Annotated in this window: 58 protein-coding genes and 1 other RNA gene (1 of these 59 running past the window's edge); 15 read left to right on the forward strand and 44 right to left on the reverse strand. The window is 31.0% G+C overall.

Annotated elements, in window-relative coordinates; genetic code table 11:
* Nucleotides 1-309 precede the first annotated feature (309 nt).
* From AC28QF_RS12370 to AC28QF_RS12455, 18 genes are all read right to left on the reverse strand, one after another.
* Entirely contained in the window at nucleotides 310-693 is a 384-nt protein-coding gene (locus AC28QF_RS12370; RefSeq protein WP_488202120.1) for a hypothetical protein, read from the reverse strand.
* A gap of 412 nt (nucleotides 694-1,105) precedes the next feature.
* The gene (locus AC28QF_RS12375) at nucleotides 1,106-1,396 is read right to left on the reverse strand and encodes a hypothetical protein (protein ID WP_488202121.1); all 291 of its coding nucleotides are present in this window, start codon (nucleotides 1,394-1,396) and stop codon (nucleotides 1,106-1,108) included.
* A gap of 150 nt (nucleotides 1,397-1,546) precedes the next feature.
* On the reverse strand, nucleotides 1,547-2,266 hold the full coding sequence (locus AC28QF_RS12380) for a toll/interleukin-1 receptor domain-containing protein (RefSeq protein WP_488202122.1): 720 nt from the start codon (nucleotides 2,264-2,266) through the stop codon (nucleotides 1,547-1,549).
* 748 nt (nucleotides 2,267-3,014) lie between these two features.
* Complete coding sequence (locus tag AC28QF_RS12385) at nucleotides 3,015-3,554, reverse strand: hypothetical protein (protein WP_488202123.1); 540 nt, start codon at nucleotides 3,552-3,554, stop codon at nucleotides 3,015-3,017.
* A gap of 169 nt (nucleotides 3,555-3,723) precedes the next feature.
* Complete coding sequence (locus AC28QF_RS12390; RefSeq protein WP_488202427.1) at nucleotides 3,724-3,981, reverse strand: hypothetical protein; 258 nt, start codon at nucleotides 3,979-3,981, stop codon at nucleotides 3,724-3,726.
* A gap of 229 nt (nucleotides 3,982-4,210) precedes the next feature.
* On the reverse strand, nucleotides 4,211-6,055 hold the full coding sequence (locus AC28QF_RS12395) for a tetratricopeptide repeat protein (RefSeq protein ID WP_488202125.1): 1,845 nt from the start codon (nucleotides 6,053-6,055) through the stop codon (nucleotides 4,211-4,213).
* A 625-nt stretch (nucleotides 6,056-6,680) separates the two neighbouring features.
* Nucleotides 6,681-7,544 carry a toxin-antitoxin system YwqK family antitoxin gene (locus AC28QF_RS12400; RefSeq protein WP_488202126.1) on the reverse strand — a complete coding sequence of 288 codons (864 nt, stop codon included), beginning with the start codon at nucleotides 7,542-7,544 and terminating at the stop codon, nucleotides 6,681-6,683.
* Between the two features lie 601 nt (nucleotides 7,545-8,145).
* Nucleotides 8,146-8,865 (reverse strand): hypothetical protein, encoded by a 720-nt coding sequence (locus tag AC28QF_RS12405; protein ID WP_488202127.1) that lies wholly within the window; start codon nucleotides 8,863-8,865, stop codon nucleotides 8,146-8,148.
* A gap of 588 nt (nucleotides 8,866-9,453) precedes the next feature.
* Nucleotides 9,454-9,960 carry a hypothetical protein gene (locus AC28QF_RS12410; protein ID WP_488202128.1) on the reverse strand — a complete coding sequence of 169 codons (507 nt, stop codon included), beginning with the start codon at nucleotides 9,958-9,960 and terminating at the stop codon, nucleotides 9,454-9,456.
* A gap of 593 nt (nucleotides 9,961-10,553) precedes the next feature.
* On the reverse strand, nucleotides 10,554-11,105 hold the full coding sequence (locus AC28QF_RS12415; RefSeq protein ID WP_488202129.1) for a GRAM domain-containing protein: 552 nt from the start codon (nucleotides 11,103-11,105) through the stop codon (nucleotides 10,554-10,556).
* 602 nt (nucleotides 11,106-11,707) lie between these two features.
* A complete protein-coding gene (locus tag AC28QF_RS12420; protein ID WP_488202130.1) occupies nucleotides 11,708-12,049 on the reverse strand; it encodes a hypothetical protein in 342 nt (113 codons plus the stop codon).
* Nucleotides 12,046-12,390, reverse strand: coding sequence for a hypothetical protein (locus AC28QF_RS12425; protein ID WP_488202131.1), 345 nt, complete (start codon nucleotides 12,388-12,390; stop codon nucleotides 12,046-12,048). Before AC28QF_RS12425 ends, AC28QF_RS12420 begins: the two co-directional genes overlap by 4 nt.
* A 164-nt stretch (nucleotides 12,391-12,554) precedes the next feature.
* Nucleotides 12,555-12,923 (reverse strand): hypothetical protein, encoded by a 369-nt coding sequence (locus tag AC28QF_RS12430; protein WP_488202132.1) that lies wholly within the window; start codon nucleotides 12,921-12,923, stop codon nucleotides 12,555-12,557.
* Complete coding sequence (locus AC28QF_RS12435; RefSeq protein WP_488202133.1) at nucleotides 12,923-13,534, reverse strand: HD domain-containing protein; 612 nt, start codon at nucleotides 13,532-13,534, stop codon at nucleotides 12,923-12,925. The genes AC28QF_RS12430 and AC28QF_RS12435 overlap by 1 nt, the downstream gene beginning before the upstream one ends.
* Before the next feature lie 162 nt (nucleotides 13,535-13,696).
* Entirely contained in the window at nucleotides 13,697-14,119 is a 423-nt protein-coding gene (locus tag AC28QF_RS12440; RefSeq protein WP_488202134.1) for a hypothetical protein, read from the reverse strand.
* A 310-nt stretch (nucleotides 14,120-14,429) separates the two neighbouring features.
* Nucleotides 14,430-15,617, reverse strand: a complete 1,188-nt coding sequence (locus tag AC28QF_RS12445; RefSeq protein WP_488202135.1) for a tyrosine-type recombinase/integrase — start codon at nucleotides 15,615-15,617, stop codon at nucleotides 14,430-14,432.
* Between the two features lie 101 nt (nucleotides 15,618-15,718).
* Nucleotides 15,719-18,163 carry a TonB-dependent receptor gene (locus AC28QF_RS12450; protein ID WP_488202136.1) on the reverse strand — a complete coding sequence of 815 codons (2,445 nt, stop codon included), beginning with the start codon at nucleotides 18,161-18,163 and terminating at the stop codon, nucleotides 15,719-15,721.
* Nucleotides 18,164-18,175: 12 nt separating this feature from the next.
* Nucleotides 18,176-19,867, reverse strand: a complete 1,692-nt coding sequence (locus tag AC28QF_RS12455) for a M23 family metallopeptidase (RefSeq protein ID WP_488202137.1) — start codon at nucleotides 19,865-19,867, stop codon at nucleotides 18,176-18,178.
* 151 nt (nucleotides 19,868-20,018) lie between these two features.
* Between AC28QF_RS12455 and AC28QF_RS12460 the strand changes: the two genes are divergently transcribed.
* The 4 genes from AC28QF_RS12460 to rny all read left to right on the forward strand — a co-directional run bounded on the left by AC28QF_RS12460 (nucleotide 20,019) and on the right by rny (nucleotide 22,388).
* Entirely contained in the window at nucleotides 20,019-20,309 is a 291-nt protein-coding gene (locus AC28QF_RS12460; RefSeq protein ID WP_488202138.1) for a hypothetical protein, read from the forward strand.
* A gap of 12 nt (nucleotides 20,310-20,321) precedes the next feature.
* Nucleotides 20,322-20,609 (forward strand): cell division protein ZapA, encoded by a 288-nt coding sequence (locus AC28QF_RS12465; RefSeq protein ID WP_218773341.1) that lies wholly within the window; start codon nucleotides 20,322-20,324, stop codon nucleotides 20,607-20,609.
* A gap of 55 nt (nucleotides 20,610-20,664) precedes the next feature.
* Nucleotides 20,665-20,773, forward strand: a non-coding RNA gene (gene ssrS, locus AC28QF_RS12470) — 6S RNA.
* A gap of 49 nt (nucleotides 20,774-20,822) precedes the next feature.
* Complete coding sequence (gene rny / locus AC28QF_RS12475; protein ID WP_488202139.1) at nucleotides 20,823-22,388, forward strand: ribonuclease Y; 1,566 nt, start codon at nucleotides 20,823-20,825, stop codon at nucleotides 22,386-22,388.
* A gap of 181 nt (nucleotides 22,389-22,569) precedes the next feature.
* Here rny and AC28QF_RS12480 read toward each other — a convergent pair whose 3' ends face one another.
* On the reverse strand, nucleotides 22,570-23,301 hold the full coding sequence (locus AC28QF_RS12480; RefSeq protein ID WP_488202140.1) for a hypothetical protein: 732 nt from the start codon (nucleotides 23,299-23,301) through the stop codon (nucleotides 22,570-22,572).
* Nucleotides 23,302-23,539: 238 nt separating this feature from the next.
* On the opposite strand from AC28QF_RS12480, the gene AC28QF_RS12485 reads away from it, so the two are divergent.
* Entirely contained in the window at nucleotides 23,540-24,034 is a 495-nt protein-coding gene (locus AC28QF_RS12485) for a DinB family protein (RefSeq protein ID WP_488202141.1), read from the forward strand.
* A 5-nt stretch (nucleotides 24,035-24,039) separates the two neighbouring features.
* On the opposite strand, the gene AC28QF_RS12490 is transcribed toward AC28QF_RS12485, so the two are convergent.
* The 19 genes from AC28QF_RS12490 to AC28QF_RS12580 form a co-directional block, all read right to left on the reverse strand.
* Nucleotides 24,040-25,191 (reverse strand): T9SS type B sorting domain-containing protein, encoded by a 1,152-nt coding sequence (locus AC28QF_RS12490; RefSeq protein ID WP_488202142.1) that lies wholly within the window; start codon nucleotides 25,189-25,191, stop codon nucleotides 24,040-24,042.
* Between the two features lie 138 nt (nucleotides 25,192-25,329).
* Nucleotides 25,330-25,926 carry a hypothetical protein gene (locus AC28QF_RS12495; RefSeq protein WP_488202143.1) on the reverse strand — a complete coding sequence of 199 codons (597 nt, stop codon included), beginning with the start codon at nucleotides 25,924-25,926 and terminating at the stop codon, nucleotides 25,330-25,332.
* Nucleotides 25,927-25,941: 15 nt separating this feature from the next.
* Nucleotides 25,942-26,859 carry a hypothetical protein gene (locus tag AC28QF_RS12500; protein ID WP_488202144.1) on the reverse strand — a complete coding sequence of 306 codons (918 nt, stop codon included), beginning with the start codon at nucleotides 26,857-26,859 and terminating at the stop codon, nucleotides 25,942-25,944.
* 3 nt (nucleotides 26,860-26,862) lie between these two features.
* Complete coding sequence (locus AC28QF_RS12505) at nucleotides 26,863-27,858, reverse strand: hypothetical protein (protein WP_488202145.1); 996 nt, start codon at nucleotides 27,856-27,858, stop codon at nucleotides 26,863-26,865.
* Nucleotides 27,859-27,864: 6 nt separating this feature from the next.
* Complete coding sequence (locus AC28QF_RS12510; protein ID WP_488202146.1) at nucleotides 27,865-28,584, reverse strand: hypothetical protein; 720 nt, start codon at nucleotides 28,582-28,584, stop codon at nucleotides 27,865-27,867.
* Nucleotides 28,585-28,619: 35 nt separating this feature from the next.
* Complete coding sequence (locus AC28QF_RS12515) at nucleotides 28,620-29,558, reverse strand: hypothetical protein (RefSeq protein ID WP_488202147.1); 939 nt, start codon at nucleotides 29,556-29,558, stop codon at nucleotides 28,620-28,622.
* Between the two features lie 119 nt (nucleotides 29,559-29,677).
* Nucleotides 29,678-30,727, reverse strand: a complete 1,050-nt coding sequence (locus AC28QF_RS12520) for a D-alanine--D-alanine ligase (protein ID WP_488202148.1) — start codon at nucleotides 30,725-30,727, stop codon at nucleotides 29,678-29,680.
* A gap of 1 nt (nucleotide 30,728) precedes the next feature.
* Nucleotides 30,729-30,968: a DUF6095 family protein gene (locus AC28QF_RS12525; protein WP_488202149.1), complete on the reverse strand. Its 240-nt coding sequence runs from the start codon at nucleotides 30,966-30,968 to the stop codon at nucleotides 30,729-30,731.
* Complete coding sequence (gene murQ, locus AC28QF_RS12530) at nucleotides 30,961-31,776, reverse strand: N-acetylmuramic acid 6-phosphate etherase (RefSeq protein ID WP_488202150.1); 816 nt, start codon at nucleotides 31,774-31,776, stop codon at nucleotides 30,961-30,963. The genes AC28QF_RS12525 and murQ overlap by 8 nt, the downstream gene beginning before the upstream one ends.
* 86 nt (nucleotides 31,777-31,862) lie before the next feature.
* Nucleotides 31,863-34,088 carry an NADP-dependent isocitrate dehydrogenase gene (locus AC28QF_RS12535; RefSeq protein ID WP_488202151.1) on the reverse strand — a complete coding sequence of 742 codons (2,226 nt, stop codon included), beginning with the start codon at nucleotides 34,086-34,088 and terminating at the stop codon, nucleotides 31,863-31,865.
* Between the two features lie 704 nt (nucleotides 34,089-34,792).
* Nucleotides 34,793-35,140, reverse strand: coding sequence for a 50S ribosomal protein L19 (rplS, locus tag AC28QF_RS12540; RefSeq protein WP_488202152.1), 348 nt, complete (start codon nucleotides 35,138-35,140; stop codon nucleotides 34,793-34,795).
* A 146-nt stretch (nucleotides 35,141-35,286) separates the two neighbouring features.
* On the reverse strand, nucleotides 35,287-36,696 hold the full coding sequence (locus AC28QF_RS12545; protein ID WP_488202153.1) for an ArnT family glycosyltransferase: 1,410 nt from the start codon (nucleotides 36,694-36,696) through the stop codon (nucleotides 35,287-35,289).
* A 6-nt stretch (nucleotides 36,697-36,702) separates the two neighbouring features.
* A complete protein-coding gene (locus AC28QF_RS12550; RefSeq protein WP_488202154.1) occupies nucleotides 36,703-37,452 on the reverse strand; it encodes a glycosyltransferase in 750 nt (249 codons plus the stop codon).
* Nucleotides 37,445-38,122, reverse strand: a complete 678-nt coding sequence (gene trmD, locus AC28QF_RS12555; RefSeq protein WP_218773326.1) for a tRNA (guanosine(37)-N1)-methyltransferase TrmD — start codon at nucleotides 38,120-38,122, stop codon at nucleotides 37,445-37,447. The genes AC28QF_RS12550 and trmD overlap by 8 nt, the downstream gene beginning before the upstream one ends.
* A 30-nt stretch (nucleotides 38,123-38,152) precedes the next feature.
* Nucleotides 38,153-39,013 (reverse strand): RluA family pseudouridine synthase, encoded by an 861-nt coding sequence (locus AC28QF_RS12560; RefSeq protein WP_488202155.1) that lies wholly within the window; start codon nucleotides 39,011-39,013, stop codon nucleotides 38,153-38,155.
* Complete coding sequence (locus tag AC28QF_RS12565) at nucleotides 39,014-39,436, reverse strand: VOC family protein (RefSeq protein WP_488202156.1); 423 nt, start codon at nucleotides 39,434-39,436, stop codon at nucleotides 39,014-39,016.
* A gap of 43 nt (nucleotides 39,437-39,479) precedes the next feature.
* Entirely contained in the window at nucleotides 39,480-41,171 is a 1,692-nt protein-coding gene (gene ggt / locus AC28QF_RS12570; RefSeq protein WP_488202157.1) for a gamma-glutamyltransferase, read from the reverse strand.
* A gap of 4 nt (nucleotides 41,172-41,175) precedes the next feature.
* A complete protein-coding gene (locus AC28QF_RS12575) occupies nucleotides 41,176-41,763 on the reverse strand; it encodes an acyl carrier protein phosphodiesterase (RefSeq protein WP_488202158.1) in 588 nt (195 codons plus the stop codon).
* A 66-nt stretch (nucleotides 41,764-41,829) separates the two neighbouring features.
* Complete coding sequence (locus tag AC28QF_RS12580; protein WP_488202159.1) at nucleotides 41,830-43,293, reverse strand: aminoacyl-histidine dipeptidase; 1,464 nt, start codon at nucleotides 43,291-43,293, stop codon at nucleotides 41,830-41,832.
* Nucleotides 43,294-43,386: 93 nt separating this feature from the next.
* Here AC28QF_RS12580 and recR point away from each other — a divergent pair, with 93 nt between their 5' ends.
* Entirely contained in the window at nucleotides 43,387-44,004 is a 618-nt protein-coding gene (gene recR, locus AC28QF_RS12585; RefSeq protein WP_488202160.1) for a recombination mediator RecR, read from the forward strand.
* A 50-nt stretch (nucleotides 44,005-44,054) separates the two neighbouring features.
* Here recR and AC28QF_RS12590 read toward each other — a convergent pair whose 3' ends face one another.
* From AC28QF_RS12590 to AC28QF_RS12610, 5 genes are all read right to left on the reverse strand, one after another.
* Complete coding sequence (locus AC28QF_RS12590; protein WP_488202161.1) at nucleotides 44,055-44,438, reverse strand: hypothetical protein; 384 nt, start codon at nucleotides 44,436-44,438, stop codon at nucleotides 44,055-44,057.
* Between the two features lie 59 nt (nucleotides 44,439-44,497).
* Nucleotides 44,498-45,088, reverse strand: coding sequence for a CopD family protein (locus tag AC28QF_RS12595; RefSeq protein ID WP_488202162.1), 591 nt, complete (start codon nucleotides 45,086-45,088; stop codon nucleotides 44,498-44,500).
* 226 nt (nucleotides 45,089-45,314) lie between these two features.
* Complete coding sequence (gene hemH / locus AC28QF_RS12600; RefSeq protein ID WP_488202163.1) at nucleotides 45,315-46,325, reverse strand: ferrochelatase; 1,011 nt, start codon at nucleotides 46,323-46,325, stop codon at nucleotides 45,315-45,317.
* 1 nt (nucleotide 46,326) lies between these two features.
* Nucleotides 46,327-46,848 carry a TrmH family RNA methyltransferase gene (locus tag AC28QF_RS12605; RefSeq protein ID WP_488202164.1) on the reverse strand — a complete coding sequence of 174 codons (522 nt, stop codon included), beginning with the start codon at nucleotides 46,846-46,848 and terminating at the stop codon, nucleotides 46,327-46,329.
* Entirely contained in the window at nucleotides 46,849-47,736 is an 888-nt protein-coding gene (locus tag AC28QF_RS12610; protein WP_488202165.1) for a helix-turn-helix domain-containing protein, read from the reverse strand. It abuts the gene before it with no gap.
* A gap of 209 nt (nucleotides 47,737-47,945) precedes the next feature.
* On the opposite strand from AC28QF_RS12610, the gene hemA reads away from it, so the two are divergent.
* The 9 genes from hemA to hemF all read left to right on the forward strand — a co-directional run bounded on the left by hemA (nucleotide 47,946) and on the right by hemF (nucleotide 57,172).
* Entirely contained in the window at nucleotides 47,946-49,214 is a 1,269-nt protein-coding gene (hemA, locus tag AC28QF_RS12615; protein ID WP_488202166.1) for a glutamyl-tRNA reductase, read from the forward strand.
* On the forward strand, nucleotides 49,198-50,784 hold the full coding sequence (hemC, locus tag AC28QF_RS12620; RefSeq protein WP_488202167.1) for a hydroxymethylbilane synthase: 1,587 nt from the start codon (nucleotides 49,198-49,200) through the stop codon (nucleotides 50,782-50,784). The genes hemA and hemC overlap by 17 nt, the downstream gene beginning before the upstream one ends.
* Before the next feature lie 122 nt (nucleotides 50,785-50,906).
* Nucleotides 50,907-51,875, forward strand: coding sequence for a porphobilinogen synthase (gene hemB, locus AC28QF_RS12625; RefSeq protein WP_488202168.1), 969 nt, complete (start codon nucleotides 50,907-50,909; stop codon nucleotides 51,873-51,875).
* A 138-nt stretch (nucleotides 51,876-52,013) separates the two neighbouring features.
* On the forward strand, nucleotides 52,014-53,303 hold the full coding sequence (gene hemL, locus AC28QF_RS12630; RefSeq protein WP_488202169.1) for a glutamate-1-semialdehyde 2,1-aminomutase: 1,290 nt from the start codon (nucleotides 52,014-52,016) through the stop codon (nucleotides 53,301-53,303).
* An 11-nt stretch (nucleotides 53,304-53,314) separates the two neighbouring features.
* Nucleotides 53,315-53,752, forward strand: a complete 438-nt coding sequence (locus AC28QF_RS12635; protein WP_488202170.1) for a protease complex subunit PrcB family protein — start codon at nucleotides 53,315-53,317, stop codon at nucleotides 53,750-53,752.
* Between the two features lies 1 nt (nucleotide 53,753).
* Nucleotides 53,754-54,779: a uroporphyrinogen decarboxylase gene (gene hemE / locus AC28QF_RS12640; protein ID WP_488202171.1), complete on the forward strand. Its 1,026-nt coding sequence runs from the start codon at nucleotides 53,754-53,756 to the stop codon at nucleotides 54,777-54,779.
* A gap of 26 nt (nucleotides 54,780-54,805) precedes the next feature.
* Entirely contained in the window at nucleotides 54,806-55,423 is a 618-nt protein-coding gene (locus tag AC28QF_RS12645) for a TlpA family protein disulfide reductase (protein WP_488202172.1), read from the forward strand.
* 71 nt (nucleotides 55,424-55,494) lie between these two features.
* A complete protein-coding gene (locus AC28QF_RS12650) occupies nucleotides 55,495-56,241 on the forward strand; it encodes an EI24 domain-containing protein (protein WP_488202173.1) in 747 nt (248 codons plus the stop codon).
* Nucleotides 56,242-56,269: 28 nt separating this feature from the next.
* Complete coding sequence (gene hemF / locus AC28QF_RS12655) at nucleotides 56,270-57,172, forward strand: oxygen-dependent coproporphyrinogen oxidase (protein ID WP_488202174.1); 903 nt, start codon at nucleotides 56,270-56,272, stop codon at nucleotides 57,170-57,172.
* A gap of 19 nt (nucleotides 57,173-57,191) precedes the next feature.
* Here the strand turns inward: hemF and AC28QF_RS12660 are convergent, their stop codons facing one another.
* Nucleotides 57,192-57,671 carry the 3' portion of a DEAD/DEAH box helicase family protein gene (locus AC28QF_RS12660; RefSeq protein ID WP_488202175.1) on the reverse strand. 2,157 nt of this gene lie beyond the right edge of the window, so only the last 480 of its 2,637 coding nucleotides appear in the window; its start codon lies off the right edge, out of view; its stop codon occupies nucleotides 57,192-57,194.

A 57,671-nucleotide genomic window follows, 5' to 3' on the forward strand; every position in this document is an offset into this window, starting at 1 on the left:
ACGTTTAAAATTCCGTTTGAGTAAGAATTCCGTAAAGTTGCTCTAAACTTAGCATTGTTATTTTTCCAGTGTTGACAAAAAAACGTAATTGTAAACTGCAATTATTCCACAATAAATTTCATATTTTTAATTCAGAATTGTTTCCGTCTGAGTAATTTCCGCTATTATTTGCAACGTGTTTTTATATGGTTTGTTGCGTGTTTTAAGCACCTAATTTAGTAAATAATTATCGACCAAGAAAGTCCGCGAGGACTTTCGTAAGTAGGCGAGAACAAGCAATAAATTATATACGGTGTTGGCAAATCGTTTTTATTCCGCAATTAATGTCAAACTCAATTTTCCATATTGTTCAAGAGAATCATTTGCATTAATTTCATAAGTATAATTTCCATTTTCAAGTGGTGTTTCTCCTGTGTAATCTATTGGTTGTAGTGTGTAGGTTTCTCCATCAATTTCTAATTCCACAAAAGCATATCTATAAGCAGTCTCAAATGTCTTATAACTTGTCATTTCTTGAGAGCTAATATTCTCGAAATCAGCATTGCCAGTCGTAGTGTTTACAATAATATTTTGGAAGTTATATTCACTAACATTTGATAATCGAATATTCAATTCAGACTTGCTATTGTCGTCGTCATTTGAGCAACTTGTTATTGATGCAATTGTCATAATCAAGATGAGTATTTTTTTCATAATTTTTCTTTTAAATTTAATCGTTTTTTTATATTTATAAAGTTGCTCATAAATGTTTGCCAACGTTTTTGTATATGGTTTGTTGCGTGTTTCAAGCAACTAATTTAGTAAATAATTACTGACCAAGAAAGTCCGCGAGGACTTTCGTAAGTAGGTGAGAAGCCTGCAATAAATTATATACGGTGTTGGCATTTCGTTGTTTTTTATTCCGACTTAATTAACTTTTTGTTTTCCTGCGTTTGAGTGAGTTCTTTCATTATTTTATTCCGCAAACTTTTTCAATTCCGATTGAGTGAGGAATTCCGCAACTTGCTTAATTCCGCATTCAATATAGGTTCTACTTTTCTATTCAGTTTCCTATTCAGCAAACGAGCAATAACTCATTTTTTTTTAATTCCTTTTTTATAAAAAATTAGATTATTGATTTATTTTTAAGTTCTAAATATTTTTTGTCAATTCTTTTAAAAGAGAAAAGAGCTGTCAAAATTCCTAATACGGAAGATATTGAATAAAGTATAATAAAATCTTTCAGAATTTTTATTGAAAAAATAAATCGATTATCGCTTAATTCGAATAGAATCATAATTATCGAAAATGGAAGTGCCCAATAAATCATTCCTTCTTTTAGTAAATATCTCAATTTATTTTTTCTTTTACTTTTCCATTTTTTGTAATAATTTATTTGTTTTTTGTTTAATTCCATTTTTTAAGATTTCTGCTCAATGAATGCCAACGTGTTTGTGTATGATTTCGTTGCGTGTTTCAGCAACTAAATTAGCAAATACAAACCGAATAGAAAATCCGCGAGGATTTTCGTAAGTAGGCTAGTACTAGCAATGAATTATACACGTTGTTAGCTGTAGTTATTTTCATTCACAGTAATTAATTCAGCCAATTTCTTTGCAACATTTTCCATTGTATCCTCTTGTGTATCTAATCCATTTCTTGACCCTAACAATGGACTTACATCTCTCAATTCATCATAAGTTGTATTGTGGACAATAGGTACAAGCTGATCTGTAGCAAGTAAAGCAGATAATTCTTTTTCTGCAACACCTTCGTTCTGTACTCTTTTCAAGAAGCTAGGTGTTACTAAAACAATTCCAATTTTAGATTTTGCTAAACCTTTATCGATTTCCCGAAGAAATGAAGTTCCTAATGGTATATCTTTTTCACTGAACCATACATTTACACCATTTGATTCTAGCAAGTTGTATAATTCTAACGCAGATTCTTTTCTGTCATCCCAAGCGTGGCAAAGAAAAATATCTCTAATATCAGGTTTTTCAGCTCTTTTTTCAACGACTTTTCTAACAGGTGTAAGTGTATTTATCTCTGCTGAAGTATAATAAATAGTAGAGCCAGAATTTGACCAAGAAGCTTTTCGAGTTCGACCTTTTGAACTATTATAATTTCCAGATGAAGACGTTCTTCTGCTCGAAGTATAAGAGTTTTCATAGGATGGATATGAATATCTAGAACTATATCCACCATATCTATTTCTACACGCTGGACAATTAGCTGCACCACCTGCTGTTCTATGTCCTCTTGAAGGTGCTGTACATCTTGCCATATTTTTATATTATTATTTTAGGTTGACTATATTAATAATTTACTTACATCTTTAGTTACGGAAAACCGTATTTGATATATTCGGACGTTTTCTCAAATTACAGCTAACGGCTTTGTGCATGATTTCGTTAAGGAAAAGAGCGCAGCAATTTTCCGAATTTGAACGAAAGATAATAAAAGTGCGAGGAAATTCCGCAAGGAAATTCCACCTTAATGAATTATGCACCTTGTTGGGTTTTCGTTTTATGGTTTTTCCGTTGTATTTTAATTTTCAGTTATTATTTCCGCAAAGATTCTAATTCCGCAATTATGATTTCCACGTTTTGGTATTCAATTCAGTTTTCAAAACTTCTCAAAACTCTCAAAGTTTGTAATTTTATTTCAAACCTCTCCAGTTTTAGATTTTTATTTAACGAAACAACTCTAAACTTGAATTTCTCTGATTTATAAAAATTGACTTAAAAAACTAAATTGTTCAAGCTACTTTTTTTGAGTTCTAATTAAATTCCAATATAGCTTTTCTGTGAATTTTTCCGTCTTTGCAAAAAATCACTTTAAAAACTGAAAAACTTGAATTTTTAACGATTTTCGCTAATGAAACCCAACGTGATTGTGTATGATTAGTTGCGTTGATTTAGCAGTAAAGTTAGTAAATAATTACTGAATAGAAAGTACGTGAGTACTATCGTAAATTGGCTAAAAGCAAGCAATTAAGTATACACCGTGTTGTAGCACGTTTTTGTTCAATTCTATTCAGTCTGCTCATTAATTTTCACTTCATTTACCCATTCCTTTCTTTCATCGTTTGAAATATTTAATTCATTTGCTTTTTTTCCAAAACTGGTTAAACGATAAAATTTTCCTCCATCAACTTTATTAATGGAAATTGTATCTAGTGCAAAAGTAATTCCTGTCATATCTACAATTTTGTGATGGTATAAAGAATCCGAATTATCCGAAAATTCGCTAATAAGAGAAGACAACTCAATTACACCTTTCTTATATGAGAATTTCCCAATATCATAATATCCGCTTCCAGCACATAAAAACTCAAATTTATAGTGCATTTTGTTATTAATTTCAATATTAGAGTAGCAAGCTCCATGTATATTGTTTTGATACCTTCCTCTGATAAATATAACTTCACTTTCAGTTTCTCTTAAAGAATTACCTGCTAGATATTTTTGTACTAACTTTTGCTTTAATTGAGACGGTACGGTCATATTTTTTTGTCCTTTACAATTTAGAATGCTCATCAACAGTAAAATGGCAAATATTTTTAAATTCATTATTAGTACTGGTTTTTAATGTGCTACAACGTGATTGTGTAAGATTAGTTGCGTGTTTTAAGCAACTAATTTACTAGATTAATTACGAACGACGAAATTCCGAAGGAATTTCCCAAGTGAGCCAAAACTAGCAATTAATTTTACACGGTGTTGTAAATAGTGCTTTTGTTCAATTCAGTTCAAGTATTGGTTTGTCAATTCCTCTGCTATAATAAACATATCTGTTAATATTTAAATCACTAAATATTCCGTTTTTATAAATTTCATTTAGTAATTCAATTCCGATATTATCCAATTTTTCGGTATGTTCTCGTTTAGATTCAAGTTCTTTTAAACTCATTCCAGTATAAGGATAATATTCTTCATACCATTTTTTTAGTCGGTTAAGAAAATCAGATGGGATTTTTGATTGGTCAACATTTATCATATAATCTCCATTTTTAAGAATCAATATTCCGTAACATTTTGAGAAATCCTCCGTAGCTAAAGTCAGTTTAATTTCGTTTTTCATTTTAATCAGCAGAGTTTGTCCGCATTATTTACAACGGTTATGTATAAAATTACGTTGCGTGTTTTAAGCACTAAAGTTAGTAAATAAATAACAAATTTAAAGTCAGCGAGAACTTTCGTAAATAAGCTAAAATTAGCAATTAATTTTATACGGTGTTATGTGCTTTTATTCTTTTTTGTTCATATTGCTTTTTAAAGTACTTTAACATTTCTTCAGCTGAATTCACAGCCCAAATAGCTAAACTAGGTGTCAGTACTCTCATAGGCCATGAATGAGATATTTCTCTAGTTTCAACTTCTTTTGGTAATTTTTTTAGTATTGGATGAGTTGTTTTTGGTGAAGGAATAATTTGTTCATAATCTGATAACTTAAAATGAATAAATTCGTTTCTGATTGCAATTAAAGATTTGAAATCGTTCCAGATTTTTTGATTTGGAGTCCACATTTCTTCACAAATACATTCACCTAAAATTGTCCATTTAAGTGTTAACTCTGTATTTCTCTGAAAATGAAGTGCTCCATTGTTAAATTCATTTGGTATTTTATGAAGGCTTGATTCTGGATAATTTTTTATATCATCTAAAAAATAAGCGACTTGATTTATGTATGCTTCTAAAGCAGAAACAGAAAGGATTAGGCACGAAAGTGGAGCGTGAATGGCATTATCATTCTTATTTATTTCTTCCAAGATATTCTTTGCAGATAGTAAGTACATATTTGCCATATCAGGCAATTCATACAACTTATACCATCCATTTTTAATTTCTATCCTTTGCCAAGATAGACGACCTTTTGATAAATCACTATCTCTAAAAATAAAATCTAACCTTGAAGTTTGTTTGTTCTTGTTTTCTTTTAACTCCTCTGATATTCCAGCAAAACGAAAGGGAAAGTCAATAGGTTCATGGTCAGCTTCTCCACAACAATCAGTATATTTTTTTCCGCTTTCGCATATACATAAAGCTTTACTTTCAAAAGGCTCTTTGGCAATTCCTGATTGCTTTGCATACTCAGTAGCTTGTTCTTTTTGAAATTCTGCTTTTTGTAGAATTACAGTATCTTTAATTTTATTGCCAATTTCAATCGATTCTGTAGCTAAAATTTTTGCTTTTTTAAACTGTTTTAAAACTAAGTATAAAGAAGTTAGATTCCTTAAACTAATTGCAATACCATGTAAATCCCCTATTTTTCTTGTTATCCATAAATCTTTTCGGAGATATGCGATTGCTCCTTTGAAATCTTCCTTTCTCCAATAGTGTAAACCAAGATTACAATAATTAGTGCCTAAACCTTCTAAATCTCCTATTTGATTCTTTGAATGTATGTTTTCCTTAAGTAATTCGACACCTTTATCAACAATCGTATCATTCGGGCTGTGTAACATTAAAATAGCTTTGTTAGCTTTAGCTCGTTCAAAATGCTCTATCTCTTCTTCATTATCTTTTAAAAGTGAAATTGATTTGTCTAAACATTTGTGTGCTGATTGAATTTGTCCTCCGTTTATATATATTTTACTAGCTTCTACTAAAAATAGTCCAGCTCCTTCTTTATTATCAATAGCAGAAAGTAGGTAGTTAATTATTTTATCTAATTCTTTAGTTGCTAATTCAAATTTCTCAATTGCAGTTAGTGATTTAGCCTTTAGTTGAATAAGATAAATATATATATGAGAATCGGAATTTATTTTTTCTTTTTCAAGTTCTTTAATTAACTCTAATGCTTTATTGTGAAACCCTCTTCGTTGATAAGCTCCAGTTAAATTCAAATTTAGTTGTCTCTTAAGTTCATTTGATAAACCAGAATAAATTAATAAGTTTTCTAATTCATTTATAGACTCTATTAGCAGAGATTCATCATGTGATAAAGATTTTTCAGAAATAGCACGTAGCTTATCATAAACCTTTTCATCCTCTATATTCTTTAAGTTACAGCATTTTTTGTTTTTCTTTTTACTACCACAAAAACAAACTTCATTTCTTTCTATTTTCATATATCAATTTCACTTACCGATTTTTTTAATTGCACATAACGGTTTTTTGTATAGAAAGTTGCTTTGTAAGTGCGCGGCGAATTTTCCGCAGGAAAATTGGACTTAGTAAAAAAGCACAGACTATTTAGTTTAGCTAAAATAAAGCAATTTTTCTATACAAGTTGTTGGCAAATGCGTTTTTTTCGATAGATAATTCCATTTTTTGCTTTTCTAATATTTTCAAAATTCAATATTTGAGTAAACAATTCCGCAAAGGTTTTCAACTCCGCAAAGGTTCTAAATTCCGTAAGAGTGATTTTCTAAATTGATTTCTAATTTTTCAACGTTTAAAAATTCCGTTTGAGTAAGAATTCCGTAAAGTTGCTCTAAACTTAGGATTGTTATTTTTCCAGTGTTGACAGAAAAATGTAATTTAAATTTATGCCACAATAAACTTCTTGTTTTTAACTCAGAATTATTTCCGTGTGAGTGATTTTCAAAGTTTTTGCCAACGTGCTTGTGTATGATTTCGTTGCTTAGTTTAGCAACTAATTTAGTAAATACAAACCAAATAGAAAATCAGAGAGGATTTTCGTAAGTAAGCTTGCACTAGCAATGAATTATACACGTTGTTGGCAATAGTATTTTATTCAACGAGATTTCCATTTTCATCCCATTGTTTATATTCTTTGGTGTCAAAATTTTTAACTGATTGGATATTTCCGTTTGAATAATATCTTTTATGTATTCCAATTTCAGTTCCATTAAGGAACTCTAATTCATATTCTACATTTTTATTTCCAAATCTGCTTATGCACTTTCCATTCGGTAATCCGTCAATAAAATTTTGTTCAAATACTATTCCTCCATCAATGAATTTTGATATAATAGTTCCAGTAAATAATGAGTCGTTTTTATATAGAATAAAATCAGAATCCGAATTGCCTTTGAATGATACTTTTCCGTTTTCGTTATAATATTTAACTGTTGCTGAACCATCAGATTTTCCAATGATACTGCTCTTTACATGCCCATTTAAATAGTAGTCTGTATATAATTTGTCAGACCTTTTTAATCGAGGCTTATCATTTTCGTAAAATTCCGTAAAACTACCATCGGTAAAATCATCTATTTTGGTTCTATTTCCATTTTCATTGTAGTTCGTACTTTGCTTAATAGAATTCCCAGCATCATAAAAACGTTTCCATTTAATTTGTCCATTTTCATACCAATCAATGCATTCTCCGTGAACTTGTGAATTTTTTACAGGAATAAGAGATTTCTTTTTTCCACTTTTATAGAAAGAAAGTCGAATATCTTCTTTATCGGACTTAATGAACTTCAATTTTTCAATTGATTTGTCTTCGTAAAAACTTGTATCAATTTTCATAAAATCATTATGATTAATATCTAATTTTTCTAATTCATTTTCAAGAATTGACTTTTCTTGACAAGCGTTTAGAAAGAGTAAAGAGATTAAAATTAGTAATATTTCGTAGGTTTTGGTCATATTATTGCCAACGGTTTTTTGTATAGAAAGTTGCTTTGTAAATGCGCGGCGAATTTTCCGCAGGAAAATTGGACTTGGTAAAAAAGCACAGACTATTTAGTTTAGCAAAAATAAAGCAATTTTTCTATACAAGTTGTTAGTAAATGCGTTTTTTCGACAAGTAATTCTGTTTTATGATTTCTGATATTTTCAAAATTCAACGTTTGAGTAAATAATTCCGCAAAGATTTTAATTCCGCAAAATTGCTAAATTCCGCAAGAGTGATTTTTTGGGTTCAGTTCTGTTTTTGTCAATTTTTTAAAACTCCGTTTGAGTAAGAATTCCGAAAAGTTGCTCTAAACTTGTGTTTTTTATTTTTCCAGTGTTGACAAAAAAAGGTAATTTAAATTCGAGTTATTCCACAATATATTACAATACTTTAACTCAGAATTGTTTCCGTCTGAGTGATTTCTAAAGTTTTTACTAACGTTTTTGTATATGGTTTGTTGCGTGTTTCAAGCAACTAATTTAGTAAATAATTACTGACCAAGAAAGTCCGCGAGGACTTTCGCAAGTAGGCAAGAAGCCAGCAATAAATTATATACGGTGTTGTGTACAGTATTTATTTTAGTTCTTTCAATTTTTTGATTAACAAGTCAATTTGTTTTGAATCCATTCTTTTAACCATTCTTAAAGCAACTCCATTTATTCTATTTTCGTCATAATGATATAAATGTGAAAATATTTTCTCTTTTAGGTCAAAAATAAAATTGTACCTCAAGTCTTTTATTCTTTGATGAAATTTTTTAAGGTCAATAAAGTTCAATTTATCCGCTTTCCTAAATTCAATAATTTGTTTTAGAGTGTCTGGTATTTCCTCGTTGTTAGAATGTTTGATATAATTATTTACTTTCCTTAAATCGTTTATATCATTATAGTTTTTCAGGTCACTAAAAATAATTCCTTTGCTTTTAAAAATAGGTTTCAAATTTTCAAATGAGCGAAAGTCTTTTTCGTCAAAATCTAAAGATGCTTTTAAAAGTCTTTTTAGGATTAGCTCAAATTCTTTATAATCATTTATTATTATCATTTCATAAATTGACAATAACCTGTTTTCAATTGAAAATATTTCATCTAAAATATAAGGTGTTTCGTAATATTCTCCTCCAGCTTCTTTTTTGTATGCTTTTTTAAATTCCTTTTCCGCTTTTCCAGCTTCAATATATAGATTTTCGATTGCTGATTGAAGAAGTATCTCAAGGTCAGGAAATTCATATTCTTCCAAATATGTTTCCAGCCCTATTTTATTCATTTCTCTTATGTCGTGAGGATTTTCCATCATATTGTACACAACGGCTTTGTGCTTATAGTTTGTTGCGTAAATTTAGCGAAAAAATAATAAATAAAACACAGACTTTTACGCTTGCGAGGTTTTTCCGCAGGAAAAACTGTTTAGCAATAAATTATGCACATTGTTGCAAATTGTAGTTTTTTCATTTCTACTTTTCTAATATTTTCAAAATTCAGCGTTTGAGTAAACAATTCCGCAAAGATTTTAAACTCCGCAAAGTTGCTAAATTCCGCAAGAGTGATTTTTTGCGTTCAGTTCTGTTGTTGTCAACGTTTAAAATTCCGTTTGAGTAAGAATTCCGTAAAGTTGCTCTAAACTTAGCATTGTTATTTTTCCAGTGTTGACAGAAAAACGTAATTTAAATTAGAATTATTCACAATAAATTTGATGATTTTTAATTCAGAATTGTTTCCGTCTGAGTGATTTTCCGCCATTACTTGCAACGTTGTTGTATATGATTTGTTGCGTGTTTTAAGCAACTAATTTAGTAAATAATTATCGACCAAGAAAGTTCGCGAGGACTTTCGTATATAGGCGAGAAGCAAGCAATAAATTATATACGGTGTTGTAAAACGTTTTTTATTCGGGCGGTTTTACCATTTCCCAAGTCGGATAAATCACAGAATCATTTATTTTCATTAGTTCTTTTTCGCATATTAATTTTCCAATAAATTTGAACAAATTTAAGTCCGTTTTATTCCATTCAATTTTAAAGTCCACCAAAGAATCAAGAACTTTTCCGTTTTCCTTAATAATTAATGCTGTCATTCCAGTTGTTGGATTGATTTCTTTTTCTATTCTGTTTTTAGGATTAATTTTATAAATTAATTCAGATAATTTCTTTGATTCAGTTTCATTTAACTTTCCTTTATAATTCCCAAATTCATTACGAATTTTTCCGTCAACAAACAATGTGCCTTTTTTAATTATTATGTTATAATAAACATCCGAATTACAATTCAAGTTTCTGAAAAAAGTTTTATAATGAAGTACATCTGAAATTCCTATTTCGTATGGTTTTTCAGGTTTTTCACAACTCACCACAATAATCAATATAATAAATATCAGTAATATTAGATTTCTCATTTTTTGTCAAATGTTTTACAACGGTTTTTTGTATAGAAAGTTGCTTTGTAAGTGCCCGGCGAATTTTCCGCAGGAAAATTGGACTTAGTAAAAAAGCACAGACTATTTAGTTTAGCTAAAATAAAGCAATTTTTATATACAAGTTGTTGTAAATTGTGGTTTTTTCGATTTATAATTCTGTTTTAAGCTTTTCTATATTTTCAAAATTCAGCGTTTGAGTAAACAATTCCGCAAAGTTGCTAAATTCCGCAAGAGTGATTTTTTGCGTTCAGTTCTGTTGTTGTCAACGTTTAAAATTCCGTTTGAGTAAGAATCCCGTAAAGTTGCTCTAAACTTGGGATTGTTATTTTTCCAGTGTTGGCAGAAAAACGTAATTTAAATTAGATTTATTCCACAATAAATTTCTTGCTTTTTAACTCAGAATTGTATCCGTCTGAGTGATTTTCCGCCATTATTTACAACGTCTCGGCTATGAGTAGTTGCGTTGGTTTACGATTAAATTTACAAGTACACACCAATCTGAAAATCCGTGAGGATTTTCAGAAGTAGGCGAGAACAAGCAATTACTTATAGCCATTGTTGTACTGCGTTTTTTATTTTATTCGTTCATTTATTTTTTCGAACCACAAATCTCTTTCACTAACGACAAAATCGAAATCTTTTCCATTGTTGGTTATTATTCTGATTCCGTTGTCAATTAGTTTTGCGGTTTTCCTTTTTAGAATTTCTTTTATTGTTGAATATTCAATATCAGTTTGTCCCTTTTGAACATTTATTTTGTGCGATTTAAAAATCAATTTTTTATTTGTCAAGAAAATTTTTCCGCCAACTCCTTCAATTCCACGGAATAAGTTTGCAGGACCTTCAATTTCGATTTCTTCATTTAATTCAAGTTCAGGTTTTATTTTTGTTCCCATTTTTTTAGAAAACTTTCCAGCAAGTTTTTCATTAATATAAGGAAATCCAATTCCGAAAAAAATCCCAAAGAAAACACCTTGAAAAATAAGACTATTGATTGAGTAAAGTTTTTCGTCAGAGAAATAGTCAAATGTCCAAAGTAAAAAAGTGTAAAAAATTCCTGTTCCGATTGCAAATATAATTCGGTACTTCCAGCTCATTTTTATCATTTTATTTCCTATTTCCATAATGTTTGGTTTAAATGCAGTACAACGGCTTTGTGCTTATAGTTTGTTGCGTAAATTTAGCGAAAAAAATAATAAATAAAGCACAGACTTTTACGCTTGCGAGGTTTTTCCGCAGGAAAAACTGTAACCGCAATAAATTATGCACATTGTTGCAAGTTGTGGTTTTTCGGTTAATAATTCCGTTTATGTTTTTTCCAATATTTTCAAAATTCAACGTTAGAGTAAATAATTCCGCAAAGATTTTAATTCCGCAAGAGTGATTTTTTTGGTTCAGTTCTGTTTTTGTCAATTTTTTAAAACTCCGTTTGAGTATGAATTCCGTAAAGTTGCTCTAAACTTGGGATTGTTATTTTTCCAGCGTTGACAAAAAAAGGTAATTTAAACTCGAGTTATTCCACAATAAATTTCTTGCTTTTTAACTCAGAATTGTTTCTGTCTGAGTGATTTTCCGCCATTACTTGCAACGTGTTTGTGTATGATTTCGTTGCGTGTTTTAGCACTAAAGTTAGCAAATAAATCACAGATAGAAAGTCCGCGAGGACTTTCGTAAGTAAGCTATAACTAGCAATGAATTATACACGGTGTTGTAAATAGTACTTTTTTCAATTCAGTTCAAATATTGGTTTGTCAATTCCTCTGCTGTAATAAATATATTTGTCAATATTCAAATCGCTAAATATTCTGTTTTCATAAATTTCATTTAGTAATTCAATTCCGATTTTATCCAATTTTTCGGTATGTTCCTTTTTAGACTCAAGTTCTTTTAAACTCATTCCAATATATGGATAATACTCTTCGTACCATTTTTTCAGTCGAGAGAGAAAGTCAGTTGGAATTTTTGATTGGTCAATTTCAATCATATAATCTCCGTTTTCCAGAATTAAAATTCCAAAACATTTTGCAAATGGTTCTGCCGCTAAAGTCAATTTGATTTCTTCTTTCATTTTGCAGCCATTAATTTTCCATATATTTTTTTTCGTTCGGATTCAGTTTTTGTATTGTCGAATAAGTTAAATGTTCCAAACCAATACAGTCTTTCATTCATTGTCATTCCACCAATTCCATCAATTGCAGAGTTTTTAAGTTCAATCCACATTCCATAAACTTTATCAAAGTCCTTTTGATTTTTAATCCAAGTGTTTCCAAGAAAACGTTCGATATTTTCCCCTAATTCAATCGCATTTCTTTCGTCAGTTTTCCAGCTTTCTAAATTATCAGCTAATTTTTGAATGGAATCTTCTTTTGAAATTTTTCGAATGTTATTTGCTAACTCGTCTAAATTCATTTTCTGCGGTCAGTTTGGGTATTATTTACAACGGTTTTGTGTATGATTAGTGGCGTGTTTAAGCACCTAATTTAGCAAATAAAAACCGAATAGAAAATCCGCGAGGATTTTCGTAAGTAGGCGAGAACTAGCCATTAATTATACACGTTGTTGTAAGCAGTACTTTATTTCTGCCATAGTTCAAATGTTTCATTATCAGCACAACTCGCTGATTTTATCACGTTCTCAAAATTAAATCCATCATATTTGGAAACTATGTCGTAAACTTTATTCCAGCCATCTGAACCTTGCGGAATAGAACAGCCTTTTCCATTTCCCATTAAAATTAACCAAACATCTGGCAGAAATGGTCCTTCGTCAGTATTTATTAATTTTATTTCTTCAATTTCATTCCAGTCGATTTGTTCGGTTTTCCTTTTTGGATGAGTAACTTTTACATAAACGTCCGTGATTTCTGTCTCATAATAATCTTCAGGTTGTTTTTTGTTTGTATTCTCATTTTTTGAGCCAAATATTTTATTCCAAAATCCCATTAACTTAATTGTTTTAATTCAAGTTTTAAATTCTCTTTTGCTTGGTTTTCGTACAATTGCTTTAAACAATCAGTTTTATATATAAAATCCAATTCCAATATGTTTTTCAGTACTTTTTTTCTTCCTTTTCGGTACATAAAGTCTGGATAAATTTGATATTCTTTTCTTATGCTCTCACAATATTTTTTATATTCTTGAGGATTTTTTCCTAAAACTGAAAGGTCTAAATCCAAAAGTATGTTTGTGTCATAGTCATTCGAATTTTTATGCTCTTTTGTAGCCTCAATTTGTGACATACATTCATTTAATTTGTCAAATGAAGTTTTAGAAATTCTATTTGCAAATGTTAAAGCACTTTGATGTTCGTTATTACTTTTTGTGGGTTTGTAAATTATGTCGTGATAATAAATGGCAAACAATAAACAGTCTAAATCTTTTACTTCTGATTGAATTTTGTTTAATTCCGAAAGCATATTTTCTAAATGCTCAAGATTATGATAATGACGTGATTTTGATGAATAATTGCTCTCAATTTCGTTCCAACATTCCAGATTATAATCTTCGTTCTCCGAATATTTTCTAATCAAATTCAGAAATTTTTCTTTTATCATCTCGGTTTTTTTGGGTATTGCTTACAACGTGTTCGTGTTATGGCTAGTTACGTTGGCTAGCTTAAAGATACTAAACTATCACGAACCAGAGGAAAATCCGAAGGATTTTCCGAGTACACACAGAACAAGTAATTAGTTATACACGTTGTTGTACACCGTTTTTTATTCGCAATCATTAAACACATTCCATTCCAATGTAATGATTTTTGATTTCGCATCAAATGAAAAATCGATAATAGTTTTGTCAGTTTTCACACATTTTAAAATCAGATAATCTGTTTGTAATTCATTCAAGAACCAAAATCCGTAAATTTCAGCCCAATGAGCATCTGGAATACATTCTTTTTTTTCTTTTCGAGTTAACTTATTAAACTCATCAATCGATATATGCTTAAATTCAGGCATTGTCATTTGTCCTAAATTTAATTTTTTGTTGTCGTTGAGTGGTACATTTTTAATATGAACTATTAATCCGTTAGTATTCTCAAAATATAAATCAGATAAGTTTTTTCCGATTGGTATTTCCAGTTCAAATTCGCCATTTACATCAGAGCGTTCGTATTCACTACCTAATTTTGTATTCAATTCAAATGAAACTTTTATAAGTGGAATTTCAGAATATCTTTCGTCATATTGTTTGATAAATTGACCACAAACTTGTCCGTATCCGATATTAAAATTGGATAAAATCAGAAGTAAAAATGGTATGACAAATGTTTTTTTCAAATGGTGTACAACTCGTTATATAGAGAAATAACTTCCTTTTTTTTGTTAAATTATTCCCGATAAAAGGAACTTTGGTTCTTGTTTATCAGCTCTTAAAAAACGCATTTCATAGCAATAAAATGTTTTTTTAAGAGCTACTAATATATAAAAATAATTGACATTATTTTTCTTAAACCTTTCTAGAGTTTAAAAACTGATCTGATTCTGAAGTGTTTTTTTGTAAGCTCAATAATATGGTGTCTAGCGGACTTTTTATTTCTAATAAATCCTTTTTAGCTACGTGTGTATATATCATCGTTGTTTCTGGCTTTGCATGACCTAATAATTCCTGAATATGGCGTAAACCAATACCGTTTTCTAATAAATGTGTAGCATAGCTGTGTCTTAATGTATGCGGAGTAACATGTTTTTTTATGTTGGCAAGTCGGGTAGAGGTGTGCAAGAATTTACGAATGCTACTTTCAGAATATTTTGATCCGGTTGGGCTTTCAACAAAAAAACGTTTCGGCACATAAGTGCTAATATAGTTTTGTAATAAAGGTAAAAAACTGTCTGCTAAAATTACATACCGGTCTTTTCTTCCTTTTCCGTTTTGTACAAATAATTGTCTTCTAGCAACATCAATATGTCTTAACTCGAGTTTGGTTAATTCTCCAATACGTAATCCGGCAGAATATAACATTGCTAAAATAGCGCGGTGTTTTAAGTTTTTGGTAACTTGTAATAAAGTTACAACTTCTTGTTGCGATAAAACAGCAGGTAGTCTTCTAGAAATTTTAGGCCTTTCTAAAGTAAGTGATTCAATATTACATGTAGGATAGTAAACAACAAATAATTTTAAAGCACTTATAAATTGTCGTTGCGAGCTTATACTGTAGTTTCTAGCAATAAAAACAGCTTCAATAAATAACTCAACATTTTTATTGGTGAGTGACTCGATAGGTGCAGGCTGACTAAAATCAATAAAATCAGCAATAAAAGTAAAATACGTAAGCACCGTGCTTTCACTGTAACGTTTACCTCGCAAATACTTTACATAATTCCGAATAATTTCTTTGTTCTCATTCGTAAGTTTACGTTCTGTTTTTACACCTCTGTGATATAATTTTTTAATTACCGATTCATCAATGTTAAAATCAGCAGTAGCAGTTAATAGTTGTTGTATGTCAGAAAGTATTTTATCAGTAAAAGGGCTAACCCATCCTTTTAAAGTTTTACTCCAAGTAAATTTTTTTAAACTCCTAATATGGTTAATTATAGCATTATCATATTTAAAAGTAAGTAATAAAACTACTTTTTTTCTATGCAATGTTTTTTTTACAGAAATTACTTTTTTTTGTGCTGATTCAGTTTTCATATATTACCAAATATACAAAATCATTGATAATATTTGTGTTTAATTCTTGTTAAGTTGTTTTAAGTCAGTTGTTTAATTTATTTGTCGGTATTTTGGTGAAATTAAAACTGCATTCCTATTTTTAAGTTTAAAACTCTGCCTGTCATGTAATTCGGAATTCCGTATTGTTGTTTGCTATAGGCATCACGAACCCAAGTATTGGTTATCGAATTTCTGATGTCAAATAAATTAAAAAGTTCTAAACCAGCTGTTAGTTCTTTAAAATTACGCAAAAAAACAGTTGATCTTTTTTTGTTGGCATCTGTAAACACATAGGATATTCCTACATCGGCTCGTTTGTAATCATTTAATCTATTTTGATATTGATATACATCTGAATAAGCAGGAGCGCCACCCGGAAGTCCCGTGTTATAAACAATATTTAAATAGGCTTTTAAATCAGGTATATTAGGAACATAGTCCTGAAATAAAACACCGAATTTTAAGCGCTGATCAGTTGGTCTTGCAATATATCCTTGATTGTTGATGTTTTCTTCCGTTTTTAAATACCCAAAACTCACCCAACTATCATTACCAGGCACAAATTCTCCGTTTAACCGAATATCTAATCCGTAGGCATAAGCATCAGTTACATTATCTGCTCTATAACGAATACGAACATTGTCTACCGAATACGAATTTACATTAGATAAATCTTTATAATACAACTCGGTTGTTAGTTTAAAAGGGCGTTGCCACATGGTAAAACTGTACTCATTACCTGCAACTAAATGAATTGATTTTTGGGCTTTTACCTTCGGATTAATACTACCGTCATAACCTCTTAATTCTTTATAAAACGGAGGCTGAGAATACCAACCACCAGAGATTCTAAACAACATATCTTTATCCCAATCTGGTTTGATAGCAAATTGCGCCCTAGGGCTAAATATAATTTGATTTTCCGCGCTTTCATTAGCTGTTTTTACACTCCAGTTATGAGCGCGTACACCAAAATTCATCCATATTTGATGATTTTTCCAATTACTTTTTCTGCTGAATTGTAAAAACCCCGAAACACGATTAATATCTACATTATTATCAGCTCTAACAGTATTAAATGGTTCAATGGGTCCTGTAAAAGGTTCGTAGGGTTGATTGTTGCCTGTAATGTTTGGCGGACGTACGGTGAAACCTAAAGAATCTATCACTTCCCATTCGCGTATGCGGTCTTTTATATTTTCTGTTTGATATTTTACGCCTGCTTTCCATTCATTTTTGCCATCTTTTAAAGTTGCTTTTAGTTGAATGTTACTTATTAAGGCATCTAAATCGTTACGTGCATGGTTAATTTGCGATCCGATTCCTTGTGAGAAAGCGACTTCCCCAAAATTTTCAGAACCAATATTACTATCCACTTCTCCTAAATTATAAGAAGCGGCAATATCAAAATACTCTTCTTCTTGAGTGTTGAAAGAAGAAATGGTTCCTGTAACTTTTAAATTATCATTTACTTGATAATCGGTAGAAAAAGCACCAAAAAGTGTTTTAAATTGGTCTTTTTCTTGCCCTTGATAAAAAACAATAAGTTCTAACGGATTTACCAACGTACCAAAACGTGTTTTTCTTGTTAATGGTTCGTAATTATAATTGTTTAGAGAGAAATTACTTAAAAAATTGAAAGTAACTTTATCGGTTGCTTTGTAGGTTAAAAAAGATTGTAGGTCGGTAAAAGTTGGTTTAAAATTTACATCTACCTGCTTACTGTTTACAAATAAACTGTTATCGCGGTAACGAACACCAACAATGGCACTTAACTTATTATTTAAAAAAGAGTCTTCTATGGTAAAACTTCCGCCTAATAAACTAACATCTAGTTGCGCACCAAATTCAGTTGGTTTACGATACGTGATGTCTAAAACAGAAGATAGCTTGTCGCCGTATTTGGCTTGAAATCCGCCTGCGGAAAAATTAATATTTTGTACCATTTGCGGATTGATAAAACTTAATCCTTCTTGCTGGCCAGAGCGTATTAAAAACGGACGATATACTTCTATACCGTTTACATATACTAAGTTTTCATCAAAATTACCACCACGAACATTATACTGTGTGCTTAATTCGTTGTTATTACTAACGCCAGGCAGCGTCATTAAAATATTTTCTACACCTGCGTTGGCGCCTAATATTTTCTGAACTTTTTTTGTGTCTATTTTTGTAATTCCTTGCGCTTCTTTTCTTAGATTTTTAATACTAACTTCTTCTAATTGTTCTGTTTTAAAAGTAAGAGAAGGAGAGAAGTTAAAGATTTTTTTACCTCTAGAAGTAAATTTTTTTGTAACCGTTTTATAGGAAACATGACTAAAGGTAACAGTAACTGTTTTACGCATCGGAATGGTAAAGTTATAGTCTCCGCTGGCATTGGTTGTGGTTCCTTCAGATAGGTATGTAATTGCTACACCTTCTATAGGAGTGTTAAATTTGTTGGTTATTATACCTTTTATAATTGCTGTTTTTTGAGCAGAAATTAATGAAGGGAAGAGCAGTAAAAAAAGTAGTTTTTTCAAGGGTTTTATAGTTTATTTTTTAAAGAATGTAGCGGTAACAGTCTTAATGTTTCCAACATTGTCCGAAACTACAAGTTTAAAGAGATGTTTGCTACCAACCAACTTTTTATCGGTAAAATCGTAGGTGAGAATTCCTTTTTTATGGTTGTATTCCATTAATACCCAGCTTCCATCTATGGTTGCGCGGTAATTTTTTATGCCAGATTCGTTGTCTTTAATTTTTACTTTTAAGGTTTTATTTTTTGATATCCACTGTTTATCATTAAAATTATACAACTTAATAGTAGGTGTATTGGTATCGTAAAGTAGCGTATAATCCCCTAAAATTTTTGAGGTAGTATATATTTTGTTAATATTTTTTCTTGTTGAAACATACCTAGGGTATTTAGCGTTGGTAATATTGGCAATATATACTTGTTGCTTTTGCTTTTCATTTAAAAAAGAGGTGTCAAAAGTTAAGGTATATCTTTTATCTATTGGTTTAGTTTTATTATGAATTTTAGCAATACCATCCTTAAAAGAAAAATCGATAAAACAATCTTCGTAAAAAGTATTTTTAGGAAAAGCAACCGTTACATTGTTAAGCGTAAATTTTTGAAAATTTTTAGCAACAATTTTATAATTTGTAGTGTCTTTTTGTTGATATACTAAATTACTTTCTACTCCTCTTACAGGTATTTTAACAGAAGCGGTATTGTTTTTAAAATCTTTAGCAATGATTTCAACATTATAGCTTGCGTTTTTTTCAACAAGTATTTTACCATTATTTATTAAGTCTTCATATAAACTTAACTTGTTGGCACTTACTTTATGTGTTTTTTGCACTTTACTTTTATAGGTTTTGTAGTGTTTATAATCAATTAATAAATTGATGTATTTACTTTCAGAAAAAGAAAAAGTTTCAACATCGTGGTAATAAACTCTGCTACCATTTACTTTCATTTCTAAACTGTAAATTCCGTTTTTGTTTAAAGCACCGTTTAGTCTATCAAAAACACTAATTCCGAAACCTATAATTCCGCTAGCAGTAATACTTTCACTGATAAAATTATTTTCACTGATTTTTTTAAATGATAAAACCGATTTTAAATTAGAATTATTAACTCTTGATTGTTCATTTAAAGGATATGCCATTATTTTCTTAATACTAGGCGATGTATCATCAGCTACAGCTATTCCGAAATGTAAAGGGTTTATAATTCGTTCTGTTTTAGTATCTCTAATTTCGTAATGCAAATGTGGGCCGCCAGAGCCACCAGTGTCACCACTATAACCAATAATTTGACCTTTGCTAACAGGAAATTGTTCTTCTTTCGGAAATATATTTCCTGTTTGATAACTCTTTTTCTTGTACTGAATCCCTTTAACGTATTTCTGAATAGCGGGCTTAAAGTTTTTTAAGTGCGCGTATACCGTTGTATATCCGTTAGGATGTTTAAGGTATATTGCTTTACCAAAACCATATTGCGATACTTTTATGCGAGAAACATATCCGCTAGCAGCAGCGTAAATGGGCAAACCTTCTTTGCCTTGAGTTTTAATATCAATACCCGAATGAAAATGGTTACTTCTTAATTCACCAAAAGTACCTGATAAAATAATCGGTATTTTTAAAGGAGAAGCAAAGTAGTCTTTAGGGTATTGCTTTTGTGCATTAGCAGTATAAAAGAGCAATAAAAAAATAATGGAAAAATAAAATTTCAAGATATAGCGGTTTTAAAACAAAAATACTAAAAATAAGCTGAAACACTTAGATGTCTTATAATCAGTAGTGTTGTTAAAAAAACAATAAAATAGTTGTTATTTAAGTTCTATATTGATAACTTTGTAAGTATAGTTTTATTCTCACAAATAAATGAGTAACCCTTTAGAAGCAATTCATTTACTGGAAGATAAGTTAAGAAACCTACTTTCGAGGTATGAATTTTTAAAAGAAGAAAACCAAGTATTGCTTCAAAATAACGCAGAGTTACAAATTTTATTACAAGAAAAACAGCAAGAATTAAATAAAGAGCAAGAAGAATATAAATTGCTAAAAATTGCTAAAACTATAGAAGGCAGTAACAAAAATACAAGAGAAACAAAACTCAAAATAAATACATTAGTTCGGGAGATTGATAAATGCATTACTCTTTTGAATTCATAAAAAGTTCTTTACATGGCAAAAATTAAAGTTAATGTAGTAATTGCAGGAAGAACGTACCCGTTGAGTGTAGAAAACACAGATGAAGAACAAGGGATGCGCAGTGCGGCAAAAAACATTAACGATTTAATTGCTAAGTTTGAACAAAGTTATGCAGTATCAGATAAACAAGATGTATTGGCAATGTGCGCATTGCAATTTGCATCTAAATCAGAAATAGTATCTTTAACCAATACTAAAGAAAATACTGAAGTAATAAATAAAATAAATGATTTGGCTAACTTGTTAGATAAACATTTGTAACGTTCTTTAAAATACATTATTAATATACTGCCTACATTAGTACATTGTTTGTTAAACTCAACACTATTTATTTAGAAAGGATGAGTCTTGGTTCGTAAAGCAAGCCGATTTTAGATCGGATCCTTGATAAGCCAGTTAGTCCTAAACCTGTTTTTTCGGAGTTTATAAAACCCATATTAATGTAGGCTTTTTTTATACAATCAAATTAAAATTATGGATGGAATATTATTTCCTGTATTAGCAGGAATTATAGGTATAGCAATAGGTTTTATAATCGCTAAAATATTAGAAAAATCGGCTGCTAATAAATTAATACTAGAAACAAAAAAGCAAGCAAGAAATATTGTAAAAGAGGCTAAAATAGAAGCTGATGCAATAAAGAAAGATAAAATATTACAAGCCAAAGAAAAGTTTATCGAACTAAAATCTGAGCATGAAAAGGTAATTTTTTCGAGAGAAAAAAAGATGTCTGATGTTGAAAAGAGAGTAAGAGATAAAGAGAGTCAGGTATCATCTGAACTAGATAAGAATAAAAAATTAAACAAGTCTGTAGAGAAGAAAGAAGCAGATTTTGATTATAAATTAGATTTTTTAGATAAAAAAGAATCTGATTTAGAAAAACAGCACAAACGTCAGGTAGATATGTTAGAGCAAATTTCTGGCCTATCAGCAGAAGATGCAAAAACAGAGTTGGTTTCGTCTTTAAAAGATGAAGCAAAGGCAGATGCAATGTCGTTTGTACAAAATGCTATTGAAGAAGCTAAAATGACAGCACAACAAGATGCTCGTAAAATTGTATTAAATACGATACAAAGAGTAGGAGTAGAGCAAGCTGTTGAAAACTGTGTATCTGTTTTTAACTTAGAGTCAGACGATGTTAAAGGTCGGATTATTGGTCGTGAAGGTCGTAATATTCGTGCTTTAGAAGCTGCTACCGGAGTAGAAATTATAGTAGATGACACACCTGAAGCAATTATTTTATCTTGTTTTGATCCTGTTCGTAGAGAAATTGCTCGTTTATCAATGCATAAATTAGTGACAGACGGAAGAATTCACCCAGCAAGAATTGAAGAAGTTGTTAAGAAAACAGAAAAACAAATTAGTCAAGAAATTATTGAAGTTGGTAAACGTACTGTTATCGATTTAGGAATTCATGGTTTACATCCTGAATTGATTAAAATCGTTGGACGTATGAAATACCGTTCTTCTTATGGTCAGAATTTATTACAACACTCGCGTGAAGTTGCTAATCTTTGTGGTATTATGGCATCAGAAATGGGCTTAAATGCTAAAGCAGCTAAACGTGCTGGTTTATTACATGATATTGGTAAAGTGCCAGAAACAGAAAGTGAATTACCGCATGCTTTATTAGGAATGCAATGGGCAGAGAAATTTGGTGAAAAGCCAGATGTTTGTAATGCCATTGGAGCTCACCACGACGAAATAGAAATGAAGAGTTTATTATCTCCTATCGTTCAGGTTTGTGATGCTATTTCAGGAGCAAGACCAGGTGCGCGTCGTCAGGTATTAGATTCTTATATACAGCGTTTAAAAGATTTAGAAGATATCGCTTTCGGATTTAGTGGTGTGCAAAAAGCATATGCTATTCAGGCAGGTCGTGAATTAAGAGTAATGGTAGAAAGTGCTAAGGTAAATGATACTAAAGCAGCAGAATTATCATTTAATATTTCGCAAAAAATACAGAATGATATGACGTATCCAGGGCAAGTGAAAGTTACTGTGATTCGTGAAACAAGAGCTGTTAATGTTGCTAAATAATAGCAATTAATTATATTAAAAAATCCTCATCGTAATTGATGAGGATTTTTTTTACAAAAAACTACCTAAATAATTAAAGCTTTACATGAATCGAAATTCATTTTAGGTTCTTATGATAGTCTATGACCAATCTTATGTAATTCTGAATCAAGTTCAGATTAACGGCTTCAATACTTTTTTGTTATCTATTTCTTTTAGATTTTCCTTTTTGCTCAGGAGTTGTTCTTTTTTTATGATATTTTTTTGAGTAGTTTTTATTTTTACGTCTTTTTAAAAGCTTACCTCTTTTTCCTGTTTTTGCATTAGGAACGGCTCTGTAATAAAAAAACTTTTCATCTTCTCTATACTTTCTGTAATTCTTTCTAAAGTCTCTTTTGTAAAAATACGCATCGTTATAATTAAATATACTACCAATGTTAATATCAATATCTATACCTCCGTTGTTGTAATATACATCATCATTATAATGATCATTATATCTTACGTTTCCATAAAAACGAGGATTATTCCAACGATCATACCTAATATTTAAATTTCCTACTTTTGATAATTTTCCATAGCTATAATCAATATAAATACTACCAATTCTTGTTACATTACCTCTACGATCATAATTAATAAAAGTGTTACCAATACGCCTTACTTTTCCTCTACGATCTCGCTCTATACGAACACCGCTACTTGTTTTAGCGCGCCTACCATTATAATCGACATATCTTGTGTTTTTATAATGTGTATTAAAATCAAAATCACCGTTTAAAAATACGTGAAATTGCACATCTCTTTCAATAAAGGTAACAGCATCGTTATAACGATTTGTAACCCCAACTTTATTTGTTGACTTATTTATGTTTTCAGCATTAACTGTTGCTAATGACATAATTGCTAATAATAAAAGTATCCCTTTTTTCATAATTGATAAATTTAGGGTTTCGCTTACTCTATTTGCTTTTCGGCTTCCGCATTTGATTGATAATTTTCAAAGAACGTGCCAAAAATAAATTAAGTTATCTATGTTTACAAGATAAACGATATTGTTTTTATATGTATGGTGTTGTTTTTAAGGCGCTTACCTATGTGTTGTCAAATACTTTATTTTAGTCATAAAAAAGGCTATATTTATACGCCTTACTCTTAAAACCCGGATAAAAATGATTGATGCTATTGATAAAAACTTGCAAAGAGGAATAAAATTATTAAATGCTATTTCTGATGAGCAATACAGTAACAAATCAATAGCTCCTTACTATTCGAGTATAGGTGCGAATATGCGTCATGTTTTAGATGTTTTTGTGTGTCTTTTTAATGGATTAGAAAATAATGTTGTTGATTTTTCAGATAGAGAAAGAAATCAATTAGCAGAAGAACAAACGAAATTCGGAATTGAATATTTTAATGATGTTATTACGCAATTACATTCCCTAAAAATTACAGATTATGATATTATTGTAGCTGTTACTGATGATTTAGGAACAGGTAAAATTACGGCAAATTATACTTTAGCAAGTGCATTAATACAAGCACATACACACGCAATACATCATTTTGCTAGTATAGGTTTTATAATAAATCAGTTAGAAATAGAGTTACCTGATGCCGATTTTGGATACAACCCAACAACACCAAAAAAGGTATGTATAGAATAATAGCCTTATCTATGAATATACACCCAACCTTTTTGAGTTTTAGACAAACTAAAGTTACCAAATTTTAATAAATAAAAATAAGTACCAACAGGTAATTTACTACTAGTATTTATAGTTGCCCTACCAATTGATGTACCAGTCCAATCATTTTTATAATTTGTAGCTTTATAAACAAGGTTTCCCCAACGATTAAAAACTTCAAGATAGCTTTCATTATATTGCTCTAAACCATCAAATATTAGTGTCTCATTTTTTGTGTCTCCATTAGGTGTGATTATAATATTTACGTCAGTTAAGTTACCATCAGCAACACCAGACCCTATTGTTATTATTTCATAATCATCAGGTATAAATGTATTTGATGTTACTAATCCCTGAGTTAGATCTCCTATCACATTTGTATTTCCGAGATCAATCCATTTATTTACAGTTTTACTCCAGCCAACTACACGTAATTCATTAATGTTATTTGTTATATTATTAATATCACTTAAGTTATCCCAAGTTAAAGTAACAGTAGTTTCTATTGTTCCGTTAAGATCCCAAAATTCGTTTTCATTTATATTTTCAATAAATACTTGTTTTTGGTCTGTTAAAAAAGATTCACCAAATGTACTAGGTGTATTAGGGTCTTCATAAAAATAAGCGCCTTTAAACGTGGTGCTTTCTGATTGAGAAGGAATTCTCATAGGTCTTAATCGGTTGTCATCGCCTACAGGGAAAGTAAATTCGTTTAAACCGACAACGGAAGTATATCCGTCAACAAATCGATTATCATCTTCACCAGCATAAAAATTATGATTTATATAATCTAAAGAAACACCTGTGTTGTTTTTATCTGTTACTATTTTGCCGTTTATAAAACTAAATTCATTCGTTACTCCTAAAGAAATTTGTAGTTCTAAATCGTTATTAGCATCTACTTCAATATCAGAAAATATAGGTCTATTATTTCCTGAAACAATTCGCGTTACATCATTACTGTAAAAGCCAGCAAGCCCCTCATTGTTGTTAAAAACACCATTGTTTATTAAGTTGGTATGAAAACCAACTCGAGCACCAGTATGCATCTGTAAGTTTCCTGTATTTTGAAATGCAGTTTGTGAATTAATTGTAAATGGTAAAATAAATACCATTAATAATGTATGAAACTTCATAAAATTCCCGTATTTTATAATATTTATTTTTGTTTTGTTGTAGATTGTAATTTATCTTACAATATTCACTATTATTAAGCTTAATAAATATTTTTAAATATTGTATTAAACTACTTTAATTGGAGCTAAATTTTAATGTTATTTATAAGCAGTGTATAAAACAACTAGGTTCTCATTTACAGCGTTAACTGTGCGAGTAACATTAATTGTAAAGCCATTAACATTAAAAGAAGTTAGAGAAGCTGTTATTTTTCCCAAACTATCTCCATTCTGATTTCCATATCGTATACCAATACAATTAATATTTGATGAGTAACGAGAGATGTCGTTAATAGAGTTTCCACTACCTCCAACAAAAATCACTTCTTGTGTAATTGATGCAGGTGTGATTAATGTAGCTTCATTAAATCTAGCAAAACCATTCATAGAACCATATGAGTTGTTTATGCCTGAATTATTATTACCAACTTGATTATCATTATCGATAGATAAAGTTTCGATATTAGCATGTGCTACAAATGTTATCTGAGAAGGTTCAAAAGGTAAACCTACAATTGTTTTATTTCCTGAAGCATCAATAATAAATGAACCCGTATGAACAACGGGGCCAGTGTAAATATTTTGTATCGTACCTTTATTATCTATAACTCTAATCTCTTGAGCAGATAATGAACATGAAAAGGATAGATATAAAAGGGTGATTATTAATTTTAGGTTATTATATGCTAGTTTCAATATGAATATAGTTTTTTAAACACCCCAAAAAGTTATTGAGTTTAGCTCAATGTCTTGTACTTGGACTGTATTAATATTTGTATTATACATAATTAGTTCGTTAAAACTAGTAGTTGCATGGTTTGCAGGTTGATTTCCTGTAGCCCATCCAATCGCAAAATCTTCTGTTAATGTACATCTACCTGTTGTGTGTGTGCCGTTAAACCTTTGTATAGCTCCCGATCTAGCTATTACATTTGTGCTTGTTTTTATGAATGTATATATTTCCCAAACATTAAAGTTAGCGCTGTTATTAAAATTACGTGGATTGTTACAACAAACACCTGGGTCGAAATATAAATTTTGATTACTCCAGTTTATGTGAGTAGACCACCTATTGCTATTAACCAAAACACCAAACGTATGTTGTGCTTTAGTGGTTGCTCTCATTACACCAATAACAGTACCTTCATTACCATTATTTGTAAGGTTTTGTATCCCGTTAGGGGTATCAATTGTTAAGTGGTCATTAATACCATCTCCTTGAAAATAAGGTGTATTTGGGTCTGGATAAAAACGAGGCTGACTTATGGTTAGTGTTTGTTCTGCATTTCTACCTAAGCCACTTTGATCATACCAAGTACGTACAAATACATCACTAGTGCCTCTCCATGTATTTATTGCTTCAATATCTACAATATCATTATCTCCCCAGCCAAAATCTTCTTCTTCTTGTACTACTACACCTAATAAAATTACTGTTTTTCTTAACCTAACTATCGGTCCGTTATAATCACTTTCAAGAACACGCATAGAAAAAGCAAAGCTTATATTATCTAATTTGTCATCAAGTATATGATGAGGTTTCATTTTAGGAAACTGATTATAATTAGCTATTTGAGCATAGCTAGATAGTGTGAATATTATAAGTATATTTAGAATATATTTATTCATAAATTATCTTTTTAAATCACCAGTTAAATGAAATATATTTGTAGCTGTTGAAATTAACCCTGCGCCAGCACTTATACCAGCAGTTTTAAATCGTGATAACCTGTTTAAGATTGTAGCACCACCAATTATGGTTACTTGCCCAAGACCTGTTTGGTAAACACTAATATTATAGCCAATAGGAAAACCGTTAGGAACAGTAAGTGTAACATTCGTAGCGCTATTAAATGTAAAAACTTTACCGTTATCGATAAGTTCTAGCGTGTAATTAGCTGTTTTATTTATTACAGTAACTAAGTTAGGATCTACCCAGTTTGTACCTGTTATTGTTGATGAAAGAAACTGCCCATTGGTACCAGAATCTCCGCTACTGTCATTATAAGTACCTGTTACGCTTATGTCTTCATTAATGCTAATATCTTGATTCGCATCTATAGTTAATGCATTAATTCCGTTTGTTGAAAAACCTAATTCATTATCAGCATCACTGTACATACCTGTATCTGAATCATTGAAAAATCGATAAGAAGGAAGTCCTAGTGTACCGTTTGCATTATTTAACCCCGATGTTCTTATAGTACCATTTACATTTAATTTATTTGTGCCCGCAAGTGTATTTCCTATATATAACCTTTTTGTTAAATTGTTCCAGAAAAGTTGATCGTTATCTTCTGTAGGAGTACCGTCGGTATTTGCAAAAAAAATAGAACCAGTAGTACCAACATGTGGAGCATTGTCGTTTACAATTTTCCAATTATTTGTGTTTTTATCCCATATTTTTACAATATTAGGCGTCGTAGTAGTATCAAACCAAATATCATTTTCTAAAGTAATAATAGTAGGGTTGTTAGGATTCGTTGCCGATGTAAATACTCTATTATTATTTACTGTTTCAATAGTACCTTTGTTATCTATAACACGAATTTCCTGTGCATTTATTCTATTAGAAAACAGAGCCAATGCACAAGAAATTAATATTATATGTACTATTTTTTGATACATTAATGATTATTTAATCCAATGTATTTCGAAAATATCTCCATTATAAATTTCCCAATCATTAGGAGCTACAGTTTGTGGTTGAACAGTAACAACACCGGCACCTAATATGTAATCAGTTCCAGCTCTTAATTTAGCACCATTTCTATATACTGAAACTTTAAATAAAGATGTCGTTGCAACTATATCTGTAACAGTAATATCTAAGTTAGCAGTTGAATCAGCAGCTGCAGTTTCTTCTACTTTAACTCCTTGAACTTGCAATAAATCAGAAGCTCTAATTTTTTGAGTTTTACCTGAAACTTCATCTCTTACTAGTACAGTAAAACCTGTTGTTGTTCCATTGGCATGATCTGTTTCATTTAATTCTGCATCTGTATTGGTAGATGCTGTAGAAATATCAGTAACCAATTCTAATCCATCTAAAGCGAATGCGTTTCCATTAGCATCAATATAGGTATCTTCTACTAAAGCACCACCTAGTTGCCATGTTGTTGTTGTTCTGTTATTTGCAGCAGTAGATGTAATAGTTGTTATTCCATTATTTGCTTGTAAGTATTTGATAGTTCCTTTATTATCTATTAGTCTAATAGATTCACCTGCAGCATTTGCTTGCGTAGTATTAGCTGTTCCATCATCTGCAGGTAATGTTTGCGCACTAGTAGTACCAAGGGCTAACATACCAACAGCAAGTGCTGCTATTTTAAATTTGCTTGTAATTGTTTTCATAAATTGTTATTTTAATGTTTGTAATAGGGGTTTTATTAATAAAATTGTACTATTCTTATTTGATCGCCTGAATAGCATATTGCCTCAGGTTCTATTTGTAAGCTTGTATTATCTATGATTGTAAAATCTATACGAACACCATTTCTGTAAACGTTTATTTTATCAGTAGATCTTAATACCAGTCCGTTAAAAATTAACTGTCCGTCGGTAGCTATTAATTGTGTTACTTCTTCTCTAATAAGATTTGTGGTTGTTACTTTTTTTAATTGACCAGTAACTCTATCTATAGTTACAATGTCATCTAACGTAACATCTCCATCTTCTAAACCAGTAATTGCTAATGTATTTATTGCTGTTGTTTCTATTATTGTAGGCTTAATTAACAAGCCGCCTAGTTGAACAGTATTGCCTGTATCAATCAAAAGACCATTGTTAGCTACTGGGGTTGCATTTGAACTAATCCAAATAGTACCATCATAGGCGTAAATGAAACCAGAAGAACTATCAACATAAACATCACCCGAAGTAGGGTTTGGAGCAGTTGTTGTATTAGGCGGACCATTACCTCTTCTTGGGTTGTTGTCTATAGAGATCCAAGAAGATCCGTTCCAAATACTTGTGGTGTTATTTAAAGCATCGTTAATCCAAAAATCTCCTAAATTATTATCTGTAGGTGCTGTTGCAGCGGTTGTTACATTAATGTTATTGCCCGTATTACATAAATTAATCCAAACTGTACCGTCATATAAAAACACACAGTTTTGATCAGTGTTAAAAACTAACCCACCGCGTAATGGTTGAATAGCATTCATTTGTACTTCCGTCATTCGGCTTATTACTAAGGCTTTATCTGTGCTTTCTAATTCAAGAATTGAATTCACATTAATAATAGAAGGGTTGTTTCCAATTTTAACTTGCGCTGAAATTGAAATATTTATAAGTAAAAGAAGTAGTAATGAGTATTTTATCTTCATACTTAGTGTTGATTTTATAATACAATTATATTGTTTTTTTTTGTTCTATTAAAATTTTATTCAAAGAAATTAACTGTTAAATAAGACACTAATTCTTTACAAAGGTCACATTTTTTTAATTAAGAGAACTTTTTTATACCTGAAATGTATTTTTTTAATTCTAAAATTTCAAAAGTAAAAATTTTTGGACTCTTATAGGGTGTGTTAAACTGTTTATTATTTATAACGGCTATTTCATAAATACTTTTCCAATGATTTCTAATACATTTAAGTGCTTTAAAATAGGTGTAATTTTCAGCATCGTAAATGTGTGTAGGTTCTGCTAGTATTCCATTTATTTCAATAATTTTGAAATCACTACCATTTTCTAAAGCTGAAAAAGAATTGTACTTCAAATCTACTCTACCATAATACCAACCTGGAATCAGTACACTTAGTTTGTCGAAAGTTTTTGTTAAACTTTCATTAATTAAGTGATTTCCGTTTAAAAACTGCGTTCCTTTAGAATGGTTACCTATAGCTGTTAGTTTTATAAGTTCTTTTTCTTTTGGAATTTTAGTTAATTTTTTCTGATGAATTTCGCTGAATAATTCTATATATAACTTAGCTCTATCATCATTTAAAATGAGCTCTTCTAATGATGATTTTCCATCGCCTGTAACCGTTAAAAAACGCTTTAAGGTTAAAGAAGTGATATGGCCTTTGTTGTTTTGCGGATTACGGTGATAAAAAACACCACACTCATTTTCAAAATCAAGAAATTCTTGAATAATAATATTGATTTTATACTTGTCTAAGTATTCTTTTAAATCAGCTTCAGAATATATTTTCTTTACTAATAAACCTCTAAAACCAATGTCTGGTTTAGCTATTAAAGGGAATTGAATTTGTTGTTCTTTTATTTTAATTATAACAGTATTAAATTCACTATAAGGTTTTACTAATATCGATTTAGGTCTGTACTTTTCAGGAATCAACATGGTAGTTTCGTACTTGCTTTCGGTACCATTTCCTGAGCTTTTTATGGCCGGGTTTACAGCGCTAAAAAAGGCAAGGTGTTTGGCTTTAAAAGCTAAATAAAAAGCATATGGTAAATTAGGAACATAAAACATAGCTGTTGGCCAGTGCTCCCATTTTGTAAGTTTTTGTATAGTAGAATTTTTTCTCAAGTTATTTTTGAAATAAATAGTCTAAAAACCCCTTTATTGTTTTAAATCCGAAGTAAACCGTAAATAAAATTAAAAAAGTACCTAAAGTTAATAATACATAAGCAATATAAGTTTCAGGTACTTCGGTGTAAATTCTAAAAGCTTTAAAACCGAAACTTAATACAATAGGAGACAGTATTAATAGGCCTAAAAGAAAAACAAATTTCCTTACAACAGTATCAAATGTTTTTGTCTTATTCATTCGGATAGTTTTTAATTACAGTACGTACGTTTCCGTATTTTTTTAATAGCTTACTAGCTGTTTCTTGGCTGATATTTAATTCGGATACTAACATTTTTTCTCCTCTATCTACCAATTTTTTGTTAGATAACTGCATGTCAACCATTTTATTACCTTTTACTTTGCCTAGTTGAATCATAGTAGCGGTAGATAACATGTTTAATACTAGTTTTTGAGCAGTACCAGCTTTCATACGTGAGCTTCCAGTTACAAATTCAGGACCAACAACAACTTCTATCGGAAATTGTGCTGTTAAAGATAACGGACTACCTTCGTTACAAGTAATACATCCTGTAATAATGTTGTTTTTATTACATTCTTCTAAAGCGGCAATTACATACGGAGTAGTACCTGAGGCTGCAATACCAATAACAATATCTTTATTTGATATACTATGTTCTTGTAAATCTACCCAACCTTGGTTTGTTGAGTCTTCTGCATTTTCTACGGCTTTTCTTATGGCAATATCTCCACCAGCAATAAGTCCGATAACCAATTCATGAGGAACTCCAAAAGTAGGAGGGCACTCACTAGCATCTAAAACTCCTAAACGACCACTTGTACCAGCGCCGATATAAAATAACCTGCCACCTTCTTTTAATTTGATAACAATTTGTTTTGTTAATTCTTCTATTTGGGGCAATGCCTTTTCAACAGCTAAAGGAACTGCTTTGTCCTCTGTATTTATGTTTGATAATAATTCAGAAACACTCATTTTTTCTAAATGATTGTATTTCGAAGATTGTTCTGTAGTTTTAGTAAAGCTCATAAATCAAATTTAATGAATTTTATATTTTGTTTTACAAAAAAAGCAGGTGATTTATCACCTGCTTTTATAATATATAATTTAAAGAATTAAATACTTTGTAAAATAGTATTTAAAGTAGCACTCGGTTTCATAATTGCATCAGCTAAATTATCTGTTGGTTCATAATAACCACCAATTAAAGCTTCTTTTCCTTGTACAGAATTTAATTCAGAAACAATAGTTGTTTCGCTTGTTGCCATTTTATCTGCAATAGGAGTAAACTGTGCTTTTAAATCAGCATCTTTAGTTTGCGAAGCTAACGCCTCTGCCCAATACATTGCTAAATAAAAATGAGAACCTCTATTGTCTAACTCACCAGTTCTTCTAGAAGGACCTTTTTTGTTGTCTAATAACTTATCAGTAGCATCATCTAAAGTTTCAGCTAATACTTTTGCTTTACTATTACTATTCGTTTCACCTAAATGCTCTAAAGAAACAGCTAAAGCTAAAAATTCACCTAAAGAATCCCAACGTAAATGGTTTTCGTTAACTAATTGCTCAACGTGTTTTGGAGCAGAACCTCCAGCACCAGTTTCAAATAAGCCACCACCATTCATTAAAGGAACGATTGATAACATTTTTGCTGAAGTACCTAATTCTAAAATAGGAAATAAATCAGTTAAATAATCACGCAACACATTTCCGGTTACAGAAATGGTTTCTTCACCTTGTTTAACTCTTTCTAATGTGAAAGTAGTTGCTTCACGAATAGACATCACAAAAATATCTAAACCGTTAGTGTCGTGATCTGCTAAGTATTTTTCTACTTTTTTAATGATTTCAGCATCGTGAGCTCTGTTTTCGTCTAACCAAAAAACAGCAGGTGCTTTAGCAGCTCTAGCTCTAGTAACAGCTAATTTAACCCAGTCTTGAATTGGTGCATCTTTTGTTTGACACATTCTCCAGATATCACCTTGTTCCACTTCGTGAGAAATTAAGGTTGTTCCGTTTGCGTCAATTACATCTACTGTTCCGTTTGATGCAATTTCGAAAGTTTTATCATGTGATCCGTATTCTTCAGCTTTTTGAGCCATTAAACCTACATTAGGTACTGTTCCCATAGTGGTAGGATCGAAAGCACCATTTTCTTTACAGAAATCTATGGTAGCTTGGTATAATGAAGCGTAAGAACTATCAGGAATTACTGCTTTTGTATCTTGTTGTTTTCCTGCTTTATTCCACATTTGTCCCGAAGTACGAATCATTGCTGGCATAGACGCATCAATAATTACATCAGAAGGTACGTGTAAGTTGGTAATTCCTTTATCAGAATTTACCATGGCAACATCAGGATTGTTTGCGTAGATAGTCTCAATATCTGCTAAGATAGCTGCTTTTTTATCTGCAGATAACTCTTCTAGGTTACTTAGTAAGTTTCCGAATCCGTTATTTACATCAACTCCAATTTCTTCGAAAGTAGCGTTGTGTTTAGCGAATAAATCTTTAAAGAAAACACGAACTGCATGACCGAAAATGATAGGGTCAGAAACCTTCATCATTGTTGCTTTCATATGTAATGAAAATAACAATCCTTTTTCTTTCGTATCTGCAATCTGCTCAGCTAAAAAGGCTAATAAAGCTTTTTTATTCATTACAGATCCGTCTATAACTTCACCATCTAATAAAGAAACTTTTTCTTTTAAAGTATTTTTTGTTCCGTTAGCATCAGTATGTACAATTTTTACATCTGTAGTATTGGTTATGGTAACTGATTTTTCGGTATGTGCAAAATCTCCACTAGTCATTGTTGAAACATGTGTTTCTGAACTAGAGCTCCAAGCTCCCATTGAATGTGGATTCTTTTTTGCGTAATTTTTTACTGCCTTTGGTGCTCTACGGTCAGAATTACCTTCACGTAATACAGGGTTTACCGCTGAACCTTTAATTTTATTATAACGTGCTAAAATTGATTTTTCTTCATCAGAATTAGCTTCTTCAGGAAAATCTGGTAAGGCATATCCTAAAGTTTGTAATTCTTTTATAGCAGCTTTTAATTGAGGTACAGAGGCAGAAATATTAGGTAATTTAATAATATTAGCTTCTGGTTTCTTAGCTAAGTCTCCTAAAAAAGTTAAAGCATCTTCTACTTGTTGCTCTTTCGTAAGGAAATCAGAGAAGTTAGCAAGAATACGTCCTGCAAGAGAAATATCTTTTGTTTCTATTTCTATGTTAGATGATTTTGTAAAAGCCTTTACAATAGGTAAAAAAGAACGTGTAGCTAATGCTGGAGCTTCATCCGTTTTAGTGTACATGATTTTAGCAGTCTTGCTCATATATTAGTTGTTTTAAGGTGGTATTATTTAAAATACACACAGTAATCATTAATTTTATTTTTGAAGTATTGCAAATTTAAGAATTACTGATGAGTTTTTAGATGCTAAAACGTTATTAATTAAGGTGTTTTATTGTGAATTTGATAAATAAAAGAAGGCTTGGAAGCTTGTTTTTATTAAAGGTAAAAGCCATATTAAACAATTTCTTGTAATAATATGGCTTTTTTTAAAATAGTAATCGTATTGATATGTAATACTGTGCTTATCAAATAGAACAATGTTCTATGCTTCTCTTTATGAAAAGACTACTTTCCTATTTTAAACTGAAACAGATCTTTAAAGATATGTTTCATTGTTTTTAAACCTTTTTTTGTTATCAATAATATCTAATAAACCATTGTAAATAATAAAACAACTTGTATTATATTTAAATTAGATAAGCGAATTAAAAATGTTTAAAAGCAATATATAAAAAGAACATTTCTTTTAATGAGTTTATAGTAATGCTACTTATTAGAGTATGAGCTAATAATAAGGTTTTAATATAAACTCTGAAGTAAATATAAACAGTTGTATCTTGTTTTAATAATATTTAACTATTTATATATTAACACGTTACGAACTATAGTTATTAACAATTGTGAATAAAAAAAGCATTGTGAAAATCACAACGCTTTTTTATAAGTCGAATTAAGAAGTAAATCTTAACCTCTTCTTTCTTTAATTCTAGCTTTCTTACCAGTAAGACCTCTAAAGTAAAAGATACGTGCTCTACGTACAATACCTTTTTTGTTTACTTCAATTTTCTGAATAGCAGGTAAGTTTACAGGGAAGATACGTTCAACTCCTACAGTACCAGACATTTTTCTGATTGTAAAAGTTTCAGAAGCACCAACACCTCTTTTTTGTATAACAACTCCTCTAAAGAACTGTGTACGTACTTTTTCACCTTCTCTAATTTCATAAAACACTGTAATTGTGTCTCCTGCAGAGAATTGTGGTAATTCGTTTCTTGTTACAAATTCGTCTTGAACAAACTTTACTAAATCCATTGTAATGATATTTATATGATTTTATAAAACAACATTCACGATATTTTCGTCAGAGGTTAATTTATGGCTGCAAAATTAATCAAAATATTATAAAATACGAACTTTTGATTTAAAATATTTATTCCTTTATAGAACGGCTTTTACAATTAATTGTTTTTTGGGCTAAAAAAATAGATGTTTTTCTTTTTATTATTAGCTATTAAATTGTAGTTAAGGTTACGATCTATATTTTCTTTTTTAGAATTCTTTTTTGATATTATTAAATAAAACGAATTTTTACTTTCTAAAATACTATCAAGTTCTTCTGATTTTATAGATTTCACTTTTCCCTTAGAATAAAATTGGCTAGAGTAACTTTTTGTTTTGTGATGATAAATCGGAATATCTTTTTTGCAAGAATCCTGAATGAAATATTTATCAGAATTTGCATATGTTTCCATATTGTTATTTACCAAACCAAAACCATAAACCAAAATAGTGGTAATTGGTACGATTAAACTAATGGTTATGATTGTCGTTTTTTGTTTGATATCTTTCCAAAAATGAACAGCCAAAAGAGCAATCGGAATTAATACAGGTAATATATATGGGTGAATTAAACTTTTAGAAACGGTAAAGAACAATGGTGTCCATATTAACCAAGCACTTAAAAATAATATCCATTTGTTAGAAAAGAACTCTGTGCGGTTTTTCCATAGTTTGCCTATAATAACTTGAATCCAAGGTAAGGCAAATAGTAAGAGGAAAATCCAAATCATTCCTAAAGGTTGTTGTTTCGGAAACCCGTATTTATCACCAGACCAACTACTGTCAAAAAAACGACTAAAGTGCTCACCAACGATAAAATAATCGATAAAGCCTGGCGTTTTTTGTTCCGCTAAATAATACCAAGGAATTGCAACTAATACCATTATTAGTATTCCTAAGAAATAAGGAAATGTTTTAAATACCTTTTTAAATGATTTTGAAATTAGCGTCCACATAAAAATAGGAGGCAAGGTTAAAATAAAAATAATAGGTCCTTTTGCCAATAGTCCCAATCCAAAACCAACAAAAATTAAATATTTCCAAATAGGTTTTTCAGGATGATGCATGGCTTCCCAGAAAGAAAGCATTACTAAGGCTACACTAAATGCTAAAGAAGTATCAGTAGAAACTACGCCCGCGTGAATTAAAAATTCAGGAATAGTAAGTGCTATAAATCCCGGTAAAAAAAACGAAAGATTTTCTCTTTTGGCATATTTACCAATCAAGAATATCATTAAAATACTTAATAATAAGTATGGTAATCTTGCGGTAAACTCAGTAACTCCGAAAACATCAAAACTTAAAGCAGATAGCCAAGTAGAAAGTGGTGGTTTTGCCCAAAACGGAACTCCATAATCTATTTGTGGTGTTATATAGTCGTTTGTTTCTGCCATTATTCTGGCAATCTCTGCATAACGAGCTTCTGTTTTGTCCATTAAAGGAACTACAGCGTTTAAAAAACCTCTCCATAGTATTAAGAGAAGAACAGCAACGGCGAAAAAGTTTTTCTTATTGATTAGGTTACGCATTTGTATTTAAGATTTGTATCGTTTTTTTATTGAAAGTAAATCAAACCAAAGTTTAAAGAAATAGGTCATTTTTACACGACTATCGTCAGCATCAATCCAAGATTTTAAAGGGATTTCTCGAGCGATATTTTTCATGTTTTCTTTTTCGAAAATGAAAATTAAACGGTGAAAAATTTCTACATCAAACAGCCATTTTGAAATAAAATCTTCTTTAAAAACTTTTGAAGCGATTTCTTTATTGAAAATTTTACATCCGCATTGCGTATCATAAACCTTTAAATCTAATTGTTTGGATATTAAAGTGGCAATAAATCTACCGATAAAAAAACGATGTTGTTTACGCTGAATATCAGTATCTATTTTTGCAATTCTAGATCCGAAAGCAAATTGAACTGTTGTGTTTATTTCTTTACTTATACTATGGCATTCCTCTAAGGTGGTTGCTAAATCAGCATCTAAATAAGCAATTTTTAAGAAGGAATTATTTGCTTCACAAAAATTAAAACCAGCTTTAACAGCTCCTGCTTTTCCTGCGTTTTTATCTAAAGAAAGTAGTTTTATATTTTTAGGATAAATAGTTGCTAATTGTTCTATAACAGTATCCGTTTTATCTGAAGAACCATCGTTTACAAAAAATAAAAGCACATCAGAAGTTGTATCTAAAAACTGTTTAAACTGATTTATAGGTAATCGGTTTTCTTCATTATAACAAGGAATAACAATAATTAAATCGTGATGTGGTTTTTGATTAGTCATCTAATAAATCGGGTCTTATATTCTTAGTATGTTGGTATGCTTTTTCATTTCTCCATTCATCAATTTTCGGGAAATTTCCCGACAATAATACTTCAGGAACTTTCATTCCGTCATATTCTGCAGGTCTTGTATAAACTGGTGGTGATAATAAATCGTCTTGAAAAGAATCTGTTAAAGCAGATTGTTCATCACCTAAAACACCTGGAATTAAACGAACAACAGCATCACATAAAATAGCAGCTGCCAATTCGCCACCTGTTAAAACATAATCGCCAATAGAAATTTCTTTGGTAATAAATCGATCTCTAACACGCTGATCGACTCCTTTATAATGGCCTGTTAAAATAATAATATTTTCTTTTAACGAAAGTGTGTTTGCGATAGATTGATTTAATGTTTTAGCATCAGGCGTCATATAAATAATTTCATCATACGTTCTTTCTGATTGTAATTTAGAAATACAATTATCAATCGGTTCGATCATTAAAACCATACCAGCTCCACCACCAAATTGGGTATCGTCTAGTTTTTTGTAAGAACCGATTCCGTAATCACGTAAATTGTGAAAATGAATTTCAGCTAAACCTTTATCAATGGCGCGTTTCATCATAGAATGTTCAAACGGGCTTTTTAGTAAATCTGGTGCTAGGGTAATAATATCTATTCGCATAATGGCAAAGATATATTTTTTAAAGGATACTTATGATGGAAATATTTTTTTGAATTTCTTCGGAAGCTCTTTTGTTATGTTAATTGCTTTTTTCGTAAACGGATGTTCAAATTTTAAAGTAGATGCGTGTAAATACAGTCCTTTTCCGTTTAAAACTAATCCGTCTATAAAATGTTCTTTGTCACCTAATATCGGATTTTTAATAGCTAATAAATGTTTTCTTAATTGATGTTTTCTTCCTGTTTTTGGTGTTAATTCAACTAAGTTTAAAATATTAAAACGTTCAGAAATAACAGTTTTTAAAACTCGATATGAAGTAAATGCATTTTTTGTGTCAACCGGGAAATTAATCTCTCCTTTTTCGTCCATTTTGCCAATGTTTATGGCATGATATGTTTTTTGAATTCCCTTATTTTCAAATAATTGATTCAAAGCAATAATACTCGAGCTTGTTTTTCCGATTAATAACAGTCCGCTTGTCGGGTAATCTAATCGATGTACAGGTCTTGGTCGTACAGCATCAAAAAGGGTGCTTTTTGTTATGTTTTGCAGCAAAGCATTATCTATCGTTGCAAATGAGTTTCCGCTAACTAAAATACCCGAAGGTTTATAAATTACGGCTAAATAATCATCTTCAAAAAGAATATCTAAGTTAAACTCAAATTGTTTAAATGTAGTGTCGTTTCCTTTTTTATATAATTCGATAAGTTCATTACCATTTATAAATAGGGCAGTAGTGGCAATTTTACCATCTACTAAAATCAATTCTTTTTTAAGTGCTTTTTTTAAACCAGATTTAGTCGGAATCGTTTTAAAAACACCAACTCCGTATTCTTGTAATCGAATCGGTTTTTCTAACGTAGGAACCTTATGTGTTTCTGATACGGTCATTTATTTAGCAAACAATTGCGAAATGTCTTTAAAAGCTTTAAATTCTAAAGCATTATTTTCTGGATCGTTAAAAAACATCGTTGCTTGCTCGCCAACCAAACCTTGAAAGCGAATAGTAGGAGCTATAATAAATGTAGTGTTATTCGTTTTTAATCTTTCAGAAAGTGCTACCCAATCATTCCATTTTAAAACAATTCCAAAATGCGGAACAGGAACATCGTGTCCGTCAACAGGATTTGTAATTGAATTTGTTGGTTGATAACCTTCCTTTTGATGGATAACTAATTGATGTCCGAAGAAATTAAAATCTACCCAATAATCCGAACTTCTACCTTCTTCGCATTGTAAAATGTCTCTATAAAAAGTTCTACTTTTTTCTAAGTTTTGAACAGGAATTGCTAGATGAAATGGTTGTAAACTCATGTTATAAATATTATTTTAAAAGAATGTTTTTAATTAAAAGCTATTAAAATCCATCTGCTTTATCATCACCTCTAGGATCGGCTCCACCTTCTAATTTTCCATCAGGTAACACTAAAATACCGGCTACTTTACCAATAACAGGGCTGTCTTTTTCATTTAAAAGATATCCTAATTTTTGTAAATCTTGTTTAACAGTGGTATCAAATTTATTAGGTTCCATCATAATAACATCTGGCAACCATTGATGATGAAATCGAGGTTGATTAACGGCTTCTTGCATACCCATTTTAAATTCGTGTGCATTTAAAATAGTTTGTAATACAGAAGTTATAATTGTAGATCCGCCAGGCGTACCAACAACCATCCATAGTTTTCCGTTTTTTTCAACAATAGTAGGCGTCATTGAACTTAACATACGTTTTTCAGGAGCAATTTCATTTGCTTTTGCACCAATTAATCCAAACATATTTGGCTCACCGGGCTTGCTGCTAAAATCGTCCATTTCATTGTTTAAAAAGAAACCTAAATCTGAGCAATATAGTTTAGAGCCATAAGCGCCATTAATTGTAGTTGTCACGGAAACTGCATTTCCGAATTTATCAACAATAGAATAATGCGTTGTTTCGTCGCTTTCAATCATTTCAACGTTACCATGAGAAACATCTTCGGATAAAGTTGCTTTATCAAAAGAAAAATCCCTCATTCGGTATTTGGTATATCTTTTACTGATTAAAGTGTCTAGTAAAATATTTACAAAATCAGGATCTCCTAAAAAGAAACTTCTATCCGCATAAGCACGTCTTTCTGCTTCTGTAACAACCTGAATCGTTTTTGTGGTGTTATGTCCAAATTTATCTAACTCATAAGGTTCAATCGCATTCATTATTTGCGCTAAACAAACGCCGCCACTTGATGGTGGCGACATAGAAATTACGCGCAAGTCATCATATTTAAAGGTAACTGGAGTTCGCCATTTAGCTTCATACTTAGCTAGATCTTCCTCAGTCATAATTCCGCCATTAGCTTGCATAAATTTCACTAAATGCTTTGCTGTTTCACCTTTGTAAAACTCATCCCTACCGTTTTCTAAGATACGTTGTAAAGTTGCTGCTAGCGCAGGATATTTAATAGTGTCGTTCTTTTTCCAATGTTTATTAAAAAGAATCGTGTCTTTATTTGCTTTTAAAAATGATGGTTGGTGTTTTTTTATGCGATTTTCTTGTTTTTGAGTAACAATAACGCCTTTTTTAGCCAAAGCAATAACCGGAGTTAAAATATCAGCAATAGGTAAAGTTCCAAATTTTTTATGAGTAGCGAAAACTCCGGCAACTGTTCCAGGAATTCCAACAGCCATCGCGCCAAGTGTGCTTTTGTTTTTAACAACATTACCAAGACTGTCTAAAAACATGTTTTTAGCGGCCGCGAGTGGTGCTTTTTCACGATAATCTAATGCGCCAATTTCTCCTGTGTTTTTACGATATACCATAAATCCGCCACCGCCAATATTACCAGCATACGGATATGCTACTGCTAAAGCTAATTCTGTAGCTGCCATTGCATCGAAAGCATTTCCACCTTTTTTTAGAATGTCAACTCCGATTTTAGAAGCTTCTTCTCTGGCAGAAACTACCATTGCTTTGGTTGTAACTAATCCTGTAATTTTTTCTTTTGGAGGCGCTGTTTTGCAACTTGATAGAATAATTGAAAAGAAAATAAATAAGAATATATTTTTCATAAATTTAAGTTGTAAGGTTGATTTTTGAATTACAATATTCTCGTAATTCTTTAAAGAATAAGGTAAAGTCTTCTTCAAATAACTGATAGTGGATTAATAAATCTTCAGAAGCTAAATTCATTTGAGAGATTCCTTTAGTTCTTTTGTTTATGCCGTTTAAAACTTCTTGAATTCCTTTTGCGAATTGATAATTATATAGCCAATCGTACTTAGTTAAATATGGAAGAATTTCTTGTGTTTTTTCTGGAAGAATATCAAAATTATCTTCTAAAAGTTTATAAACAGACTTTACATAAACACTCAAAGGAATTTCAGAGTAAGTACTCCAGTTTTTAGCTAAAAAGTGATCGAAAAAAATATCGATAATTACGCCGTCATAATGTCGATAACGTTCATGTAATCGTCTTTTACTTTTTCTAACAATAGGGTGCGTGTCTGTAAAAGTATCTATTTGACGGTGTAAAAGAATTCCCTTTCTTATTTCTTCTTTAAAATGAGAAAATTTATTTCCTTTAATATGATCTGCAATAAAATTACCAATCATTAAATCTGTATTATTACCAGAAAGATATAAATGTGCTAAAAAATTCATTTTATAAATGTAAACAAAAAACCACAACTGATATGTTGTGGTTTTTAAGTTTTTTAATATAAGTTATTAATTCTTGTTAGGGATATTCTTTAAAATCTCTAATAAAAATTTCCAGTATTTTTGAGTAGATGAAATTTGTGCGCGTTCATCAGGTGAGTGTGGTCCTCTAATGTTTGGTCCAAAAGAAACCATATCCATCTCTGGGTAATTCTGACCTAAAAGACCGCATTCTAAACCTGCATGACAAGCTGCTACATTTGGTTTTTCCTTATGTAAATCTTCATATAATTTTGCAACCATCTTTAAGATTTCAGAATCTAAATTCGGCAACCAACCAGGGTAGCTACCAGAAAATTCAACATCAAAACCTGCTAATTCGAACGCTGAACGTAACGAGTTCGCTAAATCCCATTTATTGCTGTCAGAAGAAGAACGAGTTAAACATCCTATTTTAATTTTTCCTTCTTTTACTATAACTCTAGCGATATTGTTAGAAGTTTCTACTAATCCTTCAATATCCGGACTCATGCGATACACACCATTTAAAGCAGTATATATTGATTTTATCAAGCCTTCTTGAACACCTAAATCCATTACTTTTTTAGGAGTTTCTATAGTTTTTAATTCAATTGATAAATTTGGTTCAAGTAAAGAAAATTCAGCTTTAATACTGTTAATTAATTCTTGAATTTCGAATAAAAAAGGCTCTTTAGAAACAGTATCTATAACTACCGTAGAAAAGCTTTCGCGAGGTATTGCATTACGTAAGCTACCTCCATTTATTTCAGCAACACGTAATCCGAAGTTTGTAAAACCATCAAATAATAAACGATTCATTATTTTATTAGCATTTCCTAAACCTTTATGAATATCCATTCCAGAATGTCCTCCATTTAAACCTGTAATAGAGATCTCAAAAGCAGTGGTATTATCAGGAGCAGTTTCTTCGTTGTATGTTCTAGTTGCAGTAACGTCTACACCACCAGCACAACCCATGCTAATTTCATCATCATCTTCTGTATCTAAATTTAATAAAATTTCACCTTCTAAAATTCCGCCTTCTAATCCCATTGCACCAGTCATACCTGTTTCTTCATCAATAGTAAACAGTGCTTCAACAGCAGGGTGTGCAATATCGGTAGATTCTAAAATAGCCATAATCGACGCTACTCCCAAACCATTATCGGCACCTAAAGTAGTTCCGTCTGCCTTTACCCAATCACCATCAATAAACATTTTAATTCCTTCTGTATCAAAATCGAAAACAGTATCAGAATTTTTTTGATGTACCATGTCTAGGTGACTTTGCATCACAATCATTTTACGATTTTCCATTCCAGAAGAAGCTGGTTTGCGAATAATTACGTTACCAACCTTATCAACCATCGTTTCAAGATTAAGGCTTTTACCAAAATCAACCATAAATTGAATAACTCTTTCTTCTTTTTTTGATGGACGAGGTACTGCGTTTAAAAGCGCAAAATTCTTCCAAATTGCTTTAGGTTCTAAGTTTTTTATATCTGAATTCATTGAAAAATGTTTGTTTAAATTTAAAGTACAAAGATACTTTTTTAAAGTGAGATATGTTAGTGTGCTGTGTTTGAAAAATTGTAAATTCGCGCCATGGATTTTTCATCAAAATTATTAGAAAGAGCGGTAGATGAAGTGAGTAGATTACCTGGTATTGGTAAGCGAACAGCACTTCGTTTGGTGTTGCATTTATTAAAACAACCTGCAGAGAATACAAAGTATTTAACGGCTGCTTTAACTGATTTACGAACTGATGTGAAATCTTGTAATAAATGCCATAATATTTCTGATACTGTTTTGTGTGAAATTTGCAATAACCCGAACAGAAATGCTGAAATAGTATGTGTTGTAGAAGACATTCGTGATGTAATGGCGATTGAAAATACAGCTCAGTTTAGAGGTGTATATCATGTGTTAGGCGGGAAAATTTCTCCTATCGAAGGAATTGGACCACAAAATTTACAAATAGAATCTTTAGTGGATAAAGTAAAAGAAGGGAAGATTAAGGAATTGATTTTTGCTTTAAGTTCTACCATGGAAGGTGATACTACGAATTTTTATATTTACAAGCAAATTGAAAAATGCAATATACAAACCTCTACAATTGCACGAGGAATTTCGGTTGGTGATGAATTAGAATATGCTGATGAAGTTACGCTTGGTAGAAGTATTGTTAATCGAATACCTTTTGAACAATCTATAAAAGGATAAAAAAAGCAAAGTTTTTAAAACTTTGCTTTTTTGTAATGTAATTAGAATGGTTACTTTCTTTTAAATGTAGTGGATTCAGTTCTTCCATCAGTTGTGGTAGCAGAAGTCGAAAAAGTATTGTTATTGTTAGTGAAAATTACTTTTGAAGTGCTTTTAAAATTATCATTTTTACGAGTAATTGTATAATCTCCATTTTCTCTATTAACCCATTTAGCTTCTAATGTATTTTCAATAACACATTTATTAATGTTATCTTGATTACCGTAGTTTACAGATGATAAATTTCCATTTTCAAGAACAGTTAGAGTGGATTTTTTACTACAATTATCCATTTCTATATCATTTTCAGAGAAGAAGTACCAACTTCCAACAAAAGGATCTAAATTTTCATCATTAGAAGAACATGATACTAAGCTAAAAATAGCAATTGACAAAATAAGTAATTTTTTTCATATTTTTTTTTAGAATTAAGATGCAAGAATAATAAATTATTTTATCTCTCTAATTCTTCATCCTTTTCAATCAATTCTTTTTCAAATTTATCCCACGATTTTTTTGCTCTTATTTTTTTGTAAAAACGAATTCCGATCATCAATAAAACGCCAAAAAGAACAATACCAACAACTCCCCAAATCCAATTAATAGCACTTTTTAAAACAACTAAAAAAACAACAGCAAATAAAATTACAGTTGGTGCTTCGTTAAAGATTCTCAGTTTTGTTGGTGAATAGTTAATTTCATCCCGTTGTAATTCTTTATATATTTTGTGGCAAAATCCGTGGTAAAAATATAAAGCTAAAACAAATGCTAGCTTTACATGCATCCAAGGCATTTGAAAATAAGCAGGGTTTTTATAAAGCATCCAAAAAGCAAAAAAACTAGCTAAAACTAAAGAAGGCCATGTGATAATATACCACAAGCGTTTTGTCATTAATTTATACTGCGTTTGCAAAATAGTTTTAGCGGGTTCGTCTTTAGTTTCGGCTTCTACATGGTAAATAAATAAGCGACCAATATAAAATAAACCAGCAAACCAAGTAACTACAAAAATAATATGTAATGCTTTTACGTATAAAAAATCCATTTTTTCTATTTAAATTTATTAACTGTTATAGTTTAGAGACAGCTCAAAAACTAATTAAACAAGGTTCTCGATACAAATTTTTTTGTTCCTCAAAATTTTACTCGAACTGACATTCGTTTTTAGTTAGAAAAATGCTCTAAATGATAATTGTATGTCACTTCGAGCGCAGTCGAGAAGTTTTTAGATCTCGACTGCGCTCGACTAAACAATTTATATTTTCTACTAACTAAAAATTATTAATCCATCCGGCTAAAACACTTACCCATTCATCATTGTCGTTAATACACGGCACCGTGTAAAATTCTTCTCCACCGGCTTCTAAAAACTCATGTTTTCCTTCCATGGCAATTTCTTCTAATGTTTCTAAGCAATCAGAAACAAAAGCAGGAGTAACAATAGCTAATTTTTTAACTCCGTCTTTTTCAGCTTTTTTCACAATCGTTCTATCAGTATAAGGTTGTAGCCAAGGGTCTACACCTAAACGAGATTGAAAAGAAGTAGATACCGTATTTTCATCCAAACCTAATGCTGAAATCACATTTTTGGTTGTTTGATAACATTGATGGCGGTAACAAAATTCATGTGCTTTTGATGGTGTGTTGCAGCAGCTACCATCTATCTTACAATGACTTTTTGTAATGTCCGATTTGCCAATGTGGCGTTCAGGAACTCCATGGTAAGAGAATAATAAATGGTCGTAATCTTTATCAGCTAAATAATCCTTAATACTGTTAGATAAAGCTTTAATATATTCAGGTTTATTGTAAAACGCAGGAACATCTGTTATTTTCATTTTCGGAAAGAACTCTTTGCGAATTTCTTCAGCTAAAACTACAATAGTTTCGGTAGTTGCCATGGCAAACTGCGGATATAGCGGAACCAGCATAACTTCGGTAACACCTTTATCATGTAGCTCTTGCAATCCTTTTTTTATGGTCATTGTACCATAGCGCATTGCTAAGGCAACAGGAAGTTCCGTTTTTTGTTGTACTTTCTTTTGCAGACGCTCAGAAAGTACAATTAATGGCGAACCCTCTTTCCACCATATTTTTTTATAAGCAGCGGCAGATTTTTTAGGCCTAGTATTTAAAATAATTCCTTTCACTAAAAACGAACGAAACCAGTAAGGAACATCAATAACACGTTCGTCCATTAAAAACTCGCCTAAATATTTTTTCACATCCTTAGGGTCTGTGCTTTCTGGTGACCCTAGGTTTACTAATAAAGCTCCTTTCATTTTATTTATCTATTAAAATGTTTTTGTTTAACTGGTTTGTTGTTTCATATAAAGCAATACTCAAACTGTGTATTACATTCATAGATGAGTTACGGCCGTACATTGGTATCGCAACAGTTGCGTCTAACAAATCTGTATTTTCGATTCCGTTTCGCTCACTACCCAAAAGTAAAACTATTTTTTCTGTTGATGTGAAATCAAAATTCTGAATATTTATACTATCATCAGTAATTTCAATACCAATAATAGTATTTCCTTCTTTTTTTAATTGATTTATTAGTAAGTTGAAATCACTGTAAGTAGCGTGCTCAATTTGATTTATGGTGTTTCTAGCAGTACGAGATACATTTCTGTTCTTTATAGAGGGCGAACTATCATGTAAAAATATTTTTTGCACTCCAAAACTTTCAGAAATTCGAAAACACATACCAATATTTTCGGGAGTTCTTATGGCGTCGCAAACAATAGTTATAGGAAATAGTTGTTGTTTGTTTTCGATGTCGTAATGTGTAAGTTGTTTCATTTAGTTGTTTTGTAAGCTCATTACATATTGTTTTGGAGTGGTGCCAAACTTCTTTTTAAAAGCTGCGATAAAGTGGCTAGAAGTACTGTAGCCAACTTGTAAGCCAACTTCATTTACATTGTATTGGTTGCTTTCTAAAAGTTTACGAGCATGTTCCATTTTGTAATCAAACAAAAAGCTGTAAACAGTATCGCCATATATTTGTTTAAAACCTTCTTTTAACTTCTTTAAGTTTAAACCAACTTCGTTTGCTAATTCTTGTAAGGTTGGTGGCTCGCTCATTCTTGAGATAATAATATCTTTAGCTTGCCTTATTTTTAATATTTCACGATCATCAACTAAAAACGGACAATATTCATTTTCTGTATTTTCGCCAGTATCAAAATGAAGGCTAAGTAGTTCGTATGTTTTTCCTTTGATATAAAGGTCTTTCATTGAGCTATGATTTTGTGCTGTTAAAATTTGCTGCAAAGCCATTAAGGTGTTTGAGCTTATTTCTGTATTGTCATAATATTTTTTATTCTTGTTATCATCACTTAAAAATGGAATGTAACTAGCTTCTTTTGAGAATAGTGCATGAAATTTTTCGATAGTTATTAAAACAGATACCAAAGATGTTTTTGGTAAAATCTCTAAATTTATTGGTAGGTTTTGCTGCGGATTATATAAAAATATAGCGTGTTTATCTAATACGTTAAAAGTGTAGCTGTTTTCATTAAAATGGAATTTACAATTTCCTTTTACACAATAATGTAGTTGTATATAAGAGTTGTCGATATCTCTTTTATAAACTTCTGTTTTGTTAGAATTATTTTGAAATTTTAAGACAAAAAAACCTTTTTCTAACAATACTTCTCTAAACGTACTTTCTGCGATGTTTTTTGACATGGATTAAAATATATTTAAAAACAATTTATTTAGAATGACTCTAAATTGAAACATTGCCACTAGCTGGTTTCATTGCAAAAATACACTTTATCTGTGTTTTAGAGATGTTTTTAGTTTAAAAAACTGATAACGACATTAAAAGTTCTTTCAGCGACATTTTTTTATATTTAATCTTTATATTTTTGACCCACCTTATTGAAGAAGACTGAATGACAGCAGATACACATAATAAGAATTTATATAACATAGGTGTTAGTTACAAAAAAGCTGATGCTACTATTAGAGGTAAGTTTAGTATTTCTAAAGAAAATCAAATACAACTTTTAGAAGAAGCAAAGCAAAACGGGGTTGATGGTATTTTTGTATTATCAACCTGTAATAGAACTGAAATTACTGGTTTTGCAGAACACCCTTTTCAATTAATTAGTATGCTTTGTAAATATTCAAACGGAGCTGTTGAAGAATTTGCAGAAGTATCTAATGTATATAAAAATAACGAAGCAATTACGCACCTTTTTAGGATGGGTACTGGTTTGGATAGCCAAATTTTAGGAGATTACGAAATTGTTGGTCAATTGCGCCAAGCTTTTAAACTAGCAAAAGAGGTAGGAACTACCAATGCATATTTCGAGCGTTTGTTAAATCATGTAATGCAGGCAAGTAAACGAGTAAAGAACGAAACGAAGTTAAGTTCAGGAACTACATCGGTTTCTTATGCCGCAGTTCAATACATCATTAAAAATTCGCCAAATTACAATTCGAAAAATATTTTAGTTTTCGGGTTAGGTAAAATGGGAAAACATACTTGCAAGAACTTAGCTGAATATACGCAGAATAAAACAGTAAGTTTAATTAATAGAACCGAAGAAAAAGCGGAGGAGTTTGTAAAAGAACATCCATCTATAAAAAAAGTTAAATATAATAATTTAACGAAAGAAGTAGCAAATACAGATGTTTTAGTCGTTTCTACAGGAGCTTCAGAAGCGACTATCAAAAGAGAACATATTTTAACGACTAAAGAATTGCTGATTTTAGATTTATCGATGCCAGCAAATGTTTCGAAAGAAGTAGCAGAATTAGAAAACGTTACGTTGATAAATGTTGATGAGTTATCTAAAATTACAGATGAAACATTAGCAATTCGTCAGCAAGAAATACCTACAGCCGAAGCTATTATTGAAACTCACAAAGAAGAGTTTAGTGAATGGCTACATCATAGAAAATTTACACCAGCTATTACGGCGTTAAAAGAATCGTTAAAAACAATTCAACAAGACGAAATAGCTTTTCATAAGAAAAAAATAAAAGACTTTGATGAATCTCAGGCAGAAGTAATTACTTCGAGATTTATTCAAAAAATAACTACACAGTTTGTAAAGCATTTAAAAGCTGAAGAAACCTCTGTAAGCAATAGTATAGAGGTAATGGCTAAAGTGTTTGGTGCAAATTTAGAAACTATCCATGCAAAAGACAATTAGAATAGGTACACGTGATAGCCAATTGGCTATGTGGCAAGCAAACAAAGTTCGTAAAGAATTAGAAGAATTAGAGTATAAATGTGAAATAGTGCCGATTAAATCTGCTGGAGATCTTGTTTTAGACAAGCCTTTGTATGAATTAGGAATCACAGGAATTTTTACTAAAAATTTAGATATTGCTATGTTAAATGGCGATATTGATGTTGCAGTACATTCATTAAAAGATGTTCCAACAGTTTTACCTGAAGGAATTATTCAAGCAGCCGTTTTAAAACGTGCCAATTACAACGATATTTTAATTTTAAAAGACAACGAAGAGTTTTTTGGGCAACCTAACGGTGTAATTGCAACAGGTAGTTTACGAAGAAGAGCACAGTGGTTAAATCGTTACCCTACTCACGAAGTTGTTGGTTTACGAGGAAATGTAAATACGCGTTTAGAAAAGTTAGAAAATAACGAATGGGACGGTGCCATTTTTGCCGCAGCCGGTTTAGAGAGGTTAGGAAAAAGACCAGAAGGAGCAATTAATCTTTCTTGGATGATTCCTGCGCCAGCACAAGGTGCAATTATGATTACAGCTTTAGAAAATGATGATTTTTCTAGAGATGCTTGTGAGCAATTAAACCATTACGAATCGCAAGTTTGTGTGGGTATAGAACGTGAATTCTTAAATTTATTAGAAGGCGGATGTACAGCACCAATAGGAGCGATTGCTTATGTTGATCCTAAAACAGAAGAAATAAACTTTAAAGGTTTATTATTAAGTAAGGACGGTAAAAAGAAAATATCAGTAACAAAAAATGCAAAAGTAGGACGTCATCGTTTCTTAGCAAAAGATTGTGCTGATTATGTAATTAATAGAGGAGGAAAAGAATTAATGGCTGATGATGTTGAGGTAGAAAAAGAGTTTTCTATCTACTCAACTAAGAAGTTATCAGAAATTCAAAAAGAATTATTGCCAGCATCTGTTAGTATTACCGATAGTGATTTCATTAAAATTCGTTTTAATAGAATTGCACCTAAGGTAATTAAGAATGAGATTGAGAATGTAATTATTACGAGTCAAAACGGCGTAGAAGCAATCGCAAACTCTTTTACTGACGATGAATTAAAATTCAAGAATATTTACTGTGTTGGGCGAAGAACAAAAAAGTTAATCGAACAAAAAATAGGAAAAGTAGTAAAATCTGAGAGAAATGCAGAAAAGTTAGCATCTTATCTAGCGAAAGAAATTAAAGGACAAGAAGTAACTTATTTCTGTAGTGATTTACGTTTAGATACCTTACCAAATGCTTTAAAAGTAAACGGAATTACAGTAAACGAAGTAGAAGCATACAAAACAATGTATAGTCCTTCTAAAGTTGATGAAAAAGTAAACGGAGTGTTGTTTTATAGTCCATCAGGGGTTGAAAGCTATATGCAAGAAAATGCTGCTGATAAAGTAGCTTTTTGTATTGGTGAAAGCACCGCAAAAGAAGCAAGAAAACATTTTAAGAATGTACAAGTGGCTAACTTACCAACGGTAGAAAGTGTGGTAGAGTTAGTGAACTTACATTTTGTTAAGAAATAATAAAAGTTACCTCGAGTATTACTTTCTGCAAAACATATTTTGCAGAAAGTAATGAGTGCAGCTCATAAGAGAGGATTTTATAATGAGGTCTGGACTGCGCTCGACCTAACAAGTGACAAATTATGTTTAGAACACGTAGGTTAAGAAAAACAGAAGGAATCAGAAGATTAGTAAGAGAAACAACACTATCGGTAGATGATTTTGTATACCCTTTATTTATAGAAGAAGGAGAGAATATAAAAACAGAGATTTCTTCAATGCCAGGAATTTTTAGATACTCTTTAGATTTAATATCTAAAGAATTAGAAGAAATAGTAGCTTTAAATATTCCAGCAGTAATGTTATTCGGAGTGCCATCAACAAAAGATGAAGTAGGTACTGAAACATGGAACGATAACGGAATTATGCAACAAGCAATCCGGTTTATCAAAAAAAACTATCCAAGTTTGTATGTTATAACGGATGTATGCTTTTGTGAATATACAAGTCACGGCCATTGCGGCGTAATCCATAATAAAGATGTTGATAATGATGCTACTATTGTAAATTTAGCCAAACAAGCAGTGTCACATGCAAAAGCAGGAGCAGATATGTTGGCACCATCAGGAATGATGGATGGAATTGTAGCAATGCTTAGAGAATCGTTAGATAACACAGGTTTTGTAAACTTACCAATCATGGCATATTCTGTAAAATACGCCTCATCATATTATGGTCCTTTTAGAGAAGCAGTAGCCTCTAGCCCTAGTTTTGGAGATAGAAGAACTTATCAAATGGATGCTGCCAATAGAGATGAAGCTATAAGAAGAGCTACTTTTGATGATCAAGAAGGAGCAGATATTTTAATTGTAAAGCCAGCCTTATCATATTTAGATATCATTAGAGATTTAAAAAATAATTTCGACCGACCAATTGCGTGTTATAATGTAAGTGGAGAATATGCAATGGTTAAAGCCGCAGCTGAAAAAGGTTGGATTGATGGCGAAAAAGTAATGATGGAAAGTTTATTATCTATGAAAAGAGCAGGAGCAAATATTATTATTACCTATTTTGCAAAAGAAGCAGCAAGAGTATTGTTGGGAAAAAAGTAACACGTACTGTCACATCGAGTAAATTTGTGAAGCATAAACAAATTTGTATCGAGATGATTAATTAATAAGTTCTCGATACATTTTTATTTCTCAAAAGCTACATAAAAATACTCGAACTGACATTGAAAATAATATAAGATGGAATTTAAAAAATCACAAAAATTATATAAAAAAGGATTGGTGCATCTTGTTGGAGCAGTAAATTCTCCTGTAAGAGCATTTTCTTCAGTAGGAGGGAATCCGTTGTTTATCAAAAAGGCAAAAGGAAGCAAAATTACGGATGTTGATGGTAATACGTTTGTAGATTTAGTGTTGTCTTACGGACCAATGATTTTAGGTCACCGTCATAAAAAAGTTCAGAAAGCAATAGACAAAGCCTTAAAAAATGGTTATACTTTTGGCGCATCAACAGAAAATGAAATTAAATTAGCAAAAATAGTTTGTGATGCTTTTCCAGGAATGGATAAAGTACGTTTTGTAAATTCTGGTACAGAAGCCGTTTTAAGCGGAATCCGTTTAGCAAGAGCATTTACAGGAAAAGATAAAATTATAAAATTTGCAGGTTGTTATCACGGGCATCAAGATGCTTTATTGGTAGCAGCAGGTTCTGGTTTAGCAACGTTAAGTTTACCAGGTTCTAAAGGAGTTCCTGAAGGAGCGGTAAAAAATACTTTAATAGCAAAATATAACGATTTAGAAAGTGTAAAAACACATTTTGAAGAGCACGATGATATTGCCGGGGTTATTTTAGAGCCAATTGCGGGTAATATGGGAGTTGTAATTCCTCAAAATGATTTCTTAAAAGAGTTAAAAGCTTATTTAGAATCTAAAGGAGCGTTGTTAATTGTTGATGAGGTAATGACAGGTTTTCGTTCTAAATTTGGTGGAGCGCAAGAATTATTAGGTGTAGAAGCAGATATTACTTGTTTAGGTAAAGTTGTTGGTGGTGGTTTTCCGGTAGGAGCTTACGGAGCGCGTAATGAAATTATGCAAGAAGTAGCACCTTTAGGAGGAATGTATCAAGCAGGAACTTTAAGTGGTAATCCGATTGCTATGGCAGGAGGAATTGCTACCTTAACAGAGTTAAAGAAACAAAATCCGTATGAGAAATTTAATGAGATTGCTCAAATTATTGAAGTATTCTTATTAGAAAAAGCAAAGAAACACGGTGTAGAAATTACTGTAAATAGATTTGGTTCTATGATCAATCCATTTTTCACGAATGTTACGGTAACTAATTTTGAAGAAGCTCAAACTTCGGATACTAAAAAGTTTGCTACTTTCTTTTGGGAAATGATGCATAACGGTGTTTTCTTACCTCCATCTCAATTTGAAGCATGGTTTTTATCATCAGCTTTAACAGAAAAAGATATTCAAAAGATTGCTAAGGCAATTGATAAAGGAATGGAAGCGGTATCTAAAATGTAAAACAACTATTTATGAAAATTATTCTAACCATTTTTTTTAGTTTTTTAATGAGTTCATGTCCTAATAATCAAGAAACAGTTGCACTGGCTTCTATATATCAAGGTAGCTTAAAAGGTGACGGGTCTGAAGGATTTACAAAGCAAAATATTGTAATTAACTCTACAGCAGAATGGCTAGATTTCTTAACTAAAATAACTGTTGATAATCAATTTAAAGATGTTATTGATTTTTCAAAAAAAACAGTTTTAGTGGCTATTGATAATAAAAGAAATACAGGAGGATTTTCGATAGAGATATCAAAAACAACAGAAAAAAGCGGTAAGCTTCATGTTAATATTACGTCTGAAGGACCAAAGCCAACAGATATGGTAACAATGGCGCTTACACAACCAATACATATTGTTAAAATTAATAAAACCAACAAAGAAATAGTCTTTGTAACGAAATAGTATGATTAAAAACGACTTATTTTTAAGAGCATTAAAAGGAGAAACTGTTGATCGCCCACCAGTATGGATGATGCGTCAAGCAGGAAGATATTTACCAGAATTTCAAGTAATAAAAAAGAAATACGATTTCTTTACACGTTGTAGAACTCCTGAGTTAGCGTCTGAAATTACTGTTCAGCCAATTCGTAGATACGGGATGGACGCAGCTATTTTGTTTTCAGATATCTTGGTGATTCCACAAGCAATGAATATAGAGGTACAAATGAAACCTGATTTCGGTCCCTATTTGCCAAATCCGATTAGAGATCAAAAAGGATTAGATACTGTAGTTGTTCCTGATGTTCATCAAGAATTAGGCTATGTAATGGAAGCGATAAAAGCAACTAAAGAAAAGTTGAATGATGAGGTTCCTTTAATAGGTTTTGCTGGGTCTCCGTGGACAATTTTATGTTATGTTGTACAAGGACAAGGATCTAAGAATTTTGATAAGGCAAAAGAATTTTGTTTTACAAAACCAGTTTTGGCACACGAATTGCTTCAGAAGATAACAGATACCACAATTGCTTATTTAAAAGCAAAAGTAGAGGCAGGTGTAAATGCTGTTCAGGTTTTTGATTCTTGGGGAGGAATGTTGTCTCCAACAGATTATCAAGAATTTTCATGGCAATACATTCAACAAATTATTGATGCGTTAAAAGATGATGCACCAGTAATTGCTTTCGGAAAGGGTTGTTGGTTTGCTTTAGATAAAATGGCAAAATCAGGAGCTTCTGCTTTAGGTGTAGATTGGACGTGCTCAGCAAGAAATGCACGCTATTTATCAGGAGGAAATATAACCTTACAAGGTAATTTTGATCCTTCTAGATTACTGTCTCCTCCAGCTGAAATAAAAAAAATGGTACACCAAATGATAAATGAGTTTGGTAAAGATAAATATATTGTTAACTTAGGGCACGGAATTTTACCTAATATCCCGCTTGAAAATGCGAAAGCATTTGTAGATGCGGTAAAAGAGTATAAGGTTTAATACTTAATCCCCTTAAAATATTGAAAATGAGAAAATTATTACTTTTATTAACCCTTTTATTAGTCACAAAAAGTTTTTCACAGAAGAAAATATATTACAAAGACATTGTAGACGATTGTATATCAATAGCCAGTAATGATGCAGCTATGTTAGACGATATTGTGTATAACTGTATAAAAGATAAATATATATCTAACTACGATTTTACATCAATAAGTGGAGAAACGATTAGTACAGATAAAATAGATACACCTATTGTTTTATTAGCCGCAGCTACTTGGTGTGCACCATGTTGGGGAGAAATTCCGGCCTTAAATAAAATGGTAGAAAAGTATGATGGTAAAGTAAAATTTATAATGTTATTCTGGGATTTAGAAGCAGGTGTAGAAAGAATGGCTAAGAAGTTAGATAAAAGAATATTCTTAGTACCATCTAAAGAAAAAAATGGGAATAGATCTTCTATCAGAACAGCTGGTTTTATACATAAATTAGATTACCCATCAGCATATTTAATTACGAGTAGTAAGAAAATTTTAAATTTTAAGAGAGGTGCAGTATCTCCAACAAAAGAAATGGGTTGGGACGAAGTAAATAAAATAAATGAAAAAGAATTAGATACCTTTATTAGTCCGGTAATCGAATAATCTTTATAATAAATTATAAAAAACCTCTTTCTTAACAGAAAGAGGTTTTTTACTTTAGTAAAAAAATAAAAATGATAAAAGGTATCTTAAAAGGAATACAAGCATACTTTGGTGCGTTTAAAATAATATCAAAATTAAAACTTTGGAAATATTTTATAGTTCCAATAATAATTAGTGTTTTAACTGCTATTTTAATAGGCTTATCAGCCTATGCTTTATCAGATAACGTAGGTCAGTACATTGCTGGAATTTGGAAATGGGAGTTTGGTAAGCAAGCCTTTGAAACGCTTAGTACTTTTTTTAGCGGACTGTTAATCGTTGTAATTGGTTTACTCTTATATAAACATATTGTAATGGCATTATCGGCACCATTTATGAGTCCGGTTTCAGAAAAAATAGAACATTATTTAACAGGAGAATCACATCAACATAGAAAAACTTCTTTTCAAGAACAATTGATAAGAGGTATTCGAATAAACTTAAGAAACCTTTTAAGAGAACTGTTTTTTACGATTCCCATTTTACTAGTTAATTTTATACCTGTTATAGGTTTCTTCTCAGCAATTTTGTTGTTTATTATACAAGCATATTATGCCGGTTTTGGTAACATGGATTATACCTTAGAACGTTATTTTAAGTACAATGAAAGTATCAGTTTTGTAAAGAAAAATAAAGGTACAGCAATAGGAAATGGAATTATATTTATGCTATTTTTATTAGTCCCTGTTATTGGAGTGATTTTTGTTTTACCATTATCGGTAACAGCGGCTACGACGGAAACTATTAAGAATATTCAACTAAAAAAAGCAATAGAATAAGTATTTTTGCTTCTCAAGAATTAAACAAATGAAAGATCAGTTTTACGCATATATTCAACAATTACAAGATACAATTACGGCTAAATTAGAAGTAGTAGATGGAGGAGCAAAGTTTAAAGAAGATAACTGGAAGCGTACGGAAGGCGGTGGAGGAAGAACACGTGTAATAGAAAATGGAACCATTTTTGAAAAAGGAGGCGTAAATATTTCTAAGGTTTTTGGAGAATTACCAGAAGCTTTACGTAAACAATTTGGTGTTGAGAGTGGTGATTTTTTTGCCTGTGGTTTAAGTTTAGTATTACACCCTATAAATCCGTTTGTACCAACGGTACACGCAAATTGGCGTTATTTTGAAATGTATGATGGCGATGGAAATATAGTTACCCAATGGTTTGGTGGTGGACAGGATTTAACACCTTATTATTTGTTTGTTGAAGATGCGATACATTTTCATTCGGTTTGTAAAGAGGCTTGCGATAAACATAGTACAGCATTTCATCCGAAGTTTAAAGAAACGTGTGATAATTATTTTTGGAATGCTCATAGAAATGAAGCTCGTGGAATTGGTGGTTTGTTTTTTGATTATTTAAAGCAAACGGAAGAGTTTTCAATGCAAGATCGTTACAACTTTGTAACAGAGGTTGGTAATAGTTTCTTAAATTCATATGTACCTATTGTTGAAAAAAGAAAAGATATAACATATAATAAAGAACAAAAAGATTGGCAAGAAGTTAGAAGAGGACGCTATGTTGAGTTTAATTTAGTGCATGATAGAGGTACTTTATTTGGATTAAAAACAAACGGTCGTATCGAAAGTATTTTAATGAGTTTACCACCTGTAGTTCAATGGGTTTATAATCAGGAACCAGAAAAAGGAAGTGAAGAAGCTAAATTATTAGAGGTTTTAGCAAAACCTAAAAATTGGGTTTAAATAACTTAAAGGTTAGGGGTTATTTCCAAATTATATTTTTCCTTGTAATTTCATTGTGTATGTTATGAGCATGAAATAATCTTGCTCTTAAAAGATGTTTTCGTCCACGAATACTTCTCGTGTAAATAAGTTTAGACTTACCAAGTTGATGATTCCAATGTTTTTGAAATAGTAACGCTTGTTCTTTTCTTTTGCTTAAAATATCAGGAACAGGATAAAAATTTTGAGTGTTTAATTTTTTACGAAACCAATTGGTTTTAATTATTAAATATTTGGGATTGTCAATAGGTTGTAACAGCTCCTCTAAGGTCTTAATAAATAAATTGCTTTCGTATCTATTAGCACCATTAATAGTACAAGTAACATCGCCCATAGAGAGTAAATCTACAACGATGTTAATTTCTTTTTTTTGAGTGGTTATTTCTTCTAATTCATATAAAGAGTTTAAAATAGCATAAGCCATTTTACGTATTTTTTTGTGAACAAGGCCATAGTGAAA

The sequence above is a fragment of the Tenacibaculum sp. M1.3A genome (genome assembly GCF_057732375.1).

Bases quoted from the DNA above. Each gene is read 5' to 3' on its own strand.
- AC28QF_RS12370 (WP_488202120.1), bottom strand. From the start codon at position 693: ATGAAAAAAATACTCATCTTGATTATGACAATTGCATCAATAACAAGT.
- AC28QF_RS12375 (WP_488202121.1), bottom strand. From the start codon at position 1,396: ATGGAATTAAACAAAAAACAAATAAATTATTACAAAAAATGGAAAAGT.
- AC28QF_RS12380 (WP_488202122.1), bottom strand. From the start codon at position 2,266: ATGGCAAGATGTACAGCACCTTCAAGAGGACATAGAACAGCAGGTGGT.
- AC28QF_RS12385 (WP_488202123.1), bottom strand. From the start codon at position 3,554: ATGAATTTAAAAATATTTGCCATTTTACTGTTGATGAGCATTCTAAAT.
- AC28QF_RS12390 (WP_488202427.1), bottom strand. From the start codon at position 3,981: ATGATAAATGTTGACCAATCAAAAATCCCATCTGATTTTCTTAACCGA.
- AC28QF_RS12395 (WP_488202125.1), bottom strand. From the start codon at position 6,055: ATGAAAATAGAAAGAAATGAAGTTTGTTTTTGTGGTAGTAAAAAGAAA.
- AC28QF_RS12400 (WP_488202126.1), bottom strand. From the start codon at position 7,544: ATGACCAAAACCTACGAAATATTACTAATTTTAATCTCTTTACTCTTT.
- AC28QF_RS12405 (WP_488202127.1), bottom strand. From the start codon at position 8,865: ATGATGGAAAATCCTCACGACATAAGAGAAATGAATAAAATAGGGCTG.
- AC28QF_RS12410 (WP_488202128.1), bottom strand. From the start codon at position 9,960: ATGAGAAATCTAATATTACTGATATTTATTATATTGATTATTGTGGTG.
- AC28QF_RS12415 (WP_488202129.1), bottom strand. From the start codon at position 11,105: ATGGAAATAGGAAATAAAATGATAAAAATGAGCTGGAAGTACCGAATT.
- AC28QF_RS12420 (WP_488202130.1), bottom strand. From the start codon at position 12,049: ATGAAAGAAGAAATCAAATTGACTTTAGCGGCAGAACCATTTGCAAAA.
- AC28QF_RS12425 (WP_488202131.1), bottom strand. From the start codon at position 12,390: ATGAATTTAGACGAGTTAGCAAATAACATTCGAAAAATTTCAAAAGAA.
- AC28QF_RS12430 (WP_488202132.1), bottom strand. From the start codon at position 12,923: ATGGGATTTTGGAATAAAATATTTGGCTCAAAAAATGAGAATACAAAC.
- AC28QF_RS12435 (WP_488202133.1), bottom strand. From the start codon at position 13,534: ATGATAAAAGAAAAATTTCTGAATTTGATTAGAAAATATTCGGAGAAC.
- AC28QF_RS12445 (WP_488202135.1), bottom strand. From the start codon at position 15,617: ATGAAAACTGAATCAGCACAAAAAAAAGTAATTTCTGTAAAAAAAACA.
- AC28QF_RS12460 (WP_488202138.1), top strand. From the start codon at position 20,019: ATGAGTAACCCTTTAGAAGCAATTCATTTACTGGAAGATAAGTTAAGA.
- AC28QF_RS12465 (WP_218773341.1), top strand. From the start codon at position 20,322: ATGGCAAAAATTAAAGTTAATGTAGTAATTGCAGGAAGAACGTACCCG.
- rny (WP_488202139.1), top strand. From the start codon at position 20,823: ATGGATGGAATATTATTTCCTGTATTAGCAGGAATTATAGGTATAGCA.
- AC28QF_RS12480 (WP_488202140.1), bottom strand. From the start codon at position 23,301: ATGAAAAAAGGGATACTTTTATTATTAGCAATTATGTCATTAGCAACA.
- AC28QF_RS12485 (WP_488202141.1), top strand. From the start codon at position 23,540: ATGATTGATGCTATTGATAAAAACTTGCAAAGAGGAATAAAATTATTA.
- AC28QF_RS12490 (WP_488202142.1), bottom strand. From the start codon at position 25,191: ATGAAGTTTCATACATTATTAATGGTATTTATTTTACCATTTACAATT.
- AC28QF_RS12500 (WP_488202144.1), bottom strand. From the start codon at position 26,859: ATGAATAAATATATTCTAAATATACTTATAATATTCACACTATCTAGC.
- AC28QF_RS12505 (WP_488202145.1), bottom strand. From the start codon at position 27,858: ATGTATCAAAAAATAGTACATATAATATTAATTTCTTGTGCATTGGCT.
- AC28QF_RS12510 (WP_488202146.1), bottom strand. From the start codon at position 28,584: ATGAAAACAATTACAAGCAAATTTAAAATAGCAGCACTTGCTGTTGGT.
- AC28QF_RS12515 (WP_488202147.1), bottom strand. From the start codon at position 29,558: ATGAAGATAAAATACTCATTACTACTTCTTTTACTTATAAATATTTCA.
- AC28QF_RS12525 (WP_488202149.1), bottom strand. From the start codon at position 30,968: ATGAATAAGACAAAAACATTTGATACTGTTGTAAGGAAATTTGTTTTT.
- murQ (WP_488202150.1), bottom strand. From the start codon at position 31,776: ATGAGCTTTACTAAAACTACAGAACAATCTTCGAAATACAATCATTTA.
- AC28QF_RS12535 (WP_488202151.1), bottom strand. From the start codon at position 34,088: ATGAGCAAGACTGCTAAAATCATGTACACTAAAACGGATGAAGCTCCA.
- rplS (WP_488202152.1), bottom strand. From the start codon at position 35,140: ATGGATTTAGTAAAGTTTGTTCAAGACGAATTTGTAACAAGAAACGAA.
- AC28QF_RS12545 (WP_488202153.1), bottom strand. From the start codon at position 36,696: ATGCGTAACCTAATCAATAAGAAAAACTTTTTCGCCGTTGCTGTTCTT.
- AC28QF_RS12550 (WP_488202154.1), bottom strand. From the start codon at position 37,452: ATGACTAATCAAAAACCACATCACGATTTAATTATTGTTATTCCTTGT.
- trmD (WP_218773326.1), bottom strand. From the start codon at position 38,122: ATGCGAATAGATATTATTACCCTAGCACCAGATTTACTAAAAAGCCCG.
- AC28QF_RS12560 (WP_488202155.1), bottom strand. From the start codon at position 39,013: ATGACCGTATCAGAAACACATAAGGTTCCTACGTTAGAAAAACCGATT.
- AC28QF_RS12565 (WP_488202156.1), bottom strand. From the start codon at position 39,436: ATGAGTTTACAACCATTTCATCTAGCAATTCCTGTTCAAAACTTAGAA.
- ggt (WP_488202157.1), bottom strand. From the start codon at position 41,171: ATGAAAAATATATTCTTATTTATTTTCTTTTCAATTATTCTATCAAGT.
- AC28QF_RS12575 (WP_488202158.1), bottom strand. From the start codon at position 41,763: ATGAATTTTTTAGCACATTTATATCTTTCTGGTAATAATACAGATTTA.
- AC28QF_RS12580 (WP_488202159.1), bottom strand. From the start codon at position 43,293: ATGAATTCAGATATAAAAAACTTAGAACCTAAAGCAATTTGGAAGAAT.
- recR (WP_488202160.1), top strand. From the start codon at position 43,387: ATGGATTTTTCATCAAAATTATTAGAAAGAGCGGTAGATGAAGTGAGT.
- AC28QF_RS12595 (WP_488202162.1), bottom strand. From the start codon at position 45,088: ATGGATTTTTTATACGTAAAAGCATTACATATTATTTTTGTAGTTACT.
- hemH (WP_488202163.1), bottom strand. From the start codon at position 46,325: ATGAAAGGAGCTTTATTAGTAAACCTAGGGTCACCAGAAAGCACAGAC.
- AC28QF_RS12605 (WP_488202164.1), bottom strand. From the start codon at position 46,848: ATGAAACAACTTACACATTACGACATCGAAAACAAACAACAACTATTT.
- AC28QF_RS12610 (WP_488202165.1), bottom strand. From the start codon at position 47,736: ATGTCAAAAAACATCGCAGAAAGTACGTTTAGAGAAGTATTGTTAGAA.
- hemA (WP_488202166.1), top strand. From the start codon at position 47,946: ATGACAGCAGATACACATAATAAGAATTTATATAACATAGGTGTTAGT.
- hemC (WP_488202167.1), top strand. From the start codon at position 49,198: ATGCAAAAGACAATTAGAATAGGTACACGTGATAGCCAATTGGCTATG.
- hemB (WP_488202168.1), top strand. From the start codon at position 50,907: ATGTTTAGAACACGTAGGTTAAGAAAAACAGAAGGAATCAGAAGATTA.
- hemL (WP_488202169.1), top strand. From the start codon at position 52,014: ATGGAATTTAAAAAATCACAAAAATTATATAAAAAAGGATTGGTGCAT.
- AC28QF_RS12635 (WP_488202170.1), top strand. From the start codon at position 53,315: ATGAAAATTATTCTAACCATTTTTTTTAGTTTTTTAATGAGTTCATGT.
- hemE (WP_488202171.1), top strand. From the start codon at position 53,754: ATGATTAAAAACGACTTATTTTTAAGAGCATTAAAAGGAGAAACTGTT.
- AC28QF_RS12645 (WP_488202172.1), top strand. From the start codon at position 54,806: ATGAGAAAATTATTACTTTTATTAACCCTTTTATTAGTCACAAAAAGT.
- AC28QF_RS12650 (WP_488202173.1), top strand. From the start codon at position 55,495: ATGATAAAAGGTATCTTAAAAGGAATACAAGCATACTTTGGTGCGTTT.
- hemF (WP_488202174.1), top strand. From the start codon at position 56,270: ATGAAAGATCAGTTTTACGCATATATTCAACAATTACAAGATACAATT.